Here is a 57,671-nt window from a genome sequence, read left to right as displayed (position 1 = left end):
CGAGCGAACCAGGCTTTGATCGAGGGCGTTTTGTGCGTGCCATAGTTGTCCATTACCAGATGCACCTCCAGGTAAGACGGCACGCTGGCTTCGATGGTGCGCAGAAAGCGCACAAATTCGCTGCTGCGATGGCGCCGATGTACCTCGCCGATTACTTCACCAGTAGCGATGTCCAGCGCCGCGAACAGGGTGGTCGTACCGTGGCGCATGTAATCGTGGGTACGTCGCTCAGGGATGCCGGGTGCCAACGGCAACATGGGTTGCGTGCGATCGAGCGCCTGAATCTGGCTCTTCTCGTCCACGCACAGCACCATGGCCTTGAGCGGCGGGTCCAGGTAAAGCCCGACGATATCCCGCACCTTGTCGACGAACATCGGATCGCTGGAGAGCTTGAACGTCTCCTGCCGATGCGGTTGCAAGCCAAAAGCACGCCAGATTCGTGTGACCGCCGTCTGCGACAATTTCATTTCGCGAGCCATCGTGCGCGTGCTCCAGTGAGTCGCTCCGACAGGCACGGACTCGAGCGTCTTCGCGATGACCGCATCGACGCGCGCGTCATCAATCGTCCTCGGTGCGCCGGGCCGTGGTGCATCAAGCAGGCCGTCCACACGATGGCTCACGAATCGCGCCCGCCACTTCGAAACCGTTTGCTGTGTGACCCGCTGTTTCGCCGCAACTGTCTTGTTGTCCATGCCATCGGCACAGGCCAACACGATGCGCGCCCGCAATGCCAGGGCCTGCGCGGTCTTGCGTCGCATCGTCAGCGCTTGCAGGTCTTCGCGCTCCGAATCGCTCAGCACGAGTTCCCCTTTGGACCGTCCACTCATCGTTGCCTCCGCGTATCAAGTGCTACACAGGACACTTTAGTACGTGATCGGCATCATTCAATGAATTTTTAACTCAGGACACTAGTTTCCTGTCATCTACGACGACAGCTTAAATGCTTGTCTCAATTTCTGGGTCCACTTTACAGGTCGACTTCGAGTGGGGCAAACAATCCAGACCGATGGCAAGCGAGGTCGATTGACTCGCACCGACGCGTCAGGAAGCAAACGGCCACCGACAAAAGAACTGGCCTCGCGCGCGGAAGCAACGGGAGGCCAGATCGGCGCGTCAGACGCGAGTATTCGCCAGGATCAGATGTCCGCGTGGCTCGACGTAAAGCCCGTGAACGCACCGTACGGCGGGTTCAACGGCACACCGTTAGTCATAATGCCAAAAGTGTTGTTGCCGCTATCGAGCACGTAATACATGACGGACTGAATGTTGTGCGTCTTTCGTGCCGCATAGAACGAACCGAATTGCGACGTAATGTAATTTGCCCGATACGCCTGCGTTTGTTCCGGACCGGTGTTCCACTCCGTGATGATGAACGGCACACCGTATCTGGCCTTGCAGTACGTCGGCAGATCGATGCCGGGCCCAGCGCCATCCGTGCCAATGTTGAAAATGTCGCCGTACACTTCGTAGTTGTGCCAGGTCGTGATGTCCCAGCGCACTTTCGGATGGCCGCCGCTGCCGTCCGGTTGGATGCCGTCCCACAGCGCGTCCGACGCGCCGACATCCGCAACGCAGAAGTTGATACCACACTTCGCGGAAGGCAGAACCGACTTTACTCCGTCGATCATGCCGCGCATGGCGCCGCGCATGAGAGGCCAGTTCGCATTGTTGAAATCGATCGCCTTCGTACCTGCGTTGGTTGAGTCAATGATGATGGCCTTGTCGCGGGTCAGCTCATTTCCACATTCATAAAGGGCCACCCCATACGGCTTCAGCGCATTGGCGATCGTCGAGGCGGACGCGTAACCGGCGTTGTAAGAGGCCGATTCGCTCGCGAAAAGCGTGCCGCTGGTGTCGTAGAAACCCTGTGCAATCGTTACGAGCAGCGTCATCCCAGCCGACTGGAACGCCTGCGCGAGTTTGACCACGGCATTCAGTTCACTCGGATCCGACGTGCAGCCGACGCGGTAGCTCGTGCACCCCAAACCCTTTAGGATCGAGACGACTTGCGCGGGCGTGTACGTGTAATCGAAGTGACCGTTGATACCGTAGAAACTACCCGCAGCCGCAGCTACGGCAATGCGCGGATCGGTGCACGGCAACCATTGGGAGGCGACCTCGGCATTCGCGTAAAACTGTCCGCTTGTGTTGCAGCAATAGACCTTGCCGCCGTACCAGAGCACGAGCGTCACGTTGTAGTTGATTCCTACGACAACGCCGTTTTTGTAGATGACACCGTTGGTCAGGGTCCAGACAGCGCCGGTCTTGTCGATAATGCTCGCCGCGGAAGGCATCGTGGTTCCGTCTGGAGACGTAGTGCCCAAGCGCGGATCGCTGCAACCCTGCCACCCCGAGCCAGTCCATGTGGAGAACTGTCCGCTTGTGTTTTCAACATAGATGTTGCCGTTGTAACACAGCGCGACGATCACATTGTAGTTGTTTCCGGCCTTTGCTCCGTTTTGGTAAACCGAGCCGCCCGAAAGCGTCCAGGTGGCGCCCGCGCCGTCAATCAGCGAGCTAGCCGGCGGCATTGCCGAACCGTTCGGTGAAGCACTCTTTGCCGTTGCGCTTGCTTTCTGGGCTGCCGCGCTGGAGGCAATGCCGCTATCTTCCGTGCCACCACCGCCGCACGCGCTCAAAATAACACTTCCACCTAGCGCCGTCAGGCTACCAAGAAATTGTCGTCGTTTTAACATTACGAATTATTCCACTATCGGGAAAATTCCCGAAAAAAGTTAAAAAATTTGGTTTTCTAATTTCCGAATTAGTAAATGCGATTAACACCGACTAACCGTTTATTCGCGGTCCTTATCGACTGGAAAATTTATGTCCTATGCACGCATTCTTCTGCGAGATTTATCAGCCTGATAAAAATGCCGTTCCATTGAGCGTGCGAGTACAACTGACGTGCGCAAGCCGATCAAAGCGGGCGTGCTATTTCGCGCGATCGTGAGATTCAGAACCAACGGTGGAAACAACCGTGACCGCGTTACGGTACCGCCGAACACGCGCGGCACTCGCAACGCAAAGTTTTCCTACCGGAAAGCGTTCCCCCGAGTCGCTCGGCAAATTCTTCGCACTAGTGCTTCGAACGGGGTAAACCCTACCGGTAAAGGAGCAAAATTAAAAGAGTAGGCAGCAGATTTCCGCCAAAAAGGAGGATCTTTGCGAATAGTCTGCTGCATTGAAAAAATTGTGGCCTTCTCCACGGATCAGAGGATTGGACGCCCCTGTATTTTTGCCGTTTCGACCCTATCAAGGCGCGCTCGATATTGCCGCACGATTATTTTTATTTAAAAGTCAACCTGCTCGACACCTCGCTGAAATAAGGGTCGAATTAAGTTTTCGTTCCCTAGGCGGCGTGAAAGCGCGGCGGCTTTGTCACGTTGCCGATCACCGGACGAATCGTGTTCAGGCGAAACAGTCGCTCAGAAAACAGCAGACGGATTCTGGGTGAGACCGGTGAAAAGACGCCAGGCTTCAAACCGGGTCGCGAGCTGCTTTCGATAAAGCGACGCGCGCAGCAAATGACGCTTGAGCGCGAAGTGTTGCCGGATCGGACCGAAGCACGACAGGAACGCCTGCGTGCGCCCGGGCAGGCGGAAACCACGCATACGTCGCTCGCGTTCACGCGTGGGCTGATGGCTGTTCTCTGCACGGTTGTTGACGCGGGCGGCCGCCTTGACGAACACATGCTTCACGTTCGCCAGCTCTGGGATTTCGGTCTTTGCTGCGGGGTAACTGCGCAACTGGTCAGTGACGATCTTCTTCGGCCACCTCGGGACAGGCCGCCAGTACACGTTTGAAGAAACGTTTCGGGGCGGCCTTGTCGCGCCGCTTCTGTAGCAGGATGTCGAGCTCGATGCCGTGCTGGTCGACGGCACGCCACAGCACATAAGGTTCACCGCGCAATGACACGAATACCTCATCAAGATGCCACGTGCTGCCCGGCTGGCGGCGGGCAGCCTTCACGCGATGCGCGAAACCAGCCCCAAACTTGTCTATCCACCGCCGGATCGATTCGTGGCTGACGATCACGCCACGCTCGAACAGCAACTCCTCGATATCGCGCAGGCTGAGCTGGAACCTGAAATACCAGCGTACCGCGTGACTGATGACTGACGCCGGGAACCGGTGACCGTGATACAGCGATTTCGTTTTCTTCATCACTTCGTCTTAACTGACCGCAGCGCCAAACGTGACAAAGCCGGCGCCACTACATGCTTCCATGGCGACGAGGCACGGCGGGACGTTGACGAACCTGTTGAGGAAGCTTGCGCGCGTGACGGCCTTGCGGACCACAACGCGGCCCATATGATCGACAGCATGGATTTGCATCACGTTTTTGGAAAGATCTACACCGATGCGGGCAATGGCGTTCATGACTTTCTCCGTACGACGATGGTGGCATGTCAGTCCATGATGGCACGGGATCATGCCATCAGCGGCAGGCGACGCTCCTTACCAATTCGGGTACGGGGTACGATGCTTGGCCATAATCGGCACCTCCTTCTCCAAAGGATAGATGTCCGTTTTTGCGGGTCAACTTCAATTTGCCCGCTTGGACTTCAAACATTTTCCGAAGCTTGCCCCGCAATCCACTGCCCGGTCTGCGATTGCCCTGGCTCTGTACGCCATCGCTTGCGCGATCAGCACAGACAACCTTGGCCTCGCGCAGGCTCAAGCACAGCCGCCGTCGTTCGAGAGCTTCGCCGTCCCGGCCGGCAGCGCACCGCATGACGTCGCACCGGCGCATGACGGCACCGTGTGGTACACCGCGCAGGCGCGGGGAGCGGTCGGGCGGCTGGACCCGCGCAGCGGCAAAACCGACACGATCGCGCTCGGCGCCGGATCGGCGCCACATGGCGTGATCGTCGGCCCCGATCGTGCGGCGTGGGTCACTGACGGCGGCCAGAACGCAATCGTGCGTATCGATCCGAAGACGCTCGCCGTCACGCGTTTTCCGCTACCCAAGGACCGGCCGGACGCCAATCTGAATACCGCCGTGTTCGACAAACAGGGGCATCTGTGGTTTACGGGGCAAAGTGGTATCTACGGCGAACTCGATCCGCAGCGATCGCGCATGCGCGTCTTTGATGCCCCACGCGGCGCCGGGCCCTACGGTATCTGCGTGACCCGCTCCGGGGATCTGTATTTCGCTTCGCTGGCGGGAAATTACGTAGGTCGCATCGACCCGACGACGGGCGCGGCACAGGTCATCGAGCCACCAACGTCGAATCAGGGCGCGCGCCGCGTCTGGGCCGATTCCAGGGGGCGCATCTGGGTCAGCGAGTGGAACGCCGGAAAAGTCGGCGTGTACGATCCTGGCACGCATCATTGGCGCGAATGGCGACTGCCCGGCAACGATCCGCACGCGTATGCGATATTCGTCGACGACCAGGACATCGTCTGGCTCAGCGAATGGAGCGCTAATGCGCTGGTGCGCTTCGATCCGCGTGCCGAGCGGTTCGACGTGTTGCGGCTGCCGCGTGACCACGCGAACGTGCGTCAGATGATGGGTCGTCCGGGTGAGGTCTGGCTGTCCGAATCCGGCACGGATCACCTGCTGCTCTTTCGATCCGGTGCAGCCGATGTGAGCGGGCAGTGACCACGCACTGCACCGGGAGCGGAATTGCGCGGTTCGCTGCGCCCCGCGTGCGCGGGACCGCTACCAAAATGGTCTAGAGCAGCTGGAGGGTCCGCGGATCGGCTTCTCCGCCGAAATACTTGCGCAAAGCTTCGATGAATACGTCGTTGTCGTTCGTGGCGCGCGCGAACAAGGTGACCGACGAGCGAAACTTCAGGTCATCCGGATACCCGAATATTTCCTCGACGGAGCGGTCGCTGACGAGGTTGACCAGGTGCGTCGTTTCGCGCAGCCGTGGGCCGAGTATCGGGTGGCGCAGATAGGCTTGCGCTTCGTCCAGCGACGAAAGCGCGAATCGCTGAGCCATTGCGCTGGTTCCGAGCCCCTCGATTTGAGGAAACACGAACCACATCCAGTGGCTTCGCTTGCGTCCGTGCCTCAGTTCATCGCATACCTGGTCGTAGACAGGCTCTTGTGCATCGAGGAAGCGCTGAAGATCATAGGGATCGTCCATTTCGTACTCCGCTGCAGGCGTGGAAACCATCGTTAAACCACGATTCTCGCGCGCATGCAGGCACGGGTCTACGATGGATCGTTGATTCGCTCCGTCATTAGCGATACCTTTACGTCTATCCAGGTCGTCGGGTGCTGGTCAACGAAGGGAGAACCGTTTCGTGAAGAGAGCGTGGGCTGTCTCCTGCATCGTCGCATTGAGCGCGATCTTCGGCGGATGCGGCAAGCAGGGACCGCAAAGCGCCACTGAGGCATCGGGCGCATCCGCGAGCTCGGCGCCGGTTCAGCCAGCACAGGGTGCGAGCAATGCAACCGCTGCATCAGGCGCCCAAGGAACGGGCGCGCTGGTCACCGTCACCAAGGCGCAGTTGCCGGCGGAGGCGGCCGAAACTCTGCGACTGATCAAAGCGGGCGGCCCCTTCCCGTTTAGCGATGACGGCGTCTTGTTTCGTAACAGCGCGGCTTTGCTGCCGAAGCATCCGCGCGGTTACTACCACACCTATACGGTTCGCACACCAGGCGCGACGGATCGGGGGCAGCGTCGGATCGTATGTGGTGGGCCGCGCAAGCAAACCGGTGAGTGCTATTACACCGACGATTACTACGCCAGCTTCAAGCGCATTGGAGAATAAAGACGGAATGAACTGCGTCAGCGACGCTATCTGCGAACTGGCGGCGTCGCAAGGCATCTTTTCGCTAGCTGCGATGGCGCCTGTTTCAGCGAGATCGGCGACGCAGTCATCGTGCCATTGAGGCCCACAACGATGAGATACCTGCCGACGGCATCAATCCATCGACCAAAAGTGTGAACGTTGATGGCTTCATCCTGATCACCACAGATCTGGCGAAGAACGACCCCCAGCCATCAGCGCGGCACCTACGATCACCCCTTTGACGACCACGCCGAGTGGAAGGGCGCCGAACTGCGTTCAGCAGTACGTTCGAGCGCCTGGCCATCGCGGCGAGCCGACTGCGCCGAAGTGAAGTCTCGCGGCGGGTCTCGGGCATCGTGCGTGTGAACCTGGAGGGGTTTCCAGACAGTGCGAGTACGCCGTTGAGGGCGAGGTCAGTAGGAGATCTCTCAATCAGAAAACCTGAAGGCAACCGTCAGAACTATGAGATTTTCCTGCCGTCGGGCTTCTGCGATAGTTGTTCTGAACCGTTGTGTTGGATTTCCGTACCGCGCGTCGTCGTCCAGGGAGAATCTGCATGCATCGTTTTGTGATCGTGGGAGGAGGGGCGGGTGGCATCGAACTCGCAACGAGGCTAGGCGATCGTTATGGTGGTCGGCGAAGAAGCGGGGGGCAACGTGCCTCCATTACGTTGATCGACCGCAACCCGACGCATATCTGGAAGCCCCTGTTGCACGAGGTCGCAGCAGGAAGTCTGGACCCATTCGCACAGGAACTGGCGTACGCCGCGCAAGCCCAGTGGCACGGCTTCGAGTTCATCCATGGCGAACTTGTCGGACTGGATCGTGGCTCGAGGCAGGTCCTGCTTGCGCCACTGCTCGATGACGACGGAACCGAACTGGTACCGCCGCGCCGAATCGGGTACGACTCGTTGATTCTTGCCATCGGTAGTACAACGCACTACTTCGGCGTGCCGGGCGCGGCGGAAAATTCGCTCGCGCTTGACAACGTCGCTCAAGCGGAACGCTTCAGAAAGCGCCTGATTTCAGCTTGCATTCGCGCCGAACAACAACGAGACGCCGGTGAGCGGAGTGCATGTGGAGTGCCCGTCGATCACGCGCCTCGTGTTCAGGTCGCGATCGTTGGCGGGGGCGCTACGGGCGTGGAATTGTCCGCCGAATTGCGCAATACGGCGAAGGTACTTTCATCATACGGCTTGCATCGGCTCGACCCCACACACGACGTCGGGATCGTGCTCATTGAAGCTGGGCCGCGGATTCTGCCAGCGTTGAAAGAACGCGTGTCCACCGCAGCTGCCCGACTGCTGGGCAAACTCAATGTCAAGTTGATGGTCGACGAGCGGGTCGCGGAGGTCGCGCCCGGACTCATCCGCACGAAAAACGGCAAGACGATGCGTGCGGATCTCACGGTGTGGGCCGCGGGCATCAAGGCACCCGCGGTGCTTTCAACGCTCGATGGGCTGACCGTCAATCATCTGGGGCAACTCAGTGTGCGTCGCACGCTTCAAACGGATCTCGACGACCATATATTCGCATTCGGCGATTGCGCGGCCTGTCCATGGTTGGGTTTCGAGCGCAATGTTCCACCGCGCGCCCAGGCGGCTCATCAGCAGGCATCGTTTTTAGTCAAGGCACTTGCGCGACGCATCGAGGGGCAAAAGCTTCCGGAGTTTGCCTATCGCGATCTCGGCTCGCTAGTGTCGCTCGGGCACGCGAATGCGGTAGGGAGTCTGATGGGAGGTCTTATCGGCGGCAGCATGCTCGTGGACGGACTGCTTGCTCGCTTCATGTATTTGTCGCTGTATCGGATGCACGTTGCAGCGCTGCATGGCTATGCACGCATGATCGTCAATACCCTCGCGCATCGGCTCCGTCGAAGCACCGCGCCGCACGTCAAACTGCACTGAGCACGCCTTTCAGCGTCGACTCGAGCGGAGGCGCCATGCACGCTCGAAACGGCACCTCGGCCAGACGATGCCGACGTCTCCGGCGTCTCGAATGGATTCATCCGGCAAGGTCTCGATATCGGGGTGCTCGTGTTCTTCGGCAAGCTCCTCGTGCTCGTGGTCGTGTCAGACGAGCTGCCCGCGCACTTTCGCGACCTTCACGTACTGATCGTTGACCTGTGCGACAACTTTCGGCGACCCATGATCCGACACATCGGCGAACGCGGCTTCAAGGTCGAACGATTCGGCGAACGGATGGGAAGACATGCTTATCTCCAGGTCGGAATGAGGGATGCGGCGAGTAGCACACCCATCGCGAGATTGAGAATGCGCCAGTGGCGCGGCGTCCGAAACAGCCGGGCGAATAGCACGCCGAGCGCACACCACAGCGCGAGCGACGCGCACGCAGTCACCCCGAACGCTGCACCGAGCAGCATCGCGAGGCGGTTCGGATTGTTTGCGAGCAGCGCGAAAGACGCCGCCGCGCCAACCGTCATCGCCCAGCCTTTCGGGTTGAGCCAGAGCAGCAGGAAACCGTTGACGAGCGAAACCGGGCGCACGGGGCCGTTGCTCGCGTTTGGCGGCCCGCTGCGCGTGATGCGCCACGCGAGCCACAGCAGATACGCCGAGCCGAGCGCCCTCACCGCCGTTTGCAGCGACGGCAGCGTCAGAAGCAGGCCGCCAAGCCCGAGCGCGGCGACCGCGGCGAGCAAGGCGAGGCCCATCGCGATGCCGAGCATCAGCGGTATCGAGCGTACGAAGCCGAAGCGTGCGCCTGAGGCGGCGGCGAGCGTGGTCGCGCCGCCGGGCGTCACGGTCGCGACGGCGACGAAGAGCAGAAGCGGCAGAATCGAGGTCATCGGTGCACATTCGGATCAGTGAATTCGCACTGTACGGATCGTCAAGGCATCGTGAAAGCTAATAATATTGATGCGGTACATTACGTCGCATAATGCATAGATGAGCCGAAACCTCGACCTCGATCTTATCCGCACCTTCGTTGCCGTCGCCGATAGCGGCAGCATGACGGTCGCCGCGAATCTGCTGCACATGACGCAAGGCGCCGTGAGCCAACAGGTGAAGCGCCTCGAAGATGTTCTGGATTGCCTTCTGTTCGTTCGCAAGACGCGCCGGCTGGAACTGTCGCGCCAGGGCGAGCAGTTTCTCGTGAAGGCGCGCAAGCTGCTGCGGCTGAACGATGAAATCTGGGCCGACATGACCGGACAGCCGTTGCGCGGCGCCTTGCGTGTGGGCGTGCCTTACGATCTCGTGACGCGGCTCGCGCCCGCGATGAAGGCATTCGCCGAGGCGCATCCGCACGTCGAAATTTCGTTGGTGTGCGCGGCGTCGCCAGAGCTGAGCGAAGCGGTGAATAGCGGTCGCGTTGACGTGTCGTTGGTCGAATATGTCGCAAGCGAAGCCGAAGGTGAAGTGGTCTGCATCGAGCCGCTGGTGTGGGTCAAGGGGCGCGGCAGTGATGCATGGCAGAAGCGGCCGTTGCCGCTGTCGATGGTAGACGATCGTTGTGCTTTCCGTCCGGTGGTGCTCGGCGCGCTCGCGGACGAGGGCATTGCCTGGCGCACGGTGTTCGAGAGCGGAAACATCGAGGCGACGGCCGCAACGGTGCGCGCGGGCCTCGCGATCACGGCCTGGCTCGCCTCCACGGTGCCGGCCGATCTGGAGACGCTGACGCCTCGAGTAACCGGCTTGCCCGCACTGCCTGCGTTCGCGATCTGTCTGCGCTTGCCCGCGACGGTTCAGCCAGCGGCACAGGAATTCGCACGCCATGTGCGGGATTCGATGTCGAGCGACGCTGGCACTCGACGCGCGCCGCTCGCGAACATTGCGTGACGGACGGCGTTTGAAGTGCACGCCGGAATCGACTGATTCAGACGCACGCAGTGCCGCCAGCCAGCTTTTAGTTCACGGACGTCGCTCCTACAAGCGCTGCGGCAGCGCAGCCGCAAAATAGTCAGTCACCCTGCGCACGCGCGCAGGCACGAAACGACGCCTCGGCCAGATGATGCTTACATCACGGGCGTCGCGAATGAAGTCGTCTAGCACGGTCACAATGTCGGGATGCTTGAGTTCGTCGGCGAGCGAGAGCTTCGCGAAGAGGCCGATTCCCACGCCCGCGAGCACGGCCGATCGTATTGTCTCGACGCTATTCGACGACAGGTTGCCTCGCACCGGTACGCTGAATCGGCCTCGTGGCCCATGAAACGGCCAGTTTGCCGACTCCATCAGACCGCCGTAGAGCAGGCAATTGTGATTGGCGAGTTCGGTAGGATCCTTCGGTACACCGTATTGCTCGAAATAGCGACGCGATCCGACGCAGACCAGCGGGGTGCTCGCAATCCGCTTCACGACCGAATCCGGATCGTTGACGGAGCCCACTCGAATCGCGAGATCGATTCGATCCTCGACCATATCGCGTACGAAATCCGACAACACGAGATCGACCCGCAGACCAGGATAGCGCGACAGCAGCTCGGGAATGAGCGGAACAACGTGCAGGCGACCGAACGTAGAGGCAGAGGCGATCCGGACAAGCCCCGAGACATCCAGCGTGCTGCTGGTCAGTTCGCTGTCGGCCACCTCAATCTCGTCCAGCAACGGCTTGGTGCGTTCGTAGTATTTCTGCCCCTGATCCGTCAGGGTCACGCTGCGTGTGCTTCGGTTGAATAGCAGCACGCCCAGGCGCTTTTCCAGCGCGCCGATCGACTTACTGATCGCGGACTGTGACTCGCCGGTTCTGCGCGCCGCGGCGGAAAAGCCACCCGCTTCAACCACGGCGAAGAAGGCGTTCAATTCGTGAAACCGATCCATTGTATTTCTCTCGTGCGATCTATTCTCTCGGTGAATGGATCTTATGATAAATCCGCCGATTATCATTCGCAGTGGCCGCAATTACGATGTCACTTCCATTCACGAACAGGCAGAAGCTTCAATGTCTACTCTCACAGGGAAGTTCGCGGTTATTAGCGGCGGAACGACCGGTATCGGCCTGGCGATCGCCAGGCGATTCGTCGCCGAAGGTGCTCACGTCTTTATCTTCGGTCGGCGCCAAGGCCAGCTCGACGAGGCCGTCAAACTGCTCGGACGCAACGTTACCGCGCTTCAGGCCGACGCCGCGAATCTCGATGACCTCGACCGTGTCGCTGCGGCAGTCAGGGACGAAAAAGGTGTCGTCGACATCATCGTGTCGAACGCGGGCTTTACCGAGCAGGCTTCGATCGACACCATCACGCCTGAGCATTTCGACAAGGCATTCAACCTCATGGCGCGCGGCCCGGTATTTCTGGTGCAGAAGCTGCTGCCGATGATGACAGGTGGTGGGTCGATCATCCTGGTTTCGTCGGCCATGCACGTCATGGGCATCCCTGGTCATACCGCCTACGCGGCGACCAAGGCCGCGTTGCGTTCCTATGCCCGCACCTGGGCCGCCGAATTCAAGGATCGCGGCATTCGCGTCAACATGCTCAGCCCCGGTGTCACCGACACCCCGATTCTCGACTCCCAGTCGGCGACACGCGAGGATCTGGTGAGCATGTACAAGAGCATGGTCCCGATTGGTCGACTCGCCCGCGCCGAGGAGATGGCCAGCGCGGCGCTCTTTCTCGCCTCCGAACAGAGTTCCTATATGACGGGCGCGGATTTGATGAATGACGGCGGCATCGGCCAGGTCTGAGGCCCGAGGCTCTCACCTCCGCGATTTTTACTCGTGCTATTTGGGGTGCGCTCAAGAAACGGATTTTTTCGTACGCTAAGACTTCGCCCTAGGCGATTTGGCCACGCGTAACGGCCTGAATCGCCCCTTGGCGACGCGTTTGTTGGCGTGCCATACATAGTCACCTGTCAGGTTGATGTGGTTCCAGCCGAGCGGAGCGACGTGCGAAATCAGGCTGTCGTTGATCTCACGCTGCTGCCGCAAGGCGGCAATTGAACGCTCCAGATACACCGTGTTCCACAGCGTGATCGCAGCCCACCACGAGGTTCAGGCCACTGGCCCGGTAGCGCTGGTTTTCGTACGAACGGTCCCGTATCTCGCCCAGACGATAAAAGAACACCGCTCGCGCCAGTGAATTGCGGGCTTCGCCCTTGTTCAGGCCGGCGGATACCCGTCAGCGCCTGAAGCGCGATCGTCGTCAGTCAGTTTGTCAGAAGAGGATGGGGCGATTGGGAGCATGGAAACCGCGCAGTAGAAAATGGGGCACCATTCTCGCCTGACACCCTCGCAATCGCTCAATGTGTAATGCGGCTTTGACCCACGTCGCTCAGACCACCCGTACGACCACTCCAGGCCATCCGCAATGACGAAACAACCGCCACTACTGGAAGGCGAAATTCCGGGGGAAGCTCACTTGACCTCCCGATCAAGATGACATGCCCTAGCGCTTACTCGACACTGGCGCTTACGTTTCGAGAAGTGCCCTGCTGCCCCGCGTCGCGGCCCCCTCGCTCCCGCTCCCGCCATCCCGGCGGACCGAACACGTAGCCGACACATCCGCGCAGCGTCTTCGCATTCCAGACGTCGCGCGCCATCGCGACCCACTCGTGCAGTGAAAGGCGCAATGGATTGTTTGATCCGATCGGATGAACCAGGCCATAGCGGCAAGGTTCGTCGTCGCGCTCCTCGACGAACGTGCCGAACATCTTGTCGAAGAAAATCAGAACACCGGCGTAGTTCTTGTCCAGATAAAGGGGATTCGACGCGTGATGGACACGGTGATGCGACGGCGTGTTGAGCAGGTGCTCTAACCAGCCGAGCCGGCCTATCAACGGCGAATGCAGCCAGAACTGATAGTGCAGGTTCAGGCCGAGCATCACGAACACCCAGCCCGGCGAGAAGCCGAGCCAGATCAACGGCGTGTAGAACAGGAAAATGCCGGTGATCTTACTGAGCCAACTTACCCGATATCCCATCGCGAGGTTGTAATGGGTCGGCGTGTGGTGAACCATGTGACTCGCCCAGAACCAGCGGATCTCGTGCGCGAACCGATGCTGCCAGTAATACGCGAAATCGACGGCGACGAACAACAGCAGCATGCCCCACCAAGTGGCGACCGGGATCGTGAACAAGCGGTGATCCCACAGCCATTGAAACAGGCCCACGCCGACGCTCGCGGCGAGCACCTCGGACCCGATGTCCATCGCGCCGAGTATGCCCGACACGAGGTTCTCGTTCCACGCATAGTCGTTGCGGGCCAGCCACCGGAACGCCAGCCCCTCTAGCACCGACAGCACGATAAGAAATGGAAGCGTCCATTGCAGCGCTACCGCCAAAGTTTTCATGCATGACTCCTGGCACTCAATGAAAGATTCACGGGATCGTAGCGACGCTGCGCAACGCGCCGCGTCAACGGCTCGGCAACGACGCGCGTACGCGAACCGCACTCGAGCGCGATGGCACAAGCACCAGATACAGCGCGACGGCGATCAACAGGCCGCCCGTCAGGTGCGCGAGCGTCAGACGCTCGTGCAGGAAGATTGCGCCGAACACCACGCCGAACAGCGGCACCAGGAACGTCACGCTCATCGAGCGGAGTGGGCCGATGTCGGCGATCAGCCGGAAATAGAGCAAATAGGCGAGCGTCGAGCAGCCGAACCCGAGCGCCGCGATCGCGAGCCACGTGCCCGGTTCCGACGGCAGATGCGCGGCGTGAAGGAATGCCTGATACCCGAACAGCGGCACCAGCACGACCACCGCACCGAACTGGCTGCCGAACGCGAGCAGACGGTTGTCGAGGCCGCCGCGACCGGCGATCCAGCGTTGCGTCAGGAAGCCCGAGAAGCCGTAGCACGCGACCGCGAGCAAACACGCGACGACACCCTGCAACTCCTGCCATCCGAACGTCACGGGCCCGCGCTGTGTCAGCACGCCGACGCCGCACAGACCCACCACGACGCCCAGTGACTTTGCAGGTGTGACGCGCTCCGCGAAAAACATCGCGCCAATCACAATGCCCATCATCGGCGTAGTCGCGTTGATGATCGCGGAATAGCCTGACGGCAGCACTTCCGCCGCGACGCTGTACAGCAGGAACGGCACGGCCGAGTTCAACACACCGAGTAGCATCGCGAGATGCAGCTTGCCGTCGAACCGCCACGGCAGACGGGCGAACAGCAGCACCAGCGCGAGCCCGGACGCGCCGAGGCCTTCGCGCAGGAAGGTGGTGGTGACGATGCCGGTGCCGGGAACGACGATGCGCATCAGCAGGAAGCTCGAGCCCCAGATGGCCGACAGGAGGACTAGACGGGCGAGATCGATCGGTTTCATGAATACGTGGTCAGTTAAGGTCAGAGAAAAGGCCGGCGCCGCTGCGCGTCAGCCGCGTTACGCGGCGTACGGCAGGTCCCGGATCGTCGCGTCTTGGACGCGCAGTTCAATTCCAGCTCGATCGTCTTCGCGATCGCATGCCCGCGGTTGGCGGCGTCCAACACGCGCAGAATGCCCGTCACATGGCTGTCGACGGTGCCAATGCAAGTTGACGGTCGACGCCACGAGTTCGCGCACTGGTGCGCGGCGCCCAGAGCGACGAAGCGGCGGAAGAACGACAGGCCGCGCGCGCTTGGAACGTCCAGATCGAGAAAAATCCGAAACCACGACCCGATGCAGCGGAACTGCGCGAGCGCGTCGCCGTCGCGTCCGCTGACGACGATGTTCAGGCTCTGGTCCAACCTCACCAGGCGGAGCCGCGTCGCTTCCGCCACCAGCGGATGTTCCTCGACGAAAGGACGTTTCTGATCGGGATTGGGGGTGCTTCTGTCGTATACATTCGATATCTTTTTTCGATTAGCCTTCAGTCCGTCGTCACGCGACGCCCCACCATCACGAGATCGCGTTCGACGTCTCCGAGCCGGGCGACGCGCGGCATTACGCCCCAAGTTGCGAACCCCGCCCGCTCGAACAGCCTGATGCTCGCGGTGTTCGACGCGAAGATCGTCGTGGCGAGCACTTCGATGCCGAGCGACGGCGCATGGCGGATCGCCGCGTCGAGCAGATAGCGCCCGAGGCCCTTGCCGTGATAGTCCGGATGCAGATAGATCGCGAGATCCGCGGTCACGAAGTAGCCTTCGCGCTCGTTCATGAAATAGCCGAACGACAAATAGCCGGCTACGGGCGAGCTGGGCGCATCGCCGTCGATGGCCACCCATACCGGCCGGCGCGACCCGCGATGCTTGCGTAGCCATTCGACGCGAGATTCGACATCGATCGGCCGGAGATCGCACGTGCACTCGCGCGTCAGCACCGCATGGTTGTAGATGTCGACGATGCGCGGCAGATCGCCCTCGTCGGCGTCGCGGTGAACGAATTTCATTGACGTCTCCGGTTCCATGCAAAATTATCGTTGTGCGTCAGTCAGACCGCGCTTCAGATCGTCGGCCAAAACGCCCGCAGCCACGCACTTGACGGGGCCGGTCAGGAATACGTTCCTGCCGCTGCCGATCTCTACGACGACCGTTCCGCCCGGCATCTCGACCGTCACGCGATCGTCTACGAGCCCGAGTTCGCGGCACGCGGCGACGGCCGCGCAACTGCTGCTGCCAGACGCGAGCGTGTATCCTGCGCCCCGCTCCCAGATCTCGATCCTCAGCCGGTCGTGGGCAATCACTTCCACGAACTGGACGTTGGTCTTGTTCGGAAAATATGGATGACTACATATTTCCCTTCCGAAAGAACGCGCCGTCGCCTCGTTCACCGGCTCACCGATTACGACGCAATGCGGATTGCCCATGTCGACGCAGCTCGCACGCACCTCCGTGTCACGAAGCCTAATCGGCCGGTCAATGAAGTCACACCCGTCGGCGCGCACGGGAAGGCCCGGACCGTGCAGCGCATACGCGCCCATCGCGACCTTGATGAGGTCGTCGCGGCAGTCGAGGCAGTCGACGTCGATGTCCTGTCCACTGTATTCAAGCCGGACTGTGAACTTCGACGCACTCACATAGCCAGCGTCGATCAGCGAACGGGCGAAGATGCGCAGCCCGTTACCGCTTTTTTCGCATTCGCTGCCGTCCGCATTGAAGAGCCGTAAGCCCAGCCGCCCGCCGTCGACGATCGGGCCGAGCACGATGCCGTCCGAGCCGACACCGTGATGCCGGTCGCAGAGTTTGCGCACCGTCTCCGGCGTCATTCGCAGACCGCAATGCCGCGGATCGACAACCAGATAGTCGTTGCCGAGAGCATCGTATTTTCGAAAATCGAACGATTCGTTGCGCATGTGAGAAGGTGAAAAATGGTAGCTCGACCCGTCGATGTCGGAGACGCGATCAATCCGCGTCACCGTTCGAGCACGGTGGCCGTGTGCTCGTCGAGGCCCAGCATAATGTTGAGGTTCTGCACCGCGGCGCCGGACGCGCCCTTGCCCAGGTTGTCCAGCTTCGCGACGAGCAGCGCGCGACAGCCGTCACGAGGGCCGAACACGTACAGATCGACGTGATTGCTGCCCTCCATCTCATGCGGCGTCAGGAACGGCGCGGTCTCGGGATCGGTTTCGCCGTACGGCCGCACGCGCACGCAACGCTCGTTCGCGTAGAAGGTTGACAGACCGTGGTGTAAATCGTTTGCACGCACGCCTGGCAGATCGTCGAGCTGCACGCATACGAGCATCCCCTGACGGAAGTTGCCGACCGCCGGCAGGAAGCACGGCACCCTTCCGAGCCCCGACCACTTGGCGATCTCCGGGACGTGCTTGTGTCCGAAATCGAGGCCATAAGCGGCGAAGGCCGGCGCGTGCGCGCCCGCCGCCTCGTAACGCTCGATCAGCCGATTGCCGCCGCCCGTGTAGCCCGACACGGCCGTCACCGCGTACTCGCGATCAGCCTGCAACAGCGCCGCATCCACGAGTGGACGCAGCAGCAGGATCGCGCCCGTTGCATAGCATCCGGGATTCGATACGCGCGCGGCGTCGCGGATCTGCGCACGTTGCCCCGGGTGCAGTTCCGGTAGACCGAACGTCCAGCCGTCCGCGATGCGATGCGCGGAGCTCGCGTCGAGCAGCCGGCAGCCCGCATCCGCTGCAAGCGCGACCGCGTCGCGCGCCGCGTCATCCGGCAAGCACAGGATCGTGACGTCGGCCGCACGCATCATCCGGTAGCGCGCTTCCACCTCACGGCGCGACGCGTGATCGATATCGATCGGTTTCACACCCGGATGGCGTGTCAGACGGTCGCGGATCTGCAATCCCGTCGTGCCGGACGCGCCGTCGATGAAAATGTGTCGTTTATTCATATCTCTTTTCCGGTCGCACTCACGCGACTTGCGAAGTGAATTGAGACGCGATGCGCCGCAAGCCCTCGCGAAGCTCCCCGGCTTCGCGTGCGAATGTCAGGCGCATCCCCCGCTCGCGATCGAAGACCTCCGCCGGCATCGTCAGCACACGGGTATCGATCAACACACGCCGACAAAACTCAAGCGACGGCTCCGCCGAGCGCAGATGCAGCCAGCAGAACGGCGCGCCCTGTGGCTCGACGAGTTCGACCTCCCCGGCATGACGGCGCACCCACTCGCGCAAAATCTGGCTACCGGCTCCGATCAACGCGCGATAGTGACGCAGGTAGTGGTCGCGCTCGACAAGCACCGCGCTCGCGAGCGACTCGCACAACACCGAGTTCGAGATAGTCGTTTCGTGCTTGTACGCCATCGCGGCGGCGACGATCTCCTTCGGTCCGCACATCCAGCCGACTCGCAACCCCGGCGCACCGAACAGCTTCGACAGGCTCGACACCGAAACCGCCTGCTCGTAGTCGTGCACGAACGATTCGCCAAAGTCCTGCAGATACTCCTCGTCCGCGATCAGGTGGATTCGCCGCGCGCGCAGCATCGCGATCAGATGCCGTCGGTCGTCGTCGGTGATGCCGCGCCCGGTCGGATTGCACGGCACGTTCAGCACGAGCGCCCGCGTATTCGGCCGGATCGCCTGTGCGATGGCTTCCAGATCGAGATCGAAGTCGCGCGTGTACCGGAGCACCGTTAGCGCGCACCCGATCCGTGCCGGCACGTTCCACGACTGCGCCCAGCCAGGCTTGAACGCTATCACGTGATCGTCTGGCCGCAGCAACGCTCGATAGATCAGATACAGCGCCTCCTGAGCGCCGTGCGCGATGCCGACCTCGCGCGACGGGCACCGGTACAACGCCGCCACCTGCTCGCGCAGGCGCGCGCTGCCGCGATCGCTGCCGTAATCGAGCACGACGCGCGACGCGTCCGCAATATCCCCGACCGTCAGGCACGGCGCGTTGCTGTCGCCGAGATCAATCTCATAGCGTCCGGCCGCATCGCGAAATACCCAGTCCTGAATCGTGTAAGTGGCAGGTCCCGACATACGCCCCCCGTCAGCAGCAATCGACGACACGCGCGTGCGCGGTCGCATTCCTGGCTGTGTCGGCCGGCGACGCAACCTCGCAGAACCGGGCCGCGCGAATGTCGAACTGGTAGCAGTACGGCACGGCCTTGAACTCGTGCTCGATTCCCAGCAGCATCATCAGTGCGAGCGACGAGCCCCACGACGTTGCCATCAGACAGCTCGCGCTGAGCGAGGCCACCTTCTTCGCGCCGAAGTCGAGCGACGGCGATTCCGCGTACGCGCGATACAGCATCGCAGGCGTTATCCCGTTGCCGAAGCGCTCAAGCTGCGCCTGTTCGTCCTGCTCGTCGTTGAGACCAAAGTAGTCGTCGAACGACATGCCGTGCGGATCGAATAGATGCCCGGTCACGCCGAACGCGACCGGCGAGCAAATCAGCACCGGAATGCCGCGCTCGCGCGCCTTCGCATACAGCAGACGGCGCGGTCGGATTACGAAGAAATCCAGCGTGTCGCACACGAGGTCCACGTCGGTCAGATACGCGTCGATGTTGTGCTCGTCCAGATAGTCGAATGTACAAATCGAAACTTCCGGATTGATCGACGCCAGCCGCTCGTTCAGCACGTCGGACTTCTTTCTGCCGATCGTGTCCACCGTGCAGCCGAACTGACGATTCATGTTTTCCGGACCGAATGTATCCGCGTCGGCGACGTTGATCCCGCCCACGCCCATCCGAACGAGACATTCGGCGTATGTGTAGCCGGTTCCACCGCAGCCCGGCACCGCGACGCGCTTGCCCGCAAGTACATCCATCTGCGCTTGCGTCACCAGACCGATCATTCGGCTAAACAGAATGTCGCGTGAAAATTCACTCATCGTTATCTCCATTCGTTTCGTTCGATCAGGCTGCGCCGGCCCCGGCCTTCAGTTCCTCGGTGGCCACTTTGCGCTCGAAATCCTCGCCGTGCCAACGATCGGCCCAGCGCGAGAACGCGATCACGAAGATGTCGCGATGGCCTTCGGTTTCGATCGGCTCGATGTCGGTGACGTAATGGAACATCTGGCGATCGTCGAGCAGCGCCGCCTCGCCTTCCTGCACCGTCGCCTTGAAGAACGCTTCGCCCTCGCCGCCGAGCGGCAGCAAGCTCATTTCCGCGCCGGTAATGTCGTGACGCTTCATCACAGCGATCATCACGAAATCGTGCCCGTCCTGATGCGGGCCTTCGGGCACCGGAACGCCGGCAACTTTGTCGTTGGCGATCACGCGGTACTGGTGAACGTTGATCTGCCATTCGTCGTTGGTCGGCAACGGAATCGCCTTGGCACCAGTAGCGATCTGCTCGGTGAAATCAACGCGCAACGGCTCGTAGTGCCGCTGGATTCCTCCGGCGACCTTGTTGTATTTGGAGAACGTCATGTAAGGCCGATGCGGTAGCAGTTCGAACTGCCAGCGACCGTCTCGATGCGTCATCTTGTACTGCGAGAAACGGCGGAAGCGGCTGCGGTTGCCGATGTAGATGTCTGGATGCAGATCGTCGAAGCTGTTCAGAAGTGCCTGGTCAACCGCCGGGAGCTTGACGATGTCGAAACCTTGTTCGTTCAGGGGCATGTTTGTTCTCAAGATTGGGGGATGCGGTTGCCGCTCACGCCGCGACCGGCACGCGGCGGCGGGCTTCGAGCACCGACAGCAGCTTGTCCAGATAGCGCTCCGACGAGTTCATCCGGATCACCGCGCCGATCGCGATTTCCCGGCCAATCGCGGGATCCGCGTCGACCAACGGAGCGACGACGTTATTGAACCAGCCGTTCGCGTGATGCGTATCGATCACGATGTGCTCGTCGTGATACGCGATACCTGCTTCCGGAAGGCGGTTACGGCGCCACGCTTCCGCGACGTGCTTGAAACGGCGCGGCGCGATGTATTCGGTCACGCCAAAATAGCCAACCGCCTTGAAATAGTGGCGCCGATACAGCGAGAGGCACGCTGACAGATTGCCGGATATCCGAGCGTCGAGCAGCATGTTCTCGGCGACGAATTCGCCGTCGACGCCGATCGAGCCGAGCGCATGGCTGAACATCTTCGAGTGCACGCGCGCGGGCTCGCCGTTGCCCATCTCGTCGAAATAATTCTTCGCGATTTCGAGCTTCTGGCCGACTTCGGTGCCGACCTGCATCAGCGCGAGGATGTCGTCGAAGCGCGGATCGAGGTTCGTCTCCTGCGCGAGGTAGAACGCGATATCTTCCCGGGTCGCCTCTTTCGCGATGAAGTCGTTGTACAGCGAATGCACGCTCGACGTGTGCTGCGAAATCAGCTTCTTCAGCCAAGTGACATACTTGGTGCCGGTCCGCGGATAGTCGCTCACCTGCCGATCGTCGATCAGCCCGAGCTCGGCGTTCAGCATCGCGCGTTCGAGCGACGCCGCGATGTCGCGCAGAATCGGCTGCGTCTCGCGGCCGACATGCTCGATGCGGGCGGACTCGAAATCTTTCGCATAGATCAGCGCGAGCGTCAGGTGCATCTCCGCCAGTGCACGCTCGTCGCGGTCGCGGTAAGCGAGTTCGCCTAGCCGTGCGCATGCGGCGACGATTTCGGCCCGCAGCGTGGCGTTCTCGTTGCTCTTCGCCCAGTCCGACGCATCCGCGCGTTCCATGTGTGCGACCCAGTCTGCAACGGGCATATCTTGGATTGTGATCATATGAAGGCTTCTTTGTCAGTGGAAAGAAGGGGTGGCTGGACGTACCGGACGTCTGGCACGCTCCCTTCGGCTTTGCGTGATTGACGGCGAGACGGCCGCCATCGTGCGATTCAGTTCGATTGCACCCGCTTCGCCCACCGGGACGTCGCGCGCGCTGAAAATCACCTCGACCGGACATTCCGGCTCGCATACGCCGCAATCAATGCAGCTCTCCGGATCGATGACGAGAGACGTTGGAGTCTCACGAAAGGCGTCGACTGGGCATACATCAACGCAAGTCGTATATTTGCACCTGTCGCAACCCGATCCAACGATGTAGGTCATTTATCAATATCTCCTGCACAGGTTCGAACTCGTCTGAAAGGCTCCCCCCGGACAGGCGGTGAAACCAATACGATACTGGTACATCCGTCGATATCACGCAGTCGAACCAACCGAATTGCGCGATAGCTAAACGATAGACACTTTCATTTACCAATGGCGCGCTGCTCAGGGAACTTCGGTCATCGGATAAATGAACTTTTTATTCAGTGGCATGTGATTACCGACATCCAGAATTATCGTTAAGGAAACGCTGATCAATGGACAAACTGCCCAAGTTGCAGGCGAGATGGCGTTGAACTTTCCGGATGACGAAGCGCATCGACGCTCAATTCGGTGAATTGGACGCGTAAACGATGGTCTCTCGTGCCCTTCGGATAGGGCGGCTAGATTGCCGACAGCAGGCGCTGCCACGCAACGACCTTATCCATCTCGGCCAGGAAGCGTTGGCACCTCGTCACTCGTTTCTGGACTGCAATTTCCGCTTCCACGAAGCCGATCTGCCTTTTCATCGTCGTGGGTCTGTTCCGTGAGCTGCCTTCTATAGCGTTCTCGCCTACGCCAGCGATGATCACCGAGCTGAATAAATCAGCGTTTCCTTAACTTCAGAAATCCGAGTCATGATTTTTACTTCACATATTTTTTGAGATAAACCTATTCATCTGAATAGGTTGTTATGAGATGCTGACGAGAGCTGGGGCCGGAAATTTGAACAGTGCGATGAGTGGAACTGGTGGTTTCCGAGCCGGGCATAATTCCGGCAAAGGAACCGTCGGCATTGCCGGCGCACGCCTATGGCGTGTGATGCGACGTTTCTTCACGCAGGCTGCCGATGTGATTCAGGCCGACAACCCGGTTACGGTGGAGAAGTTGGGGTGCCCTCAAGATTCGGATTTTTTCGTACGCTAGTGAGCGTGAGCACGTAAATCGATGGGAATTGGGGGCGTTTTGAGCAGCTTGCGTGATGTAGCGGAGGGGGTCTCCCTCAGGCATCTTGTACAAACGACGCCCAGGGGAGAGTCTCGTGTCTGCCAAGAACCGAGACTGCCAGAGTGTGCCACGTGAGTGCCTGCGATCCCAACTTCTATCACCTGCTGTTACGTATCGATCAGGACTACGCCAAACAGACCCGCGCGCAGCGTTGTCGCTGCGGTGGCGTATTCCATAGCGCCCGCTACCCGCGCAAGCCGCGCGGAATTTCATACGAAGCTCGCTGCCACTGCGAGTTCCGCTACAGCTTCTGCTGCGCCGACTGTCGCCGGTCGTACCACGCCATTCTCGGTGCGCTTTCTCGGCCGGCGCGTCTACACCGCCGCAATCATGATTGTCGTCAGCGCCACGCGTGCGAGCGCCGGTACGGCCGCGACGCTGACCGATCAGACTCTCAACCTGCATGATCGCCTGATTGGATCGTTCTTCACCAAGGCCAAGCACAAGTATGAAAAGCGCTTCGCGGCCGAGGGTAAAGCCGTCAATGACAAGGTGCGTCTCTATGCGGAAGTCGGCGGCGCACTGATCGCCGCAAAGGAAACCGGGGACGATCCATTCCGCGCGATCGAGGCCATTGTGCCGTGGGAGACTTTTACCGCAAGCGTGCGCGAAGCGGAACAGCTCGCACGTAACGCGGAATTCGATTCCACGGCACTCCTCGTTGACCACTACACGCAGATGCGGCGCTATTCCCCGACTTTCCTCGACACCTTCGATTTCCGGGCGGCGCCCGCCCGCCAGGATCTGATATATGTATGTGCCCGGCGAGCCGGGCGATTGGCCGGCGCTGTCGTCGCTGATCGGAGGATCGATCAGCCGGAAATTGATCGAGCGGGAATTCCAGGATCTGGTCCGGTTAGCCGCGTCCATTCAGCAAGGCACAGTGACGGCTTCACTCATCCTGCGCAAGCTGAGTGCGTATCCGCGCCAGAATGGTCTCGCTGTCGGCTTGCGCGAACTCGGCCGCATCGAGCGCACGCTGTTCACGCTGAAGTGGCTTCAGGATCCGGCTCTACGTCGGCGCGTGTCCGCCGGGCTGAACAAGGGCGAAGCCCGCAATTCACTGGCGCGAGCGGTGTTCTTTTATCGTCTGGGCGAGATACGGGACCGTTCGTACGAAAACCAGCGCTACCGGGCCAGTGGCCTGAACCTGTGGTGGCTGTGATCACGCTGTGGAACACGGTGTATCTGGAGCGTTCAATTGCCGCCTTGCGGCAGCAGCGTGAGATCGACGACAGCCTGATTTCGCACGTCGCTCCGCTCGGCTGGAACCACGTCAACCTGACAGGTGACTATGTATGGCACGCCAACAAACGCGTCGCCAAGGGGCGATTCAGGCCGTCGCGTGCTGCGAAATCGACCAAGCTCCAGTCTTAGCGTACGAAAAAATCCGTTTCTTGAGGGCACCCCTATTTAGCGGCCGCGTTGTACCACTCGACAGCGTCCTCGCCGGCGGGGATGTTGAACGGGCTCGATGAATCGGTCGCTGCGAGCCAAACCGCTTCGGCGACATCCGATGCGTGCGTGACGGCCGTTTCTTTCTGCCAGTTTGCGAAAATCTGCTCCACGAGCACGCCGTACGGCTCGGCGAATCCGTTTTTCATACGTGCCTGCGCGTTCTCGCCGAAGCGGGTGGAAGGCGCGCGTCCCGGCAGCACGACACGCACGCGCACATTGAACTGCTCCAGTTCGAGCGCGAGCGATTCGCTGAACGCGTTGACCGCGGACTTGCTCGCGGTGTAGACCGACAGCAAATGCAGCGGTCTGCAGGTGACGGTCGACGTCACATTGATGACCACACCTTCGCGGCGCTCGCGGAACTGCGGCAACACGGCCTGCGCCATCGCAATGGTACCGAGCGTATTGGTCTCGAAGATATCGCGCACGGTGTCCATCGGCGTTCCTTCGAGCGCGTTCAGAAAACCGATACCCGCATTGTTGACGAGCACGTCGATCCGACCGGCGGCATCGATGACGGCGCGAATGCTTTGCGGGTCCTTCACGTCGAGGGCGAGAATCGAAAGACGATCGGAGCGCGGCAAGAGGTCTTCGCGTGGCGCGCGCATCGTGGCGATAACGCGCCAGTCGCGATCCAGAAAATAACGCGCGATTTCGAGGCCAAAGCCGGACGAGCAACCGGTAATCAAGACGGTCTTCATATCGAATCCTGTGGTTGGTGACAGTCCCAACACAATAAGTCCTGACCACCCGGACTCGCTACAATTGAGCGTCCAGGTTTCATTCGAAATCGTCCGATCATGATCGACCCGCTCGCCGAAATCGTCACATTGCTGAAGCCGACGCCCACGTTCTCGAAAGTGCTGAGCGGCGCCGGGCGCTGGCGCGCGAGCCGCACGGAAGTCGGCCAGCCGTTCTATTGCGTGGTGCTCGAAGGTTCCTTCCGTCTATCCGTCAATGGTTGCGAGCCGCTCATTCTTCAGGCCGATGACTTCGTGCTCGTGCCCGAAGTCTTTAGCTTCGCGATGACGAGCATCAACCCGCCCGACGATGACGACGTCTCCGATATCGCGCCCGCGGCACTGCCCGACGGCAGCTTTCGTTTCGGCGATGCATCAGTCGCGCCAGAAGCCCAATGGCTTGCGGGCCTCTGCGCGTTCGGTTCGCCGGATGCGGCCTTGCTTGTCTCGCTCTTGCCCAAGCTCGCGCACGTGCGCGGTGAACCCAGGCTGGCGACGCTCGTCAAGCTCGTGAGGGAAGAATCGCGCGCGCAGCGGCCCGCGCGCGAGGTCGTGCTGGCGCGACTGCTCGAGGTGCTCTTCATTGAAGCGTTGCGAGCCACGGGGACGGGGGCGTCGCCCGGACTCGTCCGCGGCCTCGCCGACGCCCGTCTCGCGCTCGCCATCCGTCATATGCACGAGAGTCCGCACAAGCCCTGGACGATCGCACAACTCGCAAAAACCGCCGCGCTTTCACGGTCCTCTTTCTTCGATCGATTCAGCCGCGCAGTCGGCGTGGCACCGATGGAGTATCTGTTGTCGTGGCGCATGGCCGTCGCCAGGAGCCTGCTGCGCCGGAACGAAGTCAGCATCGCGGTGATCGCGGAACGTGTCGGTTACGGCTCGGCGAGCGCATTCAGCGTCGCGTTCACGCGTCATGTCGGGCTGCCGCCCACGCAGTATGCTCGAGACGCAGCGAATGTCGTCGCTCGATAGCGTCATAAAAAGGCTATCGGGCCTGGGGCCGCGAGCTTTCGCCGGATTGCAATCCGTTCGAGGCAGGCCTGGCGTTCGCCTGCAAGCTCGACCAGGACATCGCCTTCCGCGGTCGCGACGCCCTTCTGCGTCTGCGCGAGGCGCCGCTGCGCCGGCGTCTCGTTACCCTGATGGTCGACGGAGCCGAACATCTGATGCTGTGCGGTGGCGAAGCAATCTTGCGCGACGGCAAGCCGGTAGGGGCGGTAACCTCAGCCGCGTTTGGGCATACATTGCGATGTCCGGTTGCAATGGGTTTCGTGAACCGTGCCGATGGTGCCGCCGATGCTGCGTGGCTCACGCAAGGCCGCTATACGATCGACGTGGCGGGCGAACAGGTGAGGGCAACCGTGCATCTTAGGGCGCCATACGATCCGCGATCGGAACGCGTGAAGGGCTAAATGCAGCGAGCTGAGGCGAGAACGACCCCGAAATCAGGTTTTCGCGCAACAGTCGCGCGTTGCGTCTTCGTGGAGCTTCCCGAAGTGATGAAATCAACCTCGAGCCTATCCGGCCGATGCCGCGAGACGTTGCTCAATGCTTGCTGCATCGCTCTTTCGCTCTGTCAATCTGTTCGTCACCGACTTGACTCCCAGCACTGATCTTGCTGCATTGCCAGCGCGCGAGATCTGCCAGCTTTCCGGCACCGACCCGGTGAGCGTGACGACGCCGTGGCTCGCCCTGATGTGAATCTCTGAATCATCCATATCCGGTACACGCCTGAGGGCGCGGCGAACGTCACGAACTATCGAAGTATCCGGCCTGGGTCGAGGCGGCGAGCCCGAGGCCGCCACCCTTTGTGCGACCGCGCCGGCCGTCGCGCTCATACCTTGTTGCGCGTTCGCATAGGCCGCGCCGCTCGCGATGGCCGCAATTATCATTGCGCCGATTATTCTGCTCGCATTGCTTATGTTCATGCTGGCTCCTTTGGGTTCTACCAACCTTGCAAAATCCGCTGTCCGTGTCGAACGATTTCTTTGACCAGCAGATCCAGGTCGCGAGCGTTTCCTCGGAACGCGGCCGAACGCCGTGCATAGGGAGCAAACCGGCTGCGTCGTTCTTCTCCATCACGGCACCTGTCGGGTTCGACGTTGAGCAAACAGGAATAGCCCCAGGAGGAGGCAAGATCGGCGCCGTAAGCCGTCACCACTCGGACACGATGCGATACACGCTTGCCCTGCCCGGGAGGCCGCGAAGCGGAGCCTCAAATTCGACGACAGTGCGGCCACCAAGGAGGTCGCGGACCCCAGGCGCACTATAGAGCGCTTCCGAAATGCAAATCTCCCCGGCGTCGGCGAGAGACTGCACGCGCGCGGCGACGTTGACGGCCTGGCCGAAATAATCGAGATTGTCGTTCAGTGTCACCGCAATCGACGGCCCGCAATGTGCCCCGATCTTCAGGATGATCGCCGGTTCTCCACGTTCGCGATTGAAGCGCCCGATTTCCTCCACGATACTCAACGACGCGGAAACTGCGTCCGTTGGTCGACAAAAGACGGCCATCACAGCGTCGCCAATCGTCTTTACGATAGCGCCGGAATACCGTTGTGCGATCATCTCGAGCAAGGCGAAATGCTGTCTGACGAGGCCGTACGCATTCAGATCACCGATGCGTTCATACATGGCCGTCGAACCCTTGAGATCCGTGAAAACGAACGTCACTTGCCGAATCCCAAGGCCTTCCTTCTCGTCAACGTTCTCCGAGCGGAACAGGCGCCGGAAGGTTTGTCGCGCCACCAGCGCCCCGCCGGAGAGATACGGTTCGAATTCGAGCGGCGGCTTGATGGCCTGAGCGACGACCTCTGGAGGCCAATTGATCAAGAGCAGCGACCCGCGCGTGCTCCCGGTATTCCTTACTTGAATGACGACAGGACCAGGCGGCACAACGGAGAGCGCCGGGGCAAACCGTTGACCGTCATAACCGACCTGCAACAGTGTCGGCGAGGTAGCGGCCTCACCAGCGATCGGAACAATGAGAGCGGCTTGTGTCTCGACATTCACACCCGTCAAGGCACCGGGGCCAAGAACAGCCTGCAGGGTCGTCGTCGAACCTGGCGGCAGGAACGTGAGGCCGCGCACTAGCCCCCGCAAGAAGTCGAGAAACCGGACTTGCTGGCCGGCGAACCGACCGTCACCGTTAAATCGCAGTTTCCAGTGGAAATCTTCCACGGAAAGCGACTCGGGATCGTGGAACGTCAGCCTCCGAAGTTCGGGCGATATTGAAAACGTGACCTGGATGAAATCGTCGAGGTCGGTTTCGCCCGTAACGTCGCATAGCCCACAGACGTAATGGGTCTTGAGAGTGCGCAATGATCCGAAGCTGTGGAGGACCATTCCCGACTGCGGACAAAGAACGTCCCAGTTCATCTCGAACAATCCGTATCGCGCCGCATGAAGAAAGAGGTCAATGCATTCAGCCTCGCTTATGCCGCGATCTCGCGCAAACGCCAGCGGATTGACCCGGTAAACGGACAGCTCGTCGCCGCTCCTGATCAGAGTCTCGAGCTTGGAAATGACGCGCGGACTCCATGATCTCGCCTGCTCGATCGCGATCATTTTGCTCTCGAGAAGCCGATCGTCAATGTTCATCGTCGTGGCCAGGTCAACGGAAAACAGTCAGACACAACTGCCGTGTCATATCGCTTTACCTTGGATTGCAAGATACGGTGATGGTTGGACGGCGTCAACCGGAGTGAGCGCGGCGACCCTATCCTCCTCTATCGGCCTCGCCCGCAAGCGCGGCCTCGATCGCCTGGAGCGCATAAAGGAAACCCAGGCTGCTGCCCTCCTGCCGTAGCCGCTGGAGTTCCTTTAGCGACGCCGGATCGCGATTGCCGGTTCCATACGAGACAAGCGCCCGAGCGCGCGCCACGAAAAATCCGGAAAAGGGCGATGGCTCGCGGCGTGCGTAGTCTTCAAGGGCCGCAGCATGGTGCGCGGCCGCATCCCAGCGTTTGCGGTCGATGCATGCATCTATCGCATCACGTCGAAACAGAAAGTGGTTGTGGCTCACCGCTCCGGCCGCGAGCAAAGCTTCGCCCTCCGCGAGCGCCTGTGCGAAGACAACGGGGTCGTCCGTCGTGCGCGCGAGCACGCCGAGATAAGCGGGGCCCAGGTAGTTCATGCCGGTCTCCCGGCTGATCGACAGCGCCGCTTCGATATCGGCGCGCGCTTCGCGCGGACGGCCGGCGACCCGATGCAATTCCGCGCGAAACGCGAGCGCTTCACCTTCGAAGCGCCTTGATTTCAGCTCGCGCGCGCACTGTAGCGCAGGAGCGACGTGCTCCCACGCGCGATCCCACTCCGCGCGATCGTGCAGGCAGTGCCAGGCAGCGTGATGGGCGACGGCGAGTGCGCGGGGATGCCCCACCTTCTGCGCTGCGGCGACGCTGGCAAGCGCGGCGTCGAGTGCGCGCGCGGCTTCGCCGGTAAACCACGTCGTGATCGCCCGCATCGGAAGGTTGGCCACCTCGATCCGTCCGAAGCCATGGCATTGGCAGAGTTCGATGCAGCGGCTGAAGGCCGCGTGGGCGCTGATCATCCGGCCGCGCATGTACTCGCCATCGCCAAGGCCGCCGAGTGCGGCCGCCTCCTGTTCGGGATCACACGCGTCGCGCGCGAGGGCAAGGCTGCGCCCGTGCTCACGCACGCAGCCGTCGATATCGCCGCGTGGAAAACACAGATTGCCGCGCAGGAAGTGAATGCGCGCCTCTTCGCGCAACAGGCCTTGGGAAGCTTCAGCGGCGGAGTCGAGGTCGGCCCATGCACCGTCGAGATCGTCGATGATCCGTTTCACCGTGGCCCGCCCGATCCATGCGCGGCAACGCTCCGCGTCCGTCGTCGCATATTCGAGGGCGATTTCGAATGCATGAAGTGCCGACTTCATGTCGCCGAGGTCATGCAGGACGTTGCCATGTAGACACTCGAGCGCGGCGCGGTCGTTACGTTGATCCGCGAGATCGAGCCCTCGTGCGACAAGCCGGAGCGCGGCTTCATGGCGGTGTCCCGACGCCTGCGAGCGCGCTGCTTCGCAATAGGCGAGCGCTGCCCCGGGTTCTCCCGCGCGATCGAGATGTTCGGCTCGCAGGACGAGGTCGCGCTCGCCGTACCACTGTGCGGCGCGACGATGCAAATCGCGGCGCCGGCTTTTCAGCAGCCCGTCATAAATGGCGTCGCGAATCAGTGCGTGATGGAAGATGAATCCGGTGCCTTGACGTCGTAACAGCAGACCGATCACAAGCGGTTCCAGCGCAACGCCGGCATCCGCATCGGCGCCGGCGCCATCGACGAGAAAATCGACTGCCTCCTTCTCGAACAACTGGCCGAGCACCGAGGCAGCCTGCAGCACTGTCTTATCGGCGGGATCAAGCCGATCGAGCCGCGCCTGTACGAGGCTTCGCACCGACCCCGGCACGCCGGTCCCTTCGCCGTCCTGCGCATCGTTCAGCAACTGCTCGAGAAACAGCGGGTTGCCCGCCGCCCGTTCGATGCAGCGTCCCGCCAGACCTGCCTGCGTCCCGGGAAACGATCTGGCCATCGCATGCGCGTCGCCGGCGCTCAGCGGACCCAGATCGATCAGCGAATACGGTCCGCCGGTCGCCACGCGCCACGGCTCTTCACTCGAATCGCCGTGCGTCCGCACTGTCAGCACGAGTACGGCCGGACATCCCGCCATCGTTGCCGATAGTCCGGCGAGGTCGCGAAGCGTCGATTCGTCCGACCAGTGAATATCCTCGACGACCAGTACCCGAGGTTGCTGGCGGCTCGCGCGTTGGACGAGCCGGGTCAGGGCGTTGCGTCGGCCGCGAACGCGCATTTCATTGTCCATGGCGTCGTAGACCGCCCGGTCCTCGAACCCCATCGGTAAATCGACCAGATCTTCGAGAAAGAGTGCGTCGCCAGCGTCGATCAAACCGCTGGCGAGCGCGTGCTCGACGCCAGTGGCCCTCGCAGCTCCGTCAGTTGAGCCGTCGGCTGCCAACAGGCCGCGCACGAGAGACTGGATTGCGCCACGTCCGGTTGACGCACCGAAGTCGAGCACGAGGCCAGTATGAGAAAGGAATCCTGACTCCCGCGCCTCGCGTTCGAATTCCTCGACCAGGCGTGTTTTGCCGATCCCGGCCTCACCGCGCAGCAGAACGGTGCGTCCGCCTCCGGTGTCGCGGCAGGAATGGAGCACGGATCGAAACTGCCGCATCTCATGATGCCGGCCGACGAACGGCCGGCCCGGGCGTGAGCGCCGAAGGCCGGCAATACACCACGCCGTGACCGCTTGCGCGAAGCCTTTGACCGACAGCGCGCCGCGTTCGACACAGTCCAGGCGGTCAGCCAGCGGGCGTCGCACGCTTTCCGAGATCAGGATCGTCCCCGGCTCTGCCGCATCGGTGAGACGCGAGGCGAGGTTGACCGTGTCGCCGGTGACGGTGTATTCCCTGTGAGTCGCGCTACCGGTGCCGCTTGCGACGACTTCGCCGCCGGCTATGCCGATATGCACGCAGACCGGGCGGCCGAGCGCACGCGACAGGTCGGGCATCCCGTCCCTGATCGCGAGTGCCGCCCGCACGGCGCGTTCGACATCATTGCCATGCGAGACCGGCGCGCCGAATACTGCCATGACGCAGTCGCCGACGTGCTTGTCGACGTGCCCGCCATGCTGCTCGATGGTGCGGTCAACCTGCTCGAAGTAGCGATCGAGCACGGCGAGTACTTCCTCCGCGTCGACTTCACGGCTCATCCGCGTGAAGCCACACAGATCGGCGAACAGGACGGCGACCTGCCGTCGTTCGCCTTTCGCCTCGCCAGGGCTCGCGGCGCTATGCCGGGGCCCGGTTCGCGCCCGCAATTCAGTCAAGGCATCGAGCAGTTTGCGGCGATGACCGACCGACGCAATACCCAGTTCTTTCAGATCGTCCGCGGTGAGATCGCGAAGCACGTCGGCGTCGATGGCGTTCTCGCGAAACACCGGTTCATACCGCTCCATTCCGAGGCTGTGCAGCCACACGGCGACGTCCACGCGCCCTCCTGAGAGGAAGGTGTCGAATCCGTCAAAGATAGCACGGGGCTGGCTTCGTGGAGCCCTGCGCCCCGGGCGGCGGCCGACGCATCGCTGCCACCCATCGGCGCGGTTGTCGACCGGTGGAAAGCAGCGGAGAAGGTGCGTCTCGCGCATTGCCGATTGGACGCCTGGGACTTCCGCGAGGCAGATATCGACGAGCCAGCGCCTCATATAGCGGCCGGGCGAACAGCTTCGGCACTGGCTCGAAATCAGCGCGGTGGTCGTCAAGGAAATCACCAGCCGCGCGAAACAGCAGTGAGGCTACACCGCGCCTGTGCTGGGCTTTGAGCGTGCCAACGCTAGCGCCAGCCTTGCGCCGACCTCGGCGTTGTGTTTCACGAGCGCGATGTTTGTCGCCAGGCTGCGCCCGCCTGTCAACGCCTTGATGCGCGCCAGCAGGAAGGGGGTGACGGCCTTGCCGGTGATTCCTTGTGCAGCGGCCTCGTCGAGCGCCTGCTGGGTCAGCGCGTCGATCTCTTCGAACGACATCGCTGCGGCTTCCGGCACCGGAGTGCTCAACACCACACCGCCGTCGAGGCCCAGGTCCCACTTGGTGCGAATGAACCGTGCCTGTTCCTCCGCATCGTCCAGCCTGAAGTCCGCGCGAAAGCCGCTGTCACGCGTGTAGAACGCCGCAAAATTGTCCTGTTCGCAACTGAGCACCGGCACGCCGTGGGTTTCCAGGTATTCCAATGTGAGCCCGATGTCCAGGATGGACTTCGCACCGGCACAGATCACCGCCACCGAGGTCTTCGCCAGTTCTTGCAGGTCGGCCGAGATGTCAAAGGTTTCATGCGCGCCTCGGTGTACGCCGCCAATGCCTCCGGTGACGAAGACCTCGATGCCGGCCAACGCCGCACATATCATCGTGCCAGCCACGGTCGTGGCGCCCAGCCCGCCGCCGGCCAGCACGGCCGGCAGGTCGCGGCGGCTGACCTTATGTACGCGGTCCGATCGGCCGATCGTTTCCAGTTCGTCATCCGAAAGGCCGATATGGATTCGCTTATCGATCAGCGCAATAGTCGCCGGCTCGGCACCCGCGTCACGGATCAAGGCTTCCACTTCGCGCGCAGTGCGAACGTTCTCCGGGTAGGGCATGCCGTGGGCGATGATGGTCGATTCCAGCGCCACGAGCGGGCGACCGGAGGCCTGCGCAGCGGCTGCAGGCACGCTCCAGGTCAACCAGGAGCGTGCAAGGTCAGCAACCATGTCGATCCTTTCGGTGGTGTGATTCACTGAAGTATGCGGTACAAGAGGCCTTCAGCGAGTGCTTAGGCGTCCGTGTGCCCTTGGCGTCTTAGGACGACATGCGTGGCCTTCTCCGACGCTACGAATTCAACGCATTCGTATCCCAGAGCCCGCAAGTCGACCCCTTCGAACAGCGATTCTCCCCGGCCGAGCAGGACCGGCGCGACGGCAATGTGCAGATCATCGATGAGGCCCTCGCGAAGATACTGCTGAATTGTGTCCGGCCCACCGCCAATCCGCACGTCCATTCCGGCAGCGGCCTCGCGTGCACGGTCGAGCGCCTCGCGAATGCCTCCTGTTATGAAGTGGAACGTCGTGCCGCCTGCCATCTCGATGGGGGGACGAGCGTGATGGGTCAAGATGAAGACTGGAACGTGATACGGTGGATTGTCTCCCCACCAGCCTTTCCAGTTTGTGTCCGGCCAGTCCCCACGAATGGGTCCGAACATGTTGCGCCCAAGAATCCAGGCCCCGACATTCTGAAAGCCACGGGCGGCGAAATCATCGTCAACCCCGGTCGTACCGCCGTCCTTGCCGAACAAGGCTTGCTGGAACGTGTGTGTTGGGACTAGCCACTGATGCAGTTCCGTCCCGCCAACGCCGAGCGGATTGTTGATGTCTTGATTCGGGCCTGCACCGTATCCGTCGAGCGAAATGGTGAAGCCCGCAACGCGAACGCGTGTCATCGTTTGCCTCCGTTTAGACGCCTAACGTAATGTGGACCGCAAACCTGCATGGTTTGCCGGAACTACGCGAAATAGTCTGTCAGCAGATTTTTGCTCAACCCTATGTCTCCAGGAGAAGTTTTCCGAATTTGTAAGCTGGCATACAGCGGCGACCAGCCATCCAAACACGGCACGCACCTGCCCAGAGCCAACTTTTGCCTGCCGCAGGCGTACGATGAACGGCATAGTCCCGTTTGAGGACGGCTTGATTGATGGAGGGTCGAGATGAGACGTCTTTATTTCCTCGCATCTGACACGTCGACGGCGAAGGCGATCGTAGACGACCTGCTGCGGACGCGGATCACATGGCGACATCTCCATGTTCTCGCGAATCACAGCGTCGCACTCGAACAGTTACCCGAGGCAACTTTGCTGCAGAGCAGCGACGTCGTGCACTCGCTCGAACGAGGCGTGGCGCTCGGCGGTGCGACCGGAGCGCTTGTCGGCCTCGTGGCGCTGGCGTTTCCTCCCGCGGAGCTCGCAATTGCGGGCGGAGCCGTCGTCGCATTGACGTTGGCGGGTGCCGGCTTCGGGGCCTGGACGGCCGCGATGATCGGCGTCGCCGAACCGAATGCACGACTCGAGCGCTTTCGAAACGCCATCCGTGACGGCCAGCTCCTGATCATGGCCGACGTGCCCGGATCGCGCGAACAGGAGATCGAGCAGATGGTCGCGCAGCATTTTCCGAAGGCCGATATCGAGGGCGCGGAGCCCACGACACCGATCTTCCCCTGAGAAGCAGTCGGGACGAGGCGAGCGGCGCCACCTTTGGGGGCGACTGCGATCGAAGAAGGGCAGGGGCGTCTCGGCCGCTGCCGTTGCAGGCGGCTTTCGTTAGAATCTGTTTTCGATTCTTTTACTCGTCAATTACCGGAGGCGAACGTGCCAGGTCTACTTCCCGATGTCGACCGCGATGGACTCCTCGAATATTCGGTCGTCTACACCGACCGATCAATCAATCACATGTCGCAGCTCTTTCAAGGAGTCGTACGCGATATTTCCGGCGCCCTGAAAAAAGTCTACAACGCGAAGTCGGCCGTTATCGTCCCGGGCAGCGGGACTTTCGGCATGGAAGCCGTCGCCCGGCAGTTCGCGACGAACAGGAAGTGTCTGGTCATCCGCAATGGCTGGTTCAGTTTCCGCTGGTCGCAGATTTTCGACATGGGCGACATTCCGTCTGAATCGGTGGTGTTGAAGGCCCGTCCGGTCGAACGAGGTAGGCAGGCCGCATATGCACCGGCTCCGGTCGAAGAAGTCGTCGCTGCGATCAAGGAAAACGAGCCGGATCTGGTCTTTGCGCCGCATGTCGAAACCGCATCCGGGATGATGCTGCCTGATGCCTACTTGCGCGCGGTGTCCGACGCGGTGCATGCCGTCGGCGGCATGTTTGTACTGGATTGCATCGCCTCCGGTACGATCTGGGTGGACATGCAGGCCAGCGGCATCGATGTCCTGATCAGCGCACCGCAAAAAGGATGGAGCGCATCACCCTGCTGCGCAATGGTCATGCTCAGCCCTCTCGCCCGCGAAAGAATCGACGCAACGACCAGCACCAGTTTCGCTTGTGATCTGGGGAAATGGCTGCAGATCATGGAAGCCTACGAGAACGGCGGGTTCGCCTATCACGCCACGATGCCCACGGACAGTCTCGCGACGCTGCGCGACGTCATGAAGGAAACCGAGGCATATGGCTTCGAGAAAGTCAGAGCCGAGCAGCTTGAACTCGGCAAGCGCATTCGCTCGCTCATGAGTGACAAAGGTTTCAAAAGCGTGGCGGCTGAAGGTTTTCAGGCTCCTGGCGTCGTGGTCTGCTATACGGACGATGACGGCATACGATCCGGCAAGAAGTTCGCCGATGCCGGCTTGCAGATCGCGGCCGGTGTTCCCCTTCAATGCGACGAGCCAGAAGACTTCAAAACCTTCCGCGTCGGATTATTTGGGCTGGATAAACTGCATGACGTCGAAGGTGTGGTCGCCAGGCTCGCCAAGGCGTTGGACAGTATTCTTTAGAGCGTTTTTCCAAAGCACGTGCGCGTGGCTCGCTTTCGCGACCGACCGCCGCACGGCGCCGCGGATGGTGCGACTGGCTGCGCACTATCCGGTTGCAAGTGGCTGTGCGACAGGTCTCCCGCGCGATACAGAAACCGTTCCAAAGAAGAATGATGGGCTGCGTGCAGGCGATACGGCAGCAGCGGGAAAAGGCTTCCCGCTCAGCCGCCATGCGCGCGCAGAAACCGGCCAATGCGGACATGCTAAGGTCGCTCTACCGCGACACCCCACGCGTGCCGCAGAACTTCGACAATGCGCAGCCGTTCAAGTACACACCGGACGCGATAAGCGACGATGTGCAGAGCATCGCGGCGCGCGGAGTGAGCGAAGCGCACGAGGCAGAATGCCACGCGCAGTACGAACGAGACATGGACGAATGCACTGCCTATCGGATGGCAATGGGTGGGCAGAGATTCATGGATGTGTGCTCGCAGAGAGCATTTCAGAACCATCAACGATGCAGAAGATATTGAATGGCAACTCACCCCCAAAAGCGATGTGTCGTGGTCATGTGGTCGGAGGAAAAGCAGGCACTGGTCTCCTATACGCTTGAGGTTGAAAAGGTGCTGGCGGTTACCACGCGACAGTTTCCTTTAGAACTGCCGGTGGCCGACTACAACAATACGCTGGACGATGAGTTCGCGCGTCGGTTCGGCGGGGCGACGCTCAATCTTCTCGCTCTCTCAAATCCTGAACTCAGGCCGTTCATCAAGATTACCTCGGCTAACGACTGACTTGCTGAATGGAAGCCCTCGACGGGATCATCGGGGGTGACGAATGCCTCGGGAAGTCAACCGAATGTTAGGTTCACTGAACAGTAGCCGACCCGATCCCGTGGACCGCTCGCGCCGCCTCGACGGCAATTTTCAAGTCGAAGCGGGTACCGCTTCGAAAATAGGCCGGTGTATAGCGTGTTCGGGGCTTTGCGAATGCTACGGAGTCACGGGATCGTGACAACAAACGCAAATCCTGTTTCCCTCCGGGTCGCGGAAGTACGCCCCGTACTTTGCACGTTATTACGGCGGAGTTGCGCTCGACCTCTTGAACGCTCCGCGAGCGTCGGGCGTGCGAGTGGAAACCTGGAAGCTTCGATTAATGAATATGTAATGACAAGCGGCAGAACCGTGCACGCATGCCCCCGATTGGACGGACGACAGGAAAACGCGCTCGCACATGGTGCCTGGGTACATTCCATCTGTACACCGCATTCCGCCAAGAAGCCTTCTGACAGTGCTGCCGCCCAATCCCGCTCCCTTCCTCATAACATCCATCTGACCGCTGAAGGACCCGAAGTTCGGCTCCTCCGATAACTCCCCGCTCCAGTACCCGCAGTGCAAATGGCATGACAGTTGCTTTGAACGTCTCCGCGCTGAGCCACGGTCATTCGCGGCCAACATCGGGATCGACGGTCAACGGAGAGGCAAATTGAAACTAATCAGTGCGGTCATCAAGCCATTCAAGCTTGATGAGGCTCGAGAAGCCTTGTCATCGCTTGGCGTCTCTGGAATCACGGTTACGGAGGTGAAGGGTTTTGGGCGTCAGAAAGGGCACACCGAACTGTATCGGGGCGCGGAGTACGTCGTCGATTTCCTGCCGAAAGTGAAGATCGAGGTCGCCGTCCCGGACGACATCGTCGATCAGGCTATCGAGGCGATCGAGCGTGCGGCGCGTACCGGAAAGATTGGTGACGGGAAGATCTTCGTGACGCCGATCGAACAGGTGATTCGGATCCGCACCGGCGAGACCGGCGCCGACGCCCTATAAAAAAACACTGGGATAAGAGGAAAGAAAGATGCGCAAACTGTTGATGACGTTGTTGATGGCCGGCTCATTGCTCGCCGGCGGGCTGGGCTCCGCATTCGCGCAAGACGCCTCGGCGCCCGCGGCCGCCTCCGTGCCGGTCGCGCAAGCGTCCGCGGCTCCAGCGGCACCGGCCGCCCCGACCGCACCGTTCTCGGTCGATTCATCGAAGATCAACTCCGGCGACACCGCGTGGATGCTGACCTCCACCGCGCTGGTGCTGTTCATGACTATCCCGGGTCTCGCGCTGTTCTACGGCGGCATGGTCCGCAAGAAGAACGTGCTTGCGACGCTGATGCAAAGCTTCGCGATCACCTGTGTCGTGACGATCGTCTGGACCGTGGTGGGCTACAGCCTCGCGTTCACGCCTGGCAGCTCGTTCATCGGCGGCTTCTCGCGCGTGTTCATGACGGGCATGAACTACATCAAGGGCGACAAGGCCACGACGCTGACCGTCAGCCACCTCGCGCCGACGATCCCCGAGACGGTCTACTTCGTCTACCAGATGACCTTCGCGATCATCACGCCGGCGCTGATCACCGGTGCGTTCGCGGACCGCATGAAGTTCTCGGCGATGCTGGTGTTCATGACGCTGTGGTCGATCATCGTCTACTCGCCGATCGCGCACATGGTGTGGGAGCCGAGCGGCTGGCTGGCTAGCGCGGGCATCCTCGACTTCGCGGGCGGCACGGTGGTGCACATCAACGCCGGTATCGCGGGCCTGGTCTGCTGTCTGGTGCTCGGCAAGCGCGTCGGCTATGGCAAGGAAGCGATGGCGCCGCACAACCTGACGCTCACGCTGATCGGTGGCGCGATGCTGTGGGTCGGCTGGTTCGGCTTCAACGCGGGTTCGGCCGTGGCAGCGGACGGCCGTGCCGGCTTCGCGATGTTCGCGACGCAGGTGGCGACCGCCGCGGCGGCGCTCGCGTGGATGTTCGCCGAATGGGCAGCCAAGGGCAAGCCGTCGGTGCTCGGTATCGTGTCGGGCGCGGTCGCGGGTCTGGTGGCGATTACGCCGGCGTCGGGCTTCGTCGGCACGCTCGGCGCGCTCGTGATCGGTATCGTCGCGGGTGTGGTCTGCTTCTGGGCGGCCACGTGGCTCAAGCACAAGCTCGGTTACGACGATTCGCTCGACGCGTTCGGCGTGCACTGCGTGGGCGGGATCGTCGGTGCGCTGCTGACCGGCGTGTTCGCGGTCAAGGACATCGGCGGCGCGGACGGTGACGTGATGCTGCAACTCAAGGGTGTCGCGACGACGCTGATCTACAGCGGGGTGGTCTCGTTTGTTCTGCTCAAGGCAATCGACGCAGTGATGGGGTTGCGTGTCGCCGAGGAAGAAGAGCGCGAAGGACTGGACCTGGTGCTGCATGGCGAGGCGGTCGAATAACGGTTGCGCCGCGGATGGAGCGGGTACGACGGTCACTTTCCGTTCGCGGGGGTGGCCGCCGGTACTGCCGAAGCTCGCCCGGACGAGCGAGGAGGTCGTGCCGGGTTCGAGCAACCGGATTTCCGCCAGCCGATGAAAAAGAATAATCAGCAGCATGTCGTCGTACTGGTTGTTCTCATATCGCAAATCGCCTTTTTGGCAATGTTCGCATTCGCCGAACCTGTCGTCAGGCATAACAGATGGCTCGCCGCAGGATTCGGATTCGACTTTTTATTCGGGCTGATTCTGTCGGTCGGCTTTGTCGGGATGTGGCGCACGCGCGCCGTCGATTCAGATTTTCTCGGATTTCTTCTGGCCAATCCGGTTGATCTGGCGATCGTGATTGCGACCGCCGGTCAGCTAGTGGCCATTCTGCTTGTTTGATGCGCTTGGAAAGCACATTTCGATTTAGAAGCAGATCGGCGCGAGCTGACCATCCCAGGTGGAATGTCCCGGGATGGAACTCCAATTAAGAAAAAGCTGTTCTATTTTTCTGTAATCGCAAATGGGGCATAAGACATGAAAAAAACCTTGCTGGCAATTGGGGTCCTCGGCGCATTTTCGGTTTCCGCGTATGCGCAAAACAGCGTGACCCTGTACGGTCTTATCGACACGGGACTCATCTATACCAACAACCAGGCCGGTCATAGCAATTGGCAAATGGCGACCAGCTCCACGCAGAATACGGTGTTTGGCCTCAAGGGTACCGAAGATCTGGGAGGTGGTGTTCGTACGATCTTCAAACTCGAGCAGGGCTTCAATCTAAACAACGGTAGCCAGGCCTTTCCGGGTGACGCCTTCGGTTCTCAGGCCTGGGTCGGGTTGCAAAGCGACAATCTCGGCACCGTGACGTTGGGCCGCCAGTTCGATGTGCTGAACGACCAGCTCGGACCGATCACCGCGGGGAGCAACACGTGGGGTGGCAACCTCGCCGCACACCCGTTCGAGAACGACAACCTGGCGGCTGATTCGGTGGTCGTCAACAACTCGGTCAAGTATGTGAGCCCGACCTATGCCGGCGTGACGTTCGAAGGCATGTATTCGTTCAGCAACAAGGCGGGAGGATTCGCTGACAATCGCGCGTACGGCTTTAGCGTAGGTTATGCGCAGGGCCCGGTGAATCTTGCTGGCGGGTACCTGCAGTTCAATAACGCAGGCGGTGGCGTATCGGCCACGAATCCGAATGGGGCAATCGCGCAGGGCGACGGCAGCGCGAACTTCATCGCGGAGCGCCAGCGTATCTGGGGCGCCGGCGGCAATTACACGTTCGGCCCCGCAACTGTCGGATTCGTGTGGAGCCATACTCAGATCGACAACATGGCGGGCGTCATCTCGCTGGGCCTCGGCAGCTATCTACCGCTTGGCGGTAATCTGCGATTGGACAATTACGAGGTGAACGCACACTACTCGGTGACGTCTGCGTGGAGCGTATCCGGTGCCTATACGTTCACTGACGGTGCTTACAACCAGGGGGCCACGAAGGCCTCTCCAAAATGGAATTCGGTCATGCTGCAGACCGACTATTCGTTGAGCAAGCGTACCGACGTGTACCTGGAAGGGGTCTATCAGCATGTTCATGGCGCGCCGGCGGACTCCGTGCTCGCAGATGCGATGATCAATACCCTCTCGCCATCGTCGACGGGCACGCAGGTCGCGGTCACCGTGGGCCTGCGACACCAGTTCTGATCTTCTGATTGCACGAATCGTGCGCTGTAGCGATGCGGCTGTGGGCGTAATGTGGTGCACGGACACAGCCGCGTTGCAACAGAGGTCGCCTGACTCGCAACTCGTCGCCCCGGGCTAGGAGACCTATCGCGGTCTCGGCCGGGACGGGTTATCCGTCAACGTCTCGCGCCGGTCGGATCGACCGTAGGCAGCGCGCGGACTCAGCGAGTGCGGACGCTCAGCTATCGGGATGGCTCGCGACAAAACTCGCGAACGCATTGTACGGAAGCCCAAGCGCCGTGCCGTTGATCACCAGACCGTAAGTTGCGTCCCCGCTATCGAGCTCGTAATACATCGCCGATTGAATGTTCTTCGTCTTTCTCGCCTGATAGTAAGTGAGCAGGCGCGACGTGATGTAGTTGGCCCGGTACGCCTCGGTCTTCTCCGGTCCTGTGTTCCATTCCGAGATCACGAAGGGGACGCCATATCGGGCCTTGCAATAGGTGGGCAAATCGAAGCCCGGGCCGGACCCGTCGGAGCCGATATCGAAGATGTCGCCGTACACCTCGTAGTTGTGCCACGTAGTCAAGTCCCACCTGACGGTCGGATGGCCGCTCGTGCCATCGGGCTGCTTGCCATCCCACAGAGCGTCGGATGCGCCGGTGTCCGCGACGCAAAAGTTGACGCCGCATTTAGCATCCGCCTGCACCGACTTGACCCCGTCGATCATGCCGCGCATCACGCCGCGCATCAGCGGCCAGTTCGCATTGTTGAAGTCGACGACGCTCGTTCCTGCGTTGGTGGAGTCGAGAATGATTCCGTTCGCGCGCGTCAGTTCGTTGCCGCATTCATACAGGGTCACGCCGTAGGGTTGCAACGCCGTCGCGACAGTTACCGCGCAATTGAAGCCGCGTGTGTAGGCGGTCGATTCGCTCGTGAACAGGTTGCCGTTACCGTCGTAGATGCCGGCATCGATCAGCACGAAAAGGGTAAAGCCCGCTGGCTGGAATGCTTGTGCCAACGCCACGACCGCGGCGAGTTGCGGTGCGTAGTCGGTACAGCTGAGCCGGTACGTCGAGCAGCCCAGGGCTTGCATGATCGACACGAGTTGCGATGTGGAATACAAATAATCGTAATGCCCGTTGATACCGTGAAACGAGCCGGCCGGCGCCGCGGTCGCGATGCGCGGATCGTTGCACGGCAACCATTCATCCGCATCGGCGCACACGTAGAACTGACCGCCGGTCGATTGTGCCCAGAACTTGCCGCCGTACCACAGCAGAAGCGCAGCATTCGACATCGTGCCGACGGCACTCCGATTGCGGTACACGACACCGTTCACGACGGTCCATATCGTGCCGACCTTGTCGATCAGATACGACGCGGGCGGGATCATGGTGCCGTCGGCGGAGGTGCCGCCCAAACGTGGGTCATTGCACGACTGCCATCCCGAACCATTCCATCCGTAAAATTGGCCGCCGGTTCCCTCGTGATAGATCGTACCCCCGTACCAGAGTATCAACGAGACGTTGTAGGTGTTGCCCGCCGCGACACCGTTCCTGTAGACAGATCCGCCGACCAGGGTCCACGACGCGTTCTGGCTGTCGATAATCACCGTCGCCGGGGGGATGGTGGTGTTCTGTGGCGAAGCGTTCGATGTGTTGCCGGGTGACCCCGAGTTCGGATCCGATGGAGCGCCAGAACTGTCGCCCGAGGTCGAGCCGGACGTACCGGTGGAGGCCGTTCCAGTCGAGGCGGTCGGCGACGAGCCGTTCGCCACCGTCGTCGTGCCGCCAGTCGAAGTCGTAGTACCGGAACTGGTCGTGCCCGTCGAGGTCGCGATACCGGAGGTTGCCGTGCCCGTAGAGGGTGCCGCCGTCGTGCTCGACGGGTTCGTGGAATTGCCCGTGGAAGAGCCGCCGGCATCCGCAGTACCGCTATCACCACCACCACCACCACCGCCGCACGCGCTCAATACGACGCTTCCGCCGAGCGCAGTGAGACAACCAAGAAATTGACGTCGCGCAATCATGACAATAGCGCGAGCTGCCGCGAGGGCGGCCCGCAAGGAATCCGGAGAGAAGTTGGGGAGTCCTTCGGGTCGCGAGTGCGTCGCGTGAGCCGTTCAGGACATTCGATGCGCGGTCGTGGGTGGTCTCGCGTTGCGACCGATCACTGAGTCCGGCAAGTCATGCCTGTCTGTCGGCACAAACTGCGCATGGGAGCAGGGTTGTGCCGAAATAAAATCTTTTCGCTCGCGATGGACGAACCGCGAAAAGATTTCACTCTGCGGGTGAGGGCGTGGGAATCGGACGCTGTCTGCACAGCGGCAGACTCAGACGGGCGATCGCAATGCCGCTTATGTGCGATGCGGCCCGACGATGCCCAGCCGCGCGATGCGCCGGTACAGCGTCGCGCGCGATATGCCTAATGCCAGCGCGGCGGCGTTAGGCCGCCACTGGCAACGCGTGAGTGCCGCGACGATCCGTGCCCGCTCGTCGTCGGCGCTGGCCGGCGACGTTGAGTTCGCCGCGAGCGCCGGCGTGACGGCGGGCGCGAGTTGCGCCGCGAAGTCCGGCGATACGTGCCGCAACTCGACGCGAGCCGAATCGCAGACCGCGCACGCATATCGCAGCACGTTGCGCAGTTGCCGGATGTTGCCGGGCCACGAAAAAGCGGCAAGACGCCCGGCGAATTGCGGATCGAGCATCAGCACATGCGTGGCCGCCTGGGCTTCCTCGTTGAACACCGTATCGATCACATCGCGGATATCGGTGCGCTCGCGCAGCGGCGGTATGCGCAGCGTTGCGCCGCTCAGGCGATAGTAGAGATCTTCGCGGAACGATCCAGCTTCGACCATCTGCATCGGATCGCGGTGCGTCGCGCAGATCACGTCGATATCGACGCGCACCGGCGTATCGCCGCCAAGCGGCACCACTTCGCCCTCGGCGAGTACACGCAGCAGGCGTGTTTGCAGGCCGAGCGGCATGTCGCCGATTTCGTCGAGAAACAGCGTGCCGCCATGCGCGAGGGCGATCTTGCCGCGCGCGCCGCGACTGCGCGCGCCGGTGAACGCGCCAGGCGCATAACCGAACAGCTCGCTCTCGATCAGCGGCTCCGGAATCGCGCCGCAATTCACGGCGACGAACGGCCGCGTGCGCCGCGAACCCGAGTCGTGCACCGCGCGCGCGAACACCTCCTTGCCGACACCGGTTTCGCCGAGCAGCAGAACCGGGAGCCGCTTGCCGGCGATCCGCAATGCGACTTGCGCGTTGCGCGCGATCCGTTCGTCCGAGCTGTGCAAAAAGCGGCTCATCGCGCCGATGCTGCTGTCCGCATGCGGATCGGCCGGCCGTGTCGCGAGGAGCGGGCGAGCCGCGCGTCTCATCGGCGCGCGAATGCGGGCATACAGCATCGCGCCGGTCGCGCGCAGCCGCAGCGCCACGATCATGTCGGTGCGCGCGACGTCGTGCAGACGGACCTCGGACGTGTCGAATATCTCGTCGATGTGACGCGGCCCGTCGAGCCCCGCGATGCTCTCGTGCGCCTTGCGGTTCGCGGCGGCGATGTTGCCGCATTCGTCGAATGCGATCAGTGCTTCGGGCTGTGCTTCGACGAAATGGCGGCTTTGATGGCCGAAGAGGATCCAGTGCTGCGCGGTCTGATTCAGAAAGTAACCATCCTCGATCAAACTCGCGCTTTGCCGCACCAGCTGAAAAACCAGCCCTTGGCTGTCGCGGTTGTCGGGAGATCGAATCGCCGATGCATCGAGCACGCCGATCAATTCGCCGGTCGGCGCGAAGATCGGCGAAGCGCTGCACGTGAGCGTCGTGAACGCGGCCCGGAAGTGATCGGTCTTGTGCACGGTGATCGGCGCGAGATCGGTGAGTACGTTCGCGATGCCGCAGGTGCCTTCTTCGCGCTCGGACCAGCACGAGCCGATATACAGCCCCGCATGCTTGAAATCGTTGCGCCGGTCGCGGTCGATCCGATAGTCGATCGTGACGCCGTGCGCGTCGGACAGCATCACGCAATAGTCGGCGACACGAATCATTTCGTGCAGCCGCGTCAGGCACTGGCCCGAGGCGCGCAGAAAGGCTTCCTCCTTGCCCTGGACTTCGCGCAGTTCGGCGGACGTCAGCACGCGCGGGCCGATCACCGAACTGGGGTCGAGCCGGTACTGCTCGTACGAACGCTGCCACGACGACACGAGGCGCGACGAATTGGCAGGGGCCGGCAAGCGTCCTTCGATGGCCCCGCGTACGCGATCGACGTGCTGCGTTTGAGAAACATAGGGCATGGCCGGCTCCAGGCGAGCGACACCGAGTAGGGCGCGTCCCTGTCTTGTAGCACATCCACACTGAGCGATCACATTGCGGCGCAGCACGTCAGGGGCGTGAGACGAACGTCTCAGCGATGAGCGAGACGCTGGTCGCATCGAGCAAACCCTTGTCTGGCGCGGTACCGCGCAAGCGTCGCGACGTGCTGTGAGCCGCGCACCACGTCGCGGGACGGGCCCGTGAGACACAGTGAACTGCGCGGCGCAGGTCCGATGAAAGCGGCCGCGAACGTTCGACCTCCGCGTCCACCCCGTGAATACGGCGCTTTCGGCGCGTGCGCACGACGCACAAGCAACTGGCCCGACCTTTGCAGTATCGCTGGCAGACAAGCAAACGCGAAAGCAAGCGCGCTTCATCACAGCAAGTCGCTTCGCTACTCGCGCACAGGAGACAAGCCAGTGTCATCACCCATCACCGTCGGCGTGATCGCGAACCCGGCATCGGGCCGTGATATTCGACGCCTCACCACGCACGCTTCGGTGTTTCCGACCGCCGAGAAGGCGAACATGGTCGTGCGCCTGCTCGCGGGCCTCGGCATGCTCGGCGTCGCTCGCGTGCTGACCTTGCGCGACCGGACCGGTGTCGCTGCACTGGTACTGCGTGCGCTTGAAACGCACGCGGCCGTGGCCGAGCCGCAGCCTTGGCCGACCGTCGAATTTCTCGAACTGCCGATCACGGACAGCGCGGCCGACACCCATGCGGGTGTCGCGCGGATGGTCGGGTTGGGTGTCGATCTGATCGCGGTGCTCGGCGGCGACGGCACGCATCGCGCGGTTGCCGCGCATTGCGGCGAGGTGCCGCTGCTGACGCTGTCGACGGGTACCAACAACGCGTTTCCGGAACTGCGCGAAGCGACGGTGGCGGGCCTCGCGGGCGCGCTCGCCGCTTCGGGGCTCGTGCCGCCCGAGGTCGCGCTGACGCGCAACAAGCGTCTCGTGGTCCGTTGCGTCGCGGGCCCGAACAAGGGGCGCGAGGAAATCGCGCTGGTCGATGTGTGCGTGAGCCGGCAGCGTTTCGTCGGTGCGCGAGCCGTCTGCGAGCCGGCTGATATCGAAGCGCTGTTTCTGACCTTCGCGGCGCCGGATGGTATCGGCCTGTCGTCGATCGGCGGGGCGTGGGCGCCGGTCGAGCGCGGCGCGCCGTACGGGCTGCATCTGACGTTCGCGCGCGCGGGCGAATCCGGCATGCCGATCTTCGCGCCGCTCGCGCCGGGCCGTGTCGATCGGGTGACGATGCGCACCTGCGAGCGCTTCGAAGCGGGCTGCTGGACGCCGCTGCATACCGAACAAGGGACGCTCGCCTTCGACGGCGAGCGCGAGATCGAGCTCGAACGCGACGACCGCTACGAGATCGCGCTCGACTGGGCGGGACCGCTCACCGTCGATGTCGGCCGCACGCTGCGCTATTGCGCGTCGCGGCAGTTGATGCGCGAAGCGGCGGCGCGTCGGAGGTAATCAACTCAGGAGGAAGCGAACGCCTGAAGCAAAGCTGGCTGAAGTAGCAGTGACCATCGAGATCATTCCCTGGAGACACACCATGTCTGTATCGACGCAGTTGAGCAAGGAAAAGCTGCTGGAAGCGTACCGGATGATGCGCACGATCCGCGAGTTCGAGGAGCGCCTGCACGTCGAATTCGCCACCGGCGAGATACCCGGCTTCGTGCATCTGTATGCCGGCGAGGAAGCGTCGGCGGTCGGCACGATGATGCATCTGAACGACGCGGACTATGTCGCCACCACGCACCGTGGTCATGGCCACTGCATCGCGAAGGGCGTCGACGTGCCCGGCATGATGGCCGAAATCTACGGCCGCAGCACCGGCGTGTGCCGCGGCAAGGGCGGCTCGATGCATATCGCCGATCTGTCGAAAGGGATGCTCGGCGCCAACGGGATCGTCGGCGCGGGCGGTCCGCTCGTGTGCGGCGCCGCACTCGCCGCGAAGCTCAGGAAGACCGGCGGCGTCGGCGTGTGCTTCTTCGGCGACGGTGCGTCGAACCAGGGTGTGATCTTCGAATCGATGAATCTCGCTTCCGTCTGGCGCCTGCCGGCGATCTTCGTCGCGGAGAACAACGGCTATGCGGAGGCGACCTCGTCGACGTGGTCGGTCGCGGCCGACAACATCGCCGACCGCGCGAGCGGCTTTGGCATGCCCGGCGTGATCGTCGACGGCTTCGATTTCTTCGCGGTGCACGAGGCGCTCGGCGCCGCGATCGAGCGGGCGCGCGGCGGCGGTGGCCCGACGCTCGTCGAAGTGAAGCTGTCGCGCTATTTCGGTCACTTCGAGGGCGATGCGCAAACGTATCGCGCGCCCGGCGAAGTGCAGAAGCTGCGCGACGAAAAGGACTGCCTGAAGCGTTTCGAGGAGCGCGTGGTGCGCGCCGAAATGCTCAGCACCGACGAACTGCGCGGCATCGATGCCACGGTGAAGCAGTTGATCGACGGCGCGGTGACCGAAGCGAAGGCCGCGCCTCTGCCGACGGCCGCCGACCTGCTGACCGACGTCTACGTGTCCTATCCGTAACCCGCGGCGCGAAACCATTCAATCTTCAGCTTTACATGGGATCGGAATAAGTGCGTTGCATGGGACCAGAGTAAGCGCTAAAGCGCCAACTCTGTTCGACAGCTAAAGCGCTAACTCCGATCGACAGGAGACAGTCATGGCAAGGAAGATCACGTTTTCTCAGGCGATCAACGAAGCGCTGAGCCAGGAGATGGCGCGCGACGAAACCGTCATCGTGATGGGCGAGGACAACGCGGGGGGCGCTGGGTCCCCAGGCGAACAGGATGCGTGGGGCGGTGTGCTCGGCGTGACGAAAGGACTCTTTCACAAGTATCCGGGGCGCGTGCTCGACACGCCGTTGTCCGAAGGCGGCTTCATCGGCGCCGCGGTCGGCGCGGCCGCATGCGGCATGCGGCCCGTCGCCGAGCTGATGTTCATCGATTTCATGGGCGTGTGCTTCGACCAGATCTTCAATCAGGCCGCGAAGTTTCGCTATATGTTCGGCGGCAAGGCGCTGACGCCAGTCGTGATTCGCACGATGCAGGGCGCTGGCCTGCGCGCGGCCGCGCAGCACTCGCAGATGCTGACGTCGATGTTCACCCATATCCCCGGCCTGAAAGTGGTGTGCCCGTCGACGCCGTACGACGCGAAGGGCCTGTTGATCCAGGCGATTCGCGACAACGACCCGGTCATCTTCTGCGAGCACAAGCTGCTGTATGGCCGCGAGGGCGACGTGCCGGAAGAGTCGTATGCGATTCCGTTCGGCGAAGCGAACGTGGTGCGCGAAGGCGACGACGCGACCATCGTGACCTATGGCCGGATGGTTCACCACGCGACGGATGCCGCCGAAAAGCTCGCGAAAGAGGGCATCCAGGTCGAGGTGATCGATTTGCGCACGACCTCCCCGCTCGACGAGGAAACGATCCTGGAAAGCGCCGAGCGCACCGGGCGCGTCGTCGTGGTCGACGAGGCGAATCCGCGCTGCTCGATTGCGACCGATATCGCCGCGCTGGTCGCGCAGCGCGCGTTCCATTCGCTGAAGGCGCCGATCGAACTCGTGACCGCGCCGCATACGCCCGCGCCTTTCGCAGGCGTGCTCGAAGATCTGTATATCCCGTCCGCGGAGAACATCGCCGTGGCCGTGCGGAAAGTGAGGAGCTGAGCAATGCCGATTCACATGATCACGATGCCCAAGTGGGGGCTGTCGATGGAGCAGGGACAGGTCAACGGCTGGCTGAAGGAGGTTGGCGAAAAAGTCGCGAAGGGCGACGAGATACTTGATGTCGAGACCGACAAGATTTCGTCGGGCGTCGAGTGCGCTTTCGACGGCACGCTGCGCAGGCAGATCGCGCGGCAGGGCGACACGCTGCCGATCGGCGCGCTGCTCGGCGTCGTCGCCGACGAAGCGAGCTCCGAGGCCGACATCGATGCGGCGGTCGAGGCGTTCCAGCGCGACTTCGTGCCGGCCACCACGGACACGGCGGAGGCCGGACCGCAGCCGGAAAAGGCGCAGATCGGCGGGCGCACCGTGCGTTACCTGAAGATCGGCGACGGCGGCACACCCGCGGTGCTGATCCACGGCTTCGGCGGCGATCTGAACAACTGGCTCTTCAATCATGCGGATCTCGCCGCGCACCGCGCCGTGTGGGCGCTCGATCTGCCGGGGCATGGCGAGTCGGGCAAGGCGGTCGACACGGGCAGCCTCGACGAACTGGCCGACAGCGTGGTCGCGTTTCTCGACGACCGGGGCATCGAGCGCGCGCATCTCGTCGGCCATTCGATGGGCGGCGCCGTGTCGATGACGGTCGCCGCGAAGGCGCCCGAACGCGTCGCCTCGCTGGCATTGATCGCGGGCGCGGGGCTCGGCGACGAGATCAATCGCGAATACATCGAAGGATTCGTCGAGGGCAGCAGCCGCAACGCGCTGAAGCCGCATCTGGTGAAGCTTTTTGCCGACGGGTCGCTGGTCACGCGGCAACTGATCGAAGACATCGTCAAGTACAAGCGGCTCGAAGGCGTGAACGACGCGCTGCGCAAGATTGCTGCGTCCGCGTTCGAAGGCGGCGTGCAAAGCCGCGTCTATCGCGAGCGGCTCGACACGCTCGCGCCTCGCACGCTGGTGATCTGGGGCGCGCAGGACCAGATCATTCCGGCCGCGCACGCGCAGGGGCTGCCCGCTCAGGTGCGTGTGCACGTGATCGACGGCAAAGGACACATGGTGCAGATGGAGGCTGCATCGGAGGTGAACCGCCTGCTCAACGAGTTCTTCGGATAACCGCGATGGACGCCGCTCCTCATACCGACAGCCTCACGGCGCTTGGCCAGCATGGCAAGCGCAACCGCGACAAGCTCGCCCGCATTCCCGTGAAGATCGTGCCGGCGGACGATTCGACCGTATTGCCGAAGCCGCCCTGGCTGCACGCGCGGCCGATGATGAGCGAAACCGTCGCGGGCATGGCGGCGGTGCTGCGCGAGCACAGCTTGCATTCGGTCTGCGAGGAGGCGATGTGTCCGAACATCGGCGAGTGTTTCGCGCAGCGCACGGCGACATTCATGATCATGGGAGGGATCTGCTCGCGGCGCTGTGCGTTCTGCGACGTCGCGCACGGACGGCCGCAAGCGCTCGACGACGACGAGCCCGCGCGGCTTGCCGACGCCGTCGCGGCGCTCGGGCTGCGTTACGTCGTGATTACATCGGTGGACCGCGACGATCTGCGCGACGGCGGCGCCGCGCACTTCGCGCGTTGTATTGCGCTCGTGCGCGAGCGCGTGCCGGGCATTCGCGTGGAAATCCTGACGCCGGATTTTCGCGGGCGAATCGACCGCGCGCTCGATGCTCTGTCCGTGGCGTGGCCAGACGTTTTTAATCACAACATCGAGACGGTGCCGTCGCTGTACCGGGCGGCGCGGGCAGGCGCGGACTACCTCGGTTCGCTCGAACTGCTATCGCGCGCGAAACGCCAGAACGCGGCGGTGTTGACCAAATCCGGCCTGATGGCCGGGCTCGGCGAGACCGACAGCGAACTGCTCGCGACGATGCGCGATCTGCGTGCCCATGACGTCGACGTGCTGACGATCGGCCAGTATCTCGCGCCGTCGCGGTTTCACATGGCGGTGCGGCGATACGTGCCGCCCGCGACGTTCGACATGCTACGCGACGAAGGTTTGAAGCTGGGGTTCATGGAAGTGGTGTCGGGGCCGCTCGTGCGTTCGTCGTATCACGCGGATCGGATCGCCGGAAAGCTCTGAATGCATGTGTGCCGGACCTTTGGTGGCGCAATCCGATGAATACCTCCCCGTAACCTCGGCTTTTCGAGCGATTGACCGCCGGGGAAGTACTCGACAATTCGTAGGTATGCGAGGCGAGTCCCAGCGCGGGGCCGCCTCCCGAACGACGAAACGGTATTCGTCACCACGTGCACTTTGTCGAGGCAGGCATGTCAAGCAACATTACGATCACGGACGAACTCGTCGCTGAAATCGCAAACCGGTTGGCCGAAGAAGGCGAGAAGGTGTCTCCGGTAGCCATCTGGTCCGAAGTCCATACAGGCTCGGTGGTCGCGGTGGCCGCGGCATTGCGCAAGTGGCGTGAAACGCGCGCCCCGCGGGTGCCGCAGGTCGTCGAACGTCCGGCTTTGCCGGAGACCGTGACCGACACCATGCGCGATGCGCTCGACCGGCTGTGGAGCTCAGCGCAGGACGAAGCTGAACGCGCGGTGGCGCGACGCCTCGCCGCGATGCGCCAGCGTGTCGAGGACGCCAGCAACGAGCGCGACGACGCGCTCGCCGAGCTGCAAACCACCGTCCAGGAACTCGATGCGCTGCAAGTCGAACTGGATAAGATGACGAGCGCCTACGACGAGAAAGTCGACGCAGTAGCCGGGCTCGAAGAGGACATTGCGCTCGCGGTGCAACGGACCGACGCGGCGGAGAAGCGCGCGCAGGAACTTGCAGAGCGCGTTTCGCTCCTCGAAGCGGAACTGCAGAGCGCGGAACTGGCCGCGGAGCGCGGAGCGGTTTCGCACGAGGAGACCGACGCCGTGGGCGAGGGCGAGGTGGCGAACGAGTCGGCTGGGTCAGTCGTCGAAACGCCGGCCGACGAAACGGAGCGTGCGGCGCTGGAAGCGGCGCATTCCGAAGCGGTCGCTCGTCTTCAAAGCGAGCTCGAAGCGATTCGCGCAGAGCTGCAGGCCGAGCAGGAAGCGCACGCGGCCCGCCGGGAAGAGGTCGCGGGCGCGCAGGCTGAACGGAATGCCGCCGCACTTGAATTGCAGAATGTCCAGACGCAGATCGCCAGCCTGACCGATGAGCGTGACGCGGGCGCCTCCGAAATCGCGAGACTGTCGGCCAGCTTGTCCGAAGCGCAGGAGCGTGCCGACGCGGAGCAGCAGCGCGCGGCCGAGCGGGCCGAAAGCACGGTGGCGAGCGAGAACGTCGCGGGCCTGGAGTCGGCGTCGCCGGTGACTGCCGACTCTCAGCAGCTCGAGGCATTGAAGGCGCAGATGACGCGCGACGCGGACGCGCATGCCGCCGCAATTGCCGAAGCGCGGGAGACCGTCAGGAAATGGTCCGACTACTCGAACGCACTGAAGCAGCAACTGGCTCAGGCGAATGAAAAAATGGTCGTCGTCCTTGCCCGCGGCGCGGGCGAAGCGACATTGAGCCGCCGGCTTGCCGCTGAACTGGGCCAGCTCAAGCCGGAGCATGAATTGCTGCGCAAGGAGATTCAGCAGCAGGTGCTCGTCGAAACGATCAGCGCTCAACTCGAGAAACAAGGCTACCGCTACGACGAGAAGACGGGTGCCGTGTCGAAGCTGAACACCGAAACCTCGCCAGCGTGACGGGATCGTTGATGGGATGGCGGCAGCGCCGATCGATTTTCTCTGTGCGCGGGAAGCCGGTGCCGTCGCATCGCGATGCAACCGTTCTCCCAGGTCGTTACCGGTGCACCCATATGCGACTTGCTGTCGTCGATCGAAGCACCGGTCGCAAGCTCAGTCAGAAGAAGTGCTGCACGCCAATGCGCACCGACGCCTGATCGCTGCGCGACGACGGCGACAACGAGAGCAGCGCCGCTTGCGCGCCGCCACCCGTGTGCTGATAGGTCAGCTCGGCGTAGAGCATGGTGCGCACCGAAAGGTGATACAGGTTCGAGAGACCGGCGGTCGTGTAGGTCTTTCCGTCGAACCACGTGCGGTAGCCGCCGAGCAGCACGGTGTCGAATGGCGTGACGTTCCAGTCCACGCCTAACTCAGTTGTTGTAGCACGCGTCGAATCCGTATCGCTGGCGATTTTCACCGTATCGACGACAGCGTGAAACGCCCATTGGCGATTGGGTATATACGTGCCGGCCACACCGAAGATCTCGGTATTGCGCGCCTTGAATGGCGTGCCGCCGGTAAGGTCCTGTCCGAGGAAACTGGCGTAGCCAAGCGACGTATTGAAGGCGTACGACTTGTCGCGGGTGTCGCTGTATACCGCGCCCAGTTGCAGCGCCGAGGACTTGTAGAGGAGCGCGCCGCCTACATAGCGGCCCTGTCCCGTCGAAGGATCGGTGAAGCCGTACATCGCGCGCGCCGACACTCCATGCCACGGATTGCTTGCGTACTTCACAGTGTTGTTCACGGGGGTGACCGCATCGTTGTCGATGTTGGCGGGGCGGTACAGCAAGTAGTTGTACTGGACAGCGCCGTTCGCGTTGGGCAGAAGCACATCGTCGGTCAGATCCCACTGCCTGCCGAGTGTGAGCGTGCCCCAACGGTTGTCGGAAAGCCCGACGAAGGCCTTGCGGCTGAACAGTACGCCCGAAGTCGCGAAAGCGCCCGTATTCGAGAAGAAACCGTTCTCCAGCTGGAATACGGCTTTCGATCCACCCCCTAGATCTTCCGAGCCTTTGAAGCCGAACTGGTCGGGCACGCTGATCGGCCCCATGACGACTTGCGAGCTTCCCTTCGCATTGGTCACGTAGCCAACGCCTTCATCGATGCTGCCGTACAGCGTGACGCTGCTTTGCGCATGTGCGGACGATGCTGTCACACCCATGCACAACATCAGACAACTCAACGAAACGTAAGGGGTACTGATTGCGGATGCGAAAGGATTAGATAACGGTCTCATGCCGATCGCAGGTAGGGGAAAAGAAGGAGGAGGAGATCAGGTCGCAGGCCGGTTTGCACCGGCTCTGCGGCGTGTCATGCGTGGCGCGGCCTGCACAGAGCGATGGCGAGCGCGGCGACGAGGGCCGATGCGGCGAAGGCGATGAAATTCAGGCGCACGTCGAGATGCGACGCGGCGAACCACGCGCCGAGCATCGGCCCCGCCATCGCGCCGATCCGGCCTATGCCGACTGCCCAGCCCGTCGCGCTCGCTCGTGCGAACGGCCGGTAGAAGCTTGCGATATAGCCGAGCTGCACCATCGCCACCCCGATACTGCCCAGCCCGGCGAGCGCCACCAGCGCGTAGTTCGTGAACACGCCGCCCCTCACCGTCAGTCCGCAGATCGCGAGCGCGCCGATCACGTAGCCGCCGACGATCGTCTTGCGCGGGCCGAGCCGATCACCGACGCGGCCGATCAGAATGCCGCCGATCGCCGAGGAGAGCATGAAGACCGCCAGAAACGACAGGCTCGAGCCGAGGTCGTAGCCGAGCTTGCGCATCAGTTGCGGCAGCCAGGTGCCGAGCCCGTAGATCACGAGTACCGCGGCGACTTGCGCGAGCCACAGACAAAGCGTCGACCGCCAGTTGCCGTGCGAGAACACCTCGCCGAACACGACGCGCAGCGAAGGCTTGGCCACCGCCTCGACGGGAATGCTGTCGAGCGACGCGATCGACAGGCCGAGCCGTTGCGCGAGCTCATCGGCCTCGCGTCGCTTGCCGCTCGCCATCAGATAGGCGAGCGACTCGGGCAGCAGCTTGATCAGCACGGGAAGGGCGAGCAGCGGCAACGCGCCTACCGCGACGACGAAGCGCCAGCCATGCGACGCGAGAAACGCCATCCCGATCACAGCGGAAACCAACGCTCCGATCGCGTAGCCTGAATACATGATGGCGAAATTGAGGTTGCGCCTGGGCGCCGGCGAGTATTCGACCGTGAGCGCCGCCGCCGCGGAAATGACGCCGCCGAGGCCGAGTCCACCGATGAAGCGCATCACGCTGAAAATGAACGGCGTGGGCGCAACGGCCGCACCCAGCATCGACAGCGAGAACAGCGCCACGCACGCAATCAGCAGACGTTTGCGGCCCATCAGGTCGGTCAGAACGCTGATGAAGTACGAGCCGAACAGCGTGCCGAACAGCGCCGCGCTACTCATCGCGCCGACTTCGATCGGCGTGAGCTTCCACACCGGGTCGGCGAGCATCGACGGAACGATAGTGCCCATGACGCCGATGTCATAGCCTTCGGTCACGATCGTAAGGAAACAAAGGGCCAGCACGCGGCGCGTGGTGCGCGCGGGCGGGTCGAGTGCGAGTGCGAGAGGACTTTCGGAGATGGCCGCCATGGGATGACTTTTTCGAACGAACTACCGGAAAGATCAGGCAAGCACGATGCCAGTCCCTCGTGGATGACCTCGTGGCCGAAAGCGCCGATCACTTGTCTATCCGCGCTTTGTGCGGCTTGCCCGCCCGGCGCAGGCGGAAGCTGTTGTCTGCGCTCGAATACAGAATGACATTCTATTTTCGAGGCGTCAAAGATTTCAAAATAAATTTAGGCGTGGTTCGGGAAAATCCTGGGTCGAGGCCGCGTCGCCTGCTCAGCTTACGTCATGTCGCGGCGCCTCGCCCAATAGCAGCGTGGTCATGAGCGCGGTGATGCGCTGGATGTCGCGGTGATCGCCGATACGCTGATTGATCACGAAGCCGTCGAACGCCATCCAGATCACGTGAGCGAACAGGTCGCCGCCGAGGGCCGCGACGCGCTCGGCGGGCAGCGCGTCTTTGAGGAGCTGCGTGAGGAAATTCTCGACCGATACGAGCAGATTGTTCGGTTTCGCGAGACCCGCGGGCGCGCTCGCGAGTGCGTCGATCAACGAGTTCGCGAAGGCGTTGTCGGCGGCCGGGATGTCGTCCCAGATGCCCGCCAGGATGCGCTCGATCTTCCTGCGCGGACCGTTGAGCAACGCCACTTCGCTGCGCAGCCGATGCAATTGCTCGATCAGCCAGGGCTCGTAGATTTCATAAAGGATGACGAGCTTGGAGTCGAAGTAGACATACAGATTGGCGACCGTGGTGCCCGCGAGACGGGCGATTTCGGTCATCGTCGTGGCCGAATAACCCTTTTCACTGAAGGCGTTGAACGCGGCCGTCAAAATGGCTTCCCGCTTGACGGCTTTTTTGATTTGCGGCACTTGAGGGCTCTCTATCGGAAGGGGCGGTGGTCGGTTCGGGGCATTCTATCAAGCCGCCACGCCCACGCCGATGCGTGTCGGACGCTGCCGACCGCGACTTCCATTTCGATACAGCCTTGCTGCTGAAAGAGCCTGCGTGCGGCTTGCGCGATCAACTCATGCTTCCCGTGTTTCATTACATCGCACCTGTTCGGATTCGCGCGGACATGCCCCGCGTTTCGCGAAATCAACAAAAGACACTTGACGATCAAAATTTTTCAAAACAGAATACCGTTCATTAATAAACGACATTCGTTTTTGAGGTGAAGCTATCGTGTCCACGACCTTGCTGTCTCCCGAAGTCCCCGCGCCGGCAGGCACGCTGACCGGCCGGTATCCCGAACTCGGCTCCGGTCCGATCCCGGTCGAGCCGTACATTTCGCCGCAGTACTACGAGCGCGAGAAGCAACACATCTTCAAGAAGACGTGGCTGCAGGTCGGTCGGGTGGAGGAGATTCCGAAGCCGGGCGACTACTTCGTGAAGGACCTTGCCGCGTGCGACACGTCGATCATCGTGGTGCGCAATCGTCAGGGCGAGATCCGCGCCATGCACAACGTGTGCGCGCACCGCATGAACGAAATCGTCTACGACAAGTGCGGCAACACCCGCAAATTCTTCTGCAAGTTTCATGGCTGGGCCTACGACCTCGACGGCAAACTCACGGGTGTGCCCGACGAGAAGTGCTTCTTCGGTCTCGATCGCGAGCAGTTCGGCCTCTCGCGTGTGGCGTGCGAAGTGTGGCAAGGCTTCATCTTCGTGAACATGGACCCGAATCCGCCGGTCTCGCTCGCGGATTACATGAGGCCGATGTTCGGCGACATCGAGGGCTATCCGTTCGATAAGCTCACCGCTGGCTTCGGCTGGCAAACGGTCGTCAACTGCAACTGGAAGCTCGCGCTCGACGCGTTCCAGGAGGCGTATCACGTCGCCTATGTGCACGGCAATTCGATCGCGGACGCGATCGACAAAAGCGACAACGAAAGCATGCCGCCGCTCGACGCGCTGTGCGGCGAATTTCATCGGCGGCTCTCGCTGGCGGGCAACCAGAAGTCCGTCTATGGCAACCCGAAGGCGGTGACCGAGGGCGGCGCCGCCGCGCAGAACGCGTTGTCCGAGCAGGGACATAAACGCCCGATCGCGGCGGCGGCATTGCGCGCGGGCATCGGCAGCGCGAAGCACGCGTTTGCGCTCGACGCGCTGCCGTCAGGCGTGAACTGGACAAGGAGCCCGAACTGGCTGTTCGACATGAACATC

Annotated in this window: 49 protein-coding genes and 6 pseudogenes (2 of these 55 cut by a window edge); 23 read left to right on the top strand and 32 right to left on the bottom strand. The window is 62.0% G+C overall.

The features are described 5' to 3' along the window. The 4 genes and pseudogenes from OKW37_RS36865 to OKW37_RS36850 form a co-directional block, all read right to left on the bottom strand. Positions 1-827 carry the 5' portion of an IS630 family transposase gene (locus OKW37_RS36865; protein ID WP_184069115.1) on the bottom strand. 268 nt of this gene lie to the left of the window's left edge, so the window shows 827 of its 1,095 coding nt (coding positions 1-827); it begins with the start codon at positions 825-827; the stop codon falls past the left edge of the window. A gap of 309 nt (positions 828-1,136) precedes the next feature. Then, entirely contained in the window at positions 1,137-2,696 is a 1,560-nt protein-coding gene (locus OKW37_RS36860; protein ID WP_429402351.1) for a hypothetical protein, read from the bottom strand. Between the two features lie 732 nt (positions 2,697-3,428). Then, a pseudogene (locus OKW37_RS36855) lies at positions 3,429-4,167 on the bottom strand (IS6 family transposase). 9 nt (positions 4,168-4,176) lie between these two features. Continuing rightward, entirely contained in the window at positions 4,177-4,383 is a 207-nt protein-coding gene (locus tag OKW37_RS36850; RefSeq protein WP_429402353.1) for a hypothetical protein, read from the bottom strand. 238 nt (positions 4,384-4,621) lie between these two features. On the opposite strand from OKW37_RS36850, the gene OKW37_RS36845 reads away from it, so the two are divergent. Continuing rightward, positions 4,622-5,608, top strand: coding sequence for a virginiamycin B lyase family protein (locus tag OKW37_RS36845; protein WP_429402535.1), 987 nt, complete (start codon positions 4,622-4,624; stop codon positions 5,606-5,608). Positions 5,609-5,681: 73 nt separating this feature from the next. Here OKW37_RS36845 and OKW37_RS36840 read toward each other — a convergent pair whose 3' ends face one another. After that, the gene (locus OKW37_RS36840) at positions 5,682-6,101 is read right to left on the bottom strand and encodes a DUF1810 domain-containing protein (protein WP_090811630.1); all 420 of its coding nucleotides are present in this window, start codon (positions 6,099-6,101) and stop codon (positions 5,682-5,684) included. A gap of 160 nt (positions 6,102-6,261) precedes the next feature. Here OKW37_RS36840 and OKW37_RS36835 point away from each other — a divergent pair, with 160 nt between their 5' ends. Continuing rightward, positions 6,262-6,732, top strand: coding sequence for a ribonuclease (locus OKW37_RS36835; protein WP_184058911.1), 471 nt, complete (start codon positions 6,262-6,264; stop codon positions 6,730-6,732). Between the two features lie 577 nt (positions 6,733-7,309). Further along, entirely contained in the window at positions 7,310-8,659 is a 1,350-nt protein-coding gene (locus OKW37_RS36830) for an NAD(P)/FAD-dependent oxidoreductase (protein WP_429402354.1), read from the top strand. Positions 8,660-8,827: 168 nt separating this feature from the next. On the opposite strand, the pseudogene OKW37_RS36825 reads toward OKW37_RS36830, so the two are convergent. Further along, a pseudogene (locus OKW37_RS36825) lies at positions 8,828-8,965 on the bottom strand (cupin domain-containing protein); the annotation flags it as partial. A gap of 2 nt (positions 8,966-8,967) precedes the next feature. Then, positions 8,968-9,558, bottom strand: coding sequence for a LysE family translocator (locus OKW37_RS36820; RefSeq protein ID WP_429402355.1), 591 nt, complete (start codon positions 9,556-9,558; stop codon positions 8,968-8,970). A gap of 100 nt (positions 9,559-9,658) precedes the next feature. On the opposite strand from OKW37_RS36820, the gene OKW37_RS36815 reads away from it, so the two are divergent. After that, positions 9,659-10,549 carry a LysR substrate-binding domain-containing protein gene (locus OKW37_RS36815; protein WP_429402356.1) on the top strand — a complete coding sequence of 297 codons (891 nt, stop codon included), beginning with the start codon at positions 9,659-9,661 and terminating at the stop codon, positions 10,547-10,549. A gap of 87 nt (positions 10,550-10,636) precedes the next feature. Here OKW37_RS36815 and OKW37_RS36810 read toward each other — a convergent pair whose 3' ends face one another. Next, positions 10,637-11,527, bottom strand: coding sequence for a LysR family transcriptional regulator (locus OKW37_RS36810; protein ID WP_187613060.1), 891 nt, complete (start codon positions 11,525-11,527; stop codon positions 10,637-10,639). A 121-nt stretch (positions 11,528-11,648) separates the two neighbouring features. Here OKW37_RS36810 and OKW37_RS36805 point away from each other — a divergent pair, with 121 nt between their 5' ends. Beyond that, entirely contained in the window at positions 11,649-12,389 is a 741-nt protein-coding gene (locus OKW37_RS36805; RefSeq protein ID WP_429355115.1) for an SDR family NAD(P)-dependent oxidoreductase, read from the top strand. Positions 12,390-12,464: 75 nt separating this feature from the next. Here OKW37_RS36805 and OKW37_RS36800 read toward each other — a convergent pair. The 13 genes and pseudogenes from OKW37_RS36800 to OKW37_RS36740 all read right to left on the bottom strand — a co-directional run. After that, positions 12,465-12,822: pseudogene (locus tag OKW37_RS36800) on the bottom strand (Tn3 family transposase); the annotation flags it as partial. Between the two features lie 274 nt (positions 12,823-13,096). Next, positions 13,097-13,993, bottom strand: a complete 897-nt coding sequence (locus tag OKW37_RS36795) for a sterol desaturase family protein (RefSeq protein WP_429402357.1) — start codon at positions 13,991-13,993, stop codon at positions 13,097-13,099. Positions 13,994-14,057: 64 nt separating this feature from the next. After that, positions 14,058-14,978 carry a DMT family transporter gene (locus OKW37_RS36790; RefSeq protein ID WP_429402358.1) on the bottom strand — a complete coding sequence of 307 codons (921 nt, stop codon included), beginning with the start codon at positions 14,976-14,978 and terminating at the stop codon, positions 14,058-14,060. A 20-nt stretch (positions 14,979-14,998) separates the two neighbouring features. Continuing rightward, positions 14,999-15,412, bottom strand: a complete 414-nt coding sequence (locus OKW37_RS36785; RefSeq protein ID WP_184058895.1) for a hypothetical protein — start codon at positions 15,410-15,412, stop codon at positions 14,999-15,001. A gap of 89 nt (positions 15,413-15,501) precedes the next feature. Further along, positions 15,502-16,020 carry an N-acetyltransferase family protein gene (locus tag OKW37_RS36780; RefSeq protein ID WP_429402359.1) on the bottom strand — a complete coding sequence of 173 codons (519 nt, stop codon included), beginning with the start codon at positions 16,018-16,020 and terminating at the stop codon, positions 15,502-15,504. Between the two features lie 24 nt (positions 16,021-16,044). Then, entirely contained in the window at positions 16,045-16,923 is an 879-nt protein-coding gene (gene dapF / locus OKW37_RS36775) for a diaminopimelate epimerase (RefSeq protein ID WP_187613064.1), read from the bottom strand. A 59-nt stretch (positions 16,924-16,982) separates the two neighbouring features. After that, on the bottom strand, positions 16,983-17,933 hold the full coding sequence (gene argC, locus OKW37_RS36770) for an N-acetyl-gamma-glutamyl-phosphate reductase (RefSeq protein ID WP_429402360.1): 951 nt from the start codon (positions 17,931-17,933) through the stop codon (positions 16,983-16,985). 19 nt (positions 17,934-17,952) lie between these two features. Then, positions 17,953-19,026, bottom strand: coding sequence for a pyridoxal phosphate-dependent aminotransferase (locus OKW37_RS36765; protein WP_184058887.1), 1,074 nt, complete (start codon positions 19,024-19,026; stop codon positions 17,953-17,955). A 10-nt stretch (positions 19,027-19,036) separates the two neighbouring features. Beyond that, positions 19,037-19,882 (bottom strand): ThiF family adenylyltransferase, encoded by an 846-nt coding sequence (locus OKW37_RS36760; protein ID WP_429402361.1) that lies wholly within the window; start codon positions 19,880-19,882, stop codon positions 19,037-19,039. A 25-nt stretch (positions 19,883-19,907) separates the two neighbouring features. Beyond that, entirely contained in the window at positions 19,908-20,615 is a 708-nt protein-coding gene (locus OKW37_RS36755; RefSeq protein ID WP_184058883.1) for a 2OG-Fe dioxygenase family protein, read from the bottom strand. Positions 20,616-20,649: 34 nt separating this feature from the next. Continuing rightward, complete coding sequence (locus OKW37_RS36750; RefSeq protein ID WP_221309066.1) at positions 20,650-21,702, bottom strand: iron-containing redox enzyme family protein; 1,053 nt, start codon at positions 21,700-21,702, stop codon at positions 20,650-20,652. A gap of 15 nt (positions 21,703-21,717) precedes the next feature. Continuing rightward, the gene (locus tag OKW37_RS36745) at positions 21,718-22,026 is read right to left on the bottom strand and encodes a 4Fe-4S dicluster domain-containing protein (RefSeq protein WP_429402362.1); all 309 of its coding nucleotides are present in this window, start codon (positions 22,024-22,026) and stop codon (positions 21,718-21,720) included. A 386-nt stretch (positions 22,027-22,412) separates the two neighbouring features. Then, positions 22,413-22,535, bottom strand: a pseudogene (locus OKW37_RS36740) (IS5/IS1182 family transposase); the annotation flags it as partial. A 1,229-nt stretch (positions 22,536-23,764) separates the two neighbouring features. Here OKW37_RS36740 and OKW37_RS36735 point away from each other — a divergent pair. Next, a pseudogene (locus OKW37_RS36735) lies at positions 23,765-24,390 on the top strand (Tn3 family transposase); the annotation flags it as partial. A gap of 32 nt (positions 24,391-24,422) precedes the next feature. Here the strand turns inward: OKW37_RS36735 and OKW37_RS36730 are convergent. Next, positions 24,423-25,172, bottom strand: a complete 750-nt coding sequence (locus OKW37_RS36730; protein WP_429402363.1) for an SDR family oxidoreductase — start codon at positions 25,170-25,172, stop codon at positions 24,423-24,425. A 99-nt stretch (positions 25,173-25,271) separates the two neighbouring features. Between OKW37_RS36730 and OKW37_RS36725 the strand changes: the two genes are divergently transcribed. Next, on the top strand, positions 25,272-26,186 hold the full coding sequence (locus OKW37_RS36725) for an AraC family transcriptional regulator (protein ID WP_429402364.1): 915 nt from the start codon (positions 25,272-25,274) through the stop codon (positions 26,184-26,186). 8 nt (positions 26,187-26,194) lie between these two features. Beyond that, a pseudogene (locus tag OKW37_RS36720) lies at positions 26,195-26,626 on the top strand (glycine cleavage T C-terminal barrel domain-containing protein); the annotation flags it as partial. A 105-nt stretch (positions 26,627-26,731) separates the two neighbouring features. Here OKW37_RS36720 and OKW37_RS36715 read toward each other — a convergent pair. The 5 genes from OKW37_RS36715 to OKW37_RS36695 all read right to left on the bottom strand — a co-directional run bounded on the left by OKW37_RS36715 (position 26,732) and on the right by OKW37_RS36695 (position 34,214). Next, positions 26,732-27,142: a BON domain-containing protein gene (locus OKW37_RS36715; protein WP_184058875.1), complete on the bottom strand. Its 411-nt coding sequence runs from the start codon at positions 27,140-27,142 to the stop codon at positions 26,732-26,734. A 226-nt stretch (positions 27,143-27,368) separates the two neighbouring features. Then, positions 27,369-28,814 carry an adenylate/guanylate cyclase domain-containing protein gene (locus tag OKW37_RS36710; RefSeq protein ID WP_184058874.1) on the bottom strand — a complete coding sequence of 482 codons (1,446 nt, stop codon included), beginning with the start codon at positions 28,812-28,814 and terminating at the stop codon, positions 27,369-27,371. Positions 28,815-28,932: 118 nt separating this feature from the next. Then, positions 28,933-32,238, bottom strand: coding sequence for an adenylate/guanylate cyclase domain-containing protein (locus OKW37_RS36705; RefSeq protein ID WP_429402365.1), 3,306 nt, complete (start codon positions 32,236-32,238; stop codon positions 28,933-28,935). A gap of 303 nt (positions 32,239-32,541) precedes the next feature. Further along, positions 32,542-33,489, bottom strand: coding sequence for a pseudouridine-5'-phosphate glycosidase (locus OKW37_RS36700; RefSeq protein ID WP_429402536.1), 948 nt, complete (start codon positions 33,487-33,489; stop codon positions 32,542-32,544). A 62-nt stretch (positions 33,490-33,551) separates the two neighbouring features. Then, positions 33,552-34,214, bottom strand: coding sequence for a dihydrofolate reductase family protein (locus tag OKW37_RS36695; protein ID WP_184055663.1), 663 nt, complete (start codon positions 34,212-34,214; stop codon positions 33,552-33,554). A 264-nt stretch (positions 34,215-34,478) separates the two neighbouring features. Between OKW37_RS36695 and OKW37_RS36690 the strand changes: the two genes are divergently transcribed. The 8 genes from OKW37_RS36690 (at position 34,479) to OKW37_RS36655 (ending at position 41,214) form a co-directional block, all read left to right on the top strand. After that, positions 34,479-34,988, top strand: a complete 510-nt coding sequence (locus OKW37_RS36690) for a DUF1269 domain-containing protein (protein ID WP_429360496.1) — start codon at positions 34,479-34,481, stop codon at positions 34,986-34,988. Positions 34,989-35,135: 147 nt separating this feature from the next. Beyond that, the gene (locus tag OKW37_RS36685) at positions 35,136-36,263 is read left to right on the top strand and encodes an aminotransferase class V-fold PLP-dependent enzyme (protein ID WP_429402366.1); all 1,128 of its coding nucleotides are present in this window, start codon (positions 35,136-35,138) and stop codon (positions 36,261-36,263) included. 149 nt (positions 36,264-36,412) lie between these two features. Continuing rightward, positions 36,413-36,775, top strand: a complete 363-nt coding sequence (locus OKW37_RS36680) for a hypothetical protein (protein ID WP_429402367.1) — start codon at positions 36,413-36,415, stop codon at positions 36,773-36,775. After that, on the top strand, positions 36,776-37,036 hold the full coding sequence (locus tag OKW37_RS36675; RefSeq protein ID WP_187613074.1) for a hypothetical protein: 261 nt from the start codon (positions 36,776-36,778) through the stop codon (positions 37,034-37,036). Between the two features lie 691 nt (positions 37,037-37,727). Continuing rightward, on the top strand, positions 37,728-38,066 hold the full coding sequence (locus OKW37_RS36670) for a P-II family nitrogen regulator (protein ID WP_026226100.1): 339 nt from the start codon (positions 37,728-37,730) through the stop codon (positions 38,064-38,066). A gap of 28 nt (positions 38,067-38,094) precedes the next feature. Beyond that, complete coding sequence (locus OKW37_RS36665) at positions 38,095-39,489, top strand: ammonium transporter (RefSeq protein ID WP_429402368.1); 1,395 nt, start codon at positions 38,095-38,097, stop codon at positions 39,487-39,489. A gap of 51 nt (positions 39,490-39,540) precedes the next feature. Beyond that, on the top strand, positions 39,541-39,912 hold the full coding sequence (locus OKW37_RS36660; protein ID WP_260321070.1) for a hypothetical protein: 372 nt from the start codon (positions 39,541-39,543) through the stop codon (positions 39,910-39,912). A 135-nt stretch (positions 39,913-40,047) separates the two neighbouring features. Continuing rightward, the gene (locus OKW37_RS36655; protein ID WP_184058858.1) at positions 40,048-41,214 is read left to right on the top strand and encodes a porin; all 1,167 of its coding nucleotides are present in this window, start codon (positions 40,048-40,050) and stop codon (positions 41,212-41,214) included. 217 nt (positions 41,215-41,431) lie between these two features. Here OKW37_RS36655 and OKW37_RS36650 read toward each other — a convergent pair whose 3' ends face one another. Together OKW37_RS36650 and OKW37_RS36645 are read right to left on the bottom strand one after the other, a co-directional pair. Continuing rightward, entirely contained in the window at positions 41,432-43,225 is a 1,794-nt protein-coding gene (locus OKW37_RS36650) for a hypothetical protein (RefSeq protein WP_429402369.1), read from the bottom strand. A 327-nt stretch (positions 43,226-43,552) separates the two neighbouring features. Then, positions 43,553-45,493 (bottom strand): sigma-54-dependent Fis family transcriptional regulator, encoded by a 1,941-nt coding sequence (locus OKW37_RS36645; RefSeq protein ID WP_187611871.1) that lies wholly within the window; start codon positions 45,491-45,493, stop codon positions 43,553-43,555. Between the two features lie 438 nt (positions 45,494-45,931). On the opposite strand from OKW37_RS36645, the gene OKW37_RS36640 reads away from it, so the two are divergent. From OKW37_RS36640 to OKW37_RS36615, 6 genes are all read left to right on the top strand, one after another. Further along, on the top strand, positions 45,932-46,987 hold the full coding sequence (locus OKW37_RS36640) for an ATP-NAD kinase family protein (protein ID WP_429510092.1): 1,056 nt from the start codon (positions 45,932-45,934) through the stop codon (positions 46,985-46,987). 82 nt (positions 46,988-47,069) lie between these two features. Beyond that, positions 47,070-48,053 carry a thiamine pyrophosphate-dependent dehydrogenase E1 component subunit alpha gene (locus OKW37_RS36635; RefSeq protein ID WP_184058848.1) on the top strand — a complete coding sequence of 328 codons (984 nt, stop codon included), beginning with the start codon at positions 47,070-47,072 and terminating at the stop codon, positions 48,051-48,053. A gap of 136 nt (positions 48,054-48,189) precedes the next feature. Then, positions 48,190-49,194: an alpha-ketoacid dehydrogenase subunit beta gene (locus tag OKW37_RS36630; protein WP_184058847.1), complete on the top strand. Its 1,005-nt coding sequence runs from the start codon at positions 48,190-48,192 to the stop codon at positions 49,192-49,194. A 3-nt stretch (positions 49,195-49,197) separates the two neighbouring features. Beyond that, positions 49,198-50,307, top strand: coding sequence for an acetoin dehydrogenase dihydrolipoyllysine-residue acetyltransferase subunit (locus OKW37_RS36625; protein ID WP_429402370.1), 1,110 nt, complete (start codon positions 49,198-49,200; stop codon positions 50,305-50,307). A gap of 5 nt (positions 50,308-50,312) precedes the next feature. Next, positions 50,313-51,281, top strand: a complete 969-nt coding sequence (gene lipA, locus OKW37_RS36620) for a lipoyl synthase (protein ID WP_429402371.1) — start codon at positions 50,313-50,315, stop codon at positions 51,279-51,281. Positions 51,282-51,469: 188 nt separating this feature from the next. Continuing rightward, a complete protein-coding gene (locus OKW37_RS36615) occupies positions 51,470-52,873 on the top strand; it encodes a DNA-binding protein (RefSeq protein ID WP_429402372.1) in 1,404 nt (467 codons plus the stop codon). Positions 52,874-53,030: 157 nt separating this feature from the next. On the opposite strand, the gene OKW37_RS36610 is transcribed toward OKW37_RS36615, so the two are convergent. The 3 genes from OKW37_RS36610 to OKW37_RS36600 form a co-directional block, all read right to left on the bottom strand. Next, on the bottom strand, positions 53,031-54,074 hold the full coding sequence (locus OKW37_RS36610; RefSeq protein ID WP_429402373.1) for a porin: 1,044 nt from the start codon (positions 54,072-54,074) through the stop codon (positions 53,031-53,033). Between the two features lie 149 nt (positions 54,075-54,223). Continuing rightward, the gene (locus OKW37_RS36605) at positions 54,224-55,531 is read right to left on the bottom strand and encodes an MFS transporter (RefSeq protein ID WP_429402374.1); all 1,308 of its coding nucleotides are present in this window, start codon (positions 55,529-55,531) and stop codon (positions 54,224-54,226) included. Positions 55,532-55,783: 252 nt separating this feature from the next. Then, entirely contained in the window at positions 55,784-56,377 is a 594-nt protein-coding gene (locus OKW37_RS36600) for a TetR/AcrR family transcriptional regulator (RefSeq protein ID WP_018422052.1), read from the bottom strand. 313 nt (positions 56,378-56,690) lie between these two features. Here OKW37_RS36600 and OKW37_RS36595 point away from each other — a divergent pair, with 313 nt between their 5' ends. Further along, positions 56,691-57,671 carry the 5' portion of an aromatic ring-hydroxylating oxygenase subunit alpha gene (locus OKW37_RS36595; RefSeq protein WP_429402375.1) on the top strand. 333 nt of this gene lie beyond the right edge of the window, so the window shows 981 of its 1,314 coding nt (coding positions 1-981); it begins with the start codon at positions 56,691-56,693; the stop codon falls past the right edge of the window.

This window comes from Paraburkholderia sp. MM5482-R2 (genome assembly GCF_050436125.1).
Classification (GTDB): domain Bacteria; phylum Pseudomonadota; class Gammaproteobacteria; order Burkholderiales; family Burkholderiaceae; genus Paraburkholderia; species Paraburkholderia tuberum.
Note: the sequence above shows the minus strand (reverse complement) of the source record. Positions and strands in the feature narration are given on the sequence as shown.

What these genes read in the sequence shown, in the direction of transcription:
- OKW37_RS36635 (WP_184058848.1), top strand. Translation starts at nt 47,070, where the DNA reads ATGTCTGTATCGACGCAGTTGAGCAAGGAAAAGCTGCTGGAAGCGTAC.
- OKW37_RS36675 (WP_187613074.1), top strand. Translation starts at nt 36,776, where the DNA reads ATGGCAACTCACCCCCAAAAGCGATGTGTCGTGGTCATGTGGTCGGAG.
- OKW37_RS36715 (WP_184058875.1), bottom strand. Translation starts at nt 27,142, where the DNA reads ATGAACATAAGCAATGCGAGCAGAATAATCGGCGCAATGATAATTGCG.
- lipA (WP_429402371.1), top strand. Translation starts at nt 50,313, where the DNA reads ATGGACGCCGCTCCTCATACCGACAGCCTCACGGCGCTTGGCCAGCAT.
- OKW37_RS36625 (WP_429402370.1), top strand. Translation starts at nt 49,198, where the DNA reads ATGCCGATTCACATGATCACGATGCCCAAGTGGGGGCTGTCGATGGAG.
- dapF (WP_187613064.1), bottom strand. Translation starts at nt 16,923, where the DNA reads ATGCGCAACGAATCGTTCGATTTTCGAAAATACGATGCTCTCGGCAAC.
- OKW37_RS36780 (WP_429402359.1), bottom strand. Translation starts at nt 16,020, where the DNA reads ATGAAATTCGTTCACCGCGACGCCGACGAGGGCGATCTGCCGCGCATC.
- OKW37_RS36695 (WP_184055663.1), bottom strand. Translation starts at nt 34,214, where the DNA reads ATGACACGCGTTCGCGTTGCGGGCTTCACCATTTCGCTCGACGGATAC.
- OKW37_RS36725 (WP_429402364.1), top strand. Translation starts at nt 25,272, where the DNA reads ATGATCGACCCGCTCGCCGAAATCGTCACATTGCTGAAGCCGACGCCC.
- OKW37_RS36840 (WP_090811630.1), bottom strand. Translation starts at nt 6,101, where the DNA reads ATGGACGATCCCTATGATCTTCAGCGCTTCCTCGATGCACAAGAGCCT.
- OKW37_RS36850 (WP_429402353.1), bottom strand. Translation starts at nt 4,383, where the DNA reads ATGAACGCCATTGCCCGCATCGGTGTAGATCTTTCCAAAAACGTGATG.
- OKW37_RS36750 (WP_221309066.1), bottom strand. Translation starts at nt 21,702, where the DNA reads ATGATCACAATCCAAGATATGCCCGTTGCAGACTGGGTCGCACACATG.
- OKW37_RS36655 (WP_184058858.1), top strand. Translation starts at nt 40,048, where the DNA reads ATGAAAAAAACCTTGCTGGCAATTGGGGTCCTCGGCGCATTTTCGGTT.
- OKW37_RS36645 (WP_187611871.1), bottom strand. Translation starts at nt 45,493, where the DNA reads ATGCCCTATGTTTCTCAAACGCAGCACGTCGATCGCGTACGCGGGGCC.
- argC (WP_429402360.1), bottom strand. Translation starts at nt 17,933, where the DNA reads ATGAATAAACGACACATTTTCATCGACGGCGCGTCCGGCACGACGGGA.
- OKW37_RS36760 (WP_429402361.1), bottom strand. Translation starts at nt 19,882, where the DNA reads ATGAGTGAATTTTCACGCGACATTCTGTTTAGCCGAATGATCGGTCTG.
- OKW37_RS36815 (WP_429402356.1), top strand. Translation starts at nt 9,659, where the DNA reads ATGAGCCGAAACCTCGACCTCGATCTTATCCGCACCTTCGTTGCCGTC.
- OKW37_RS36820 (WP_429402355.1), bottom strand. Translation starts at nt 9,558, where the DNA reads ATGACCTCGATTCTGCCGCTTCTGCTCTTCGTCGCCGTCGCGACCGTG.
- OKW37_RS36605 (WP_429402374.1), bottom strand. Translation starts at nt 55,531, where the DNA reads ATGGCGGCCATCTCCGAAAGTCCTCTCGCACTCGCACTCGACCCGCCC.
- OKW37_RS36615 (WP_429402372.1), top strand. Translation starts at nt 51,470, where the DNA reads ATGTCAAGCAACATTACGATCACGGACGAACTCGTCGCTGAAATCGCA.
- OKW37_RS36710 (WP_184058874.1), bottom strand. Translation starts at nt 28,814, where the DNA reads ATGAACATTGACGATCGGCTTCTCGAGAGCAAAATGATCGCGATCGAG.
- OKW37_RS36795 (WP_429402357.1), bottom strand. Translation starts at nt 13,993, where the DNA reads ATGAAAACTTTGGCGGTAGCGCTGCAATGGACGCTTCCATTTCTTATC.
- OKW37_RS36700 (WP_429402536.1), bottom strand. Translation starts at nt 33,489, where the DNA reads ATGGTTGCTGACCTTGCACGCTCCTGGTTGACCTGGAGCGTGCCTGCA.
- OKW37_RS36790 (WP_429402358.1), bottom strand. Translation starts at nt 14,978, where the DNA reads ATGAAACCGATCGATCTCGCCCGTCTAGTCCTCCTGTCGGCCATCTGG.
- OKW37_RS36810 (WP_187613060.1), bottom strand. Translation starts at nt 11,527, where the DNA reads ATGGATCGGTTTCACGAATTGAACGCCTTCTTCGCCGTGGTTGAAGCG.
- OKW37_RS36650 (WP_429402369.1), bottom strand. Translation starts at nt 43,225, where the DNA reads ATGATTGCGCGACGTCAATTTCTTGGTTGTCTCACTGCGCTCGGCGGA.
- OKW37_RS36665 (WP_429402368.1), top strand. Translation starts at nt 38,095, where the DNA reads ATGCGCAAACTGTTGATGACGTTGTTGATGGCCGGCTCATTGCTCGCC.
- OKW37_RS36860 (WP_429402351.1), bottom strand. Translation starts at nt 2,696, where the DNA reads ATGTTAAAACGACGACAATTTCTTGGTAGCCTGACGGCGCTAGGTGGA.
- OKW37_RS36730 (WP_429402363.1), bottom strand. Translation starts at nt 25,172, where the DNA reads ATGAAGACCGTCTTGATTACCGGTTGCTCGTCCGGCTTTGGCCTCGAA.
- OKW37_RS36805 (WP_429355115.1), top strand. Translation starts at nt 11,649, where the DNA reads ATGTCTACTCTCACAGGGAAGTTCGCGGTTATTAGCGGCGGAACGACC.
- OKW37_RS36830 (WP_429402354.1), top strand. Translation starts at nt 7,310, where the DNA reads ATGCATCGTTTTGTGATCGTGGGAGGAGGGGCGGGTGGCATCGAACTC.
- OKW37_RS36765 (WP_184058887.1), bottom strand. Translation starts at nt 19,026, where the DNA reads ATGTCGGGACCTGCCACTTACACGATTCAGGACTGGGTATTTCGCGAT.
- OKW37_RS36755 (WP_184058883.1), bottom strand. Translation starts at nt 20,615, where the DNA reads ATGCCCCTGAACGAACAAGGTTTCGACATCGTCAAGCTCCCGGCGGTT.
- OKW37_RS36680 (WP_429402367.1), top strand. Translation starts at nt 36,413, where the DNA reads ATGATGGGCTGCGTGCAGGCGATACGGCAGCAGCGGGAAAAGGCTTCC.
- OKW37_RS36610 (WP_429402373.1), bottom strand. Translation starts at nt 54,074, where the DNA reads ATGGGTGTGACAGCATCGTCCGCACATGCGCAAAGCAGCGTCACGCTG.
- OKW37_RS36745 (WP_429402362.1), bottom strand. Translation starts at nt 22,026, where the DNA reads ATGACCTACATCGTTGGATCGGGTTGCGACAGGTGCAAATATACGACT.
- OKW37_RS36690 (WP_429360496.1), top strand. Translation starts at nt 34,479, where the DNA reads ATGAGACGTCTTTATTTCCTCGCATCTGACACGTCGACGGCGAAGGCG.
- OKW37_RS36630 (WP_184058847.1), top strand. Translation starts at nt 48,190, where the DNA reads ATGGCAAGGAAGATCACGTTTTCTCAGGCGATCAACGAAGCGCTGAGC.